The sequence below is a fragment of the Anaerobacillus sp. 63XJN7_4_ISO-PGPR-S23-413 genome, from assembly GCF_056173725.1.
Genome location: NZ_CM149688.1, coordinates 747010 through 801958 on the forward strand (window position 1 = coordinate 747010; position 54949 = coordinate 801958).

Here is a 54949-nt window from a genome sequence, read left to right on the forward strand (position 1 = left end):
ATCTCGAAAGTCGGAAAGGAAAGGCGCAGGGAGGTTTTTGTGAGTATCTTCCGGTTTCTGAGCTTTCCTTTATCTTTATGAATAGTACAAAGTCACAGGATGATTTTATTACGCTTCTTCATGAGATGGGTCACTGCATTCATAATGATTTTAAGCGTAATCAAATGCTATCAGCTTATCAAGATACGCCTATGGAGTCAGCTGAGCTAGCAAGCATGTCGATGGAACTCTTAACGATGGACTACTGGAATCTTATGTATCAGGATGAAAAGGAATTGCTAAGAGCTAAGAAAGATCAGCTTGAAGGGTTAATCCTCTTCCTTCCTAGTGGTATCGTGGTGGATCAGTTTCAGCACTGGATGTATGAGAATCCAAATCATACGAGCAAAGAACGTAGCGAGAAATATATGGAGCTATCGCGCACATATGATTCCTCATATGTAGATTGGACAGGGCAGGAAGAATGGATTCAGAATAACTGGCAGTTGATTCTGCATATTTTTGAAGTGCCGTTCTACTATATTGAATATGTTATTGCCCAACTTGGTGCGATTCAAATGTATCGCCAGTATAGAGAAAATCCAGAACAGGCTCTAGAAAATTACAACCGTGCCTTATCACTCGGAAGCTCTGTATCGTTATCCGAAGTGTATGAAGCGGCAGGTATCCATTTTGATTTCTCTGAACCAATGATCAAAGGATTGATGGATTTTATTTCAGCTGAATTAGAAGAACTATCGTAATAAATAAGAAAGCCCTTCTCAAACATCGAGAAGGGCTTTTCGATATCGTTTACATTCATAAACGCTTCTTTACTTGTCATCAATCGTCCATACTTTGCAGCTTGGGCACTGGATGATTTCAAAACGATCTTTTTTAAGTTCATCCATCCACTCTTCCCAGGAGTTATGCTCAGGTGACATTTCCAGCGTTTTAACTGTTTGCAATTCGTCTCCATCGCTATTCGTACAGGTGCATTCAACAATCGCAAGCTGTGACTCTTGATAGTCATCTTCTTTCGTATTTTCAACTGACCAGTTGATTAATCGCTCATTCATTGGATTGCGTTCTTTGTAATGTGTGCGGGTTAACATGGTATCACTCCTTTTCCTAACTTGGGCGGTATGACTTACGCGATCATGCCTTCTATATTGGATGTTACCCTGTTTCTTAAAAATCATTCATCATAGTATAGTAGGTTCCTAACTCAGAATGATATATACTGTCATCATAGACGAAGATAGGATTTGCTGGAGGTGGAATGGATGACAACGATAAAAGCTACTTTACTATCCATGGTTATTTTACATAATAGAGAAAAAGATGAAATTCTCTTACTGAATCGACCTCCTGAAGCAGGGTTTCCTGGCTATATCGGTCCAGGCGGGAAGATTGAACTCTCAGAAAGCTTTGCCGAAGGTGCTGCAAGAGAACTTTATGAAGAAACGGGATTTATTGTTCATCCTTGCGATCTTACATATAAGGGAGTCGATGAATTTATTATTCCAGATGAAGAGTTTCGGTACATCGTGTTTAATTATGTAGCTACTTCCTACTCTGGTAGTAAGCACCCCGATCCACCAGAAGGTTAATTAATGTGGGTGAAGAGAAATTTAGTTCATACGCTTCCTATGCAAGATTGGTTTAAACAGAGACTGCCAAAGTTCTTTGAGGAGGGAACGTTTGAAGTTTCCGTAGAATACGAGAGAGGAAGCGAGATTCCAGTTAAGGAAACAAGAAGAACGCTCGGATGAGGAGGATTTGAATGATACAAAGAAGAGATGAGTCACGAGATTTCATTCGAAAGAACGTTGTTGAATATAACAAACAGAAGCTTTCATCTGCAGTTAAAACTCCGCTTGAAGAAATCGCATTCGTTATGAAAGAAGAGGATGAAGTGATTGGCGGGATTTCGGCAACATTGTTCTGGCAGCACCTTCATATCGATTTTCTTTGGGTGACAGATGAGAAGAGAGGGAACGGTGTTGGAAGGAAACTTCTCCAACAAGTTGAAAGACTTGCAGAGGAAAAGGAATGTCGACTTATATTGCTTGATACATTCAGTTTTCAAGCACCTGGATTTTATCTAAAGGAAGGGTATGAAATTTGTGGTAAAGTAGAAAATCATCCTCAAGGTCATACCCAATATTTCTTGCAAAAAAAACTTAGCTAGTGCACTAAGTGCCTCATCATTAGTCGTAAGAGAATGGGATTAGGTGTATAGGTAAACTTTGCTTGAACGATTGCTTAGTATACTTACCGCGGGCAATTTTTGTTAGAATTAGCCAATGCGTCGCCTCTTCATAATAAGTAGAAAGATGTAACAGATAAGAAAGAACCCTGCTCCGAGACTAACTGGTAACGTATAAATTCTTGCAGCAGAATGAATCTGGGACCAGTTGTCACCGAGCTGTATTCCAATATATAGGAATAGAATGGACCACGGAATCATAGCCAGGATCGTATAGAAGGTAAATCGCATGATCGACATTTTAGCAATACCTGCTGGAATAGAGATCGCGTGACGAACGACAGGAATAAAACGAGCTGTAAAGATGACGCTCACGCCATTCCGATCGAACCAGGTTTCAGCAATGGCAAGATGCTTTTGAGAAATAAACAGGAATTTTCCATAGCGTTCTAAGAACGAACGTCCACCAAAACGGCCGAGCCAGTATAAAAAGAGCTGAGCGACTGTGCCACCGATCGTCCCAGCAATAACAGCACCAGTAAAACGTATCGTTCCTTCAGATACCATATATCCTCCATAAGCGAGTACGAGTTCACTCGGAATGATTTCAATCATTAGAGCAAGGGCGATGCCAGGGTAACCGAGCTGTAGCAGCCACTCTAAACATTGATGAATAAGGGTTTCTATAGTTAACAACTCCTTTCATGGACAAACGAATGACTTGTTTTCAAGTGTATTGTCCACATAGGATTGTTAGACCTTCGAAAAAAGCTATCCTCGTAAAATAGAAGGTGCTTTCGAACAATTATAGAACCCGGAATGTAAGCAATCCGGGTAATGTTCGTTCTCAGAAGAGGATGACAATAGAGTAGAGAGGTGAAAAGTCAGGATGTTAACATCCATGAAGAAATTTCTTGCGACACTAGATCAGCCTATGCAAGCTAAAACGGGTAAAGAAAAAGTACTAACGGTTCTTTCCATTATTGGATTCATTTTATTATTATATCTTGTGGCGTTTTCCCCATTTATGTTCAGGTTGTTCTTAACGTGTCTTAGCGTCGGCGTTTCGCTATATGTTATTAAAAAAATTCATGATTTTGATGCAAAGTTAAAGGGTGAGCGGGTAGAGGATACGGCTACTTCAACTACTACAGCAGATGATCAGCTTTCATTTTCACTTGAAAACACGGTTATCGAGGCAGAATCGATGGAGGAAGCTGAGAAAGAGCGTGAACTTGAGCAGATCAATAGTGATAAAACGATGCTTTTTGAAGAGCTTCTTTCTAAAGCGGATCTCGATGAAATAGAGAAAGAAAGCTATCGTAACAGAATGCAGCATAAGGAATCTGAAAGCAATCGGATCAAGCAAGAAGTGCTTCTGTTTAAAGATAAAATTCAAAAAGCAGTCATTGATAAGAAGGGACTTTTCATTAAAGAAACCCCTGATATGAAGCTGGTTGCTGAGTTAATTGGTATTGATTCTGTTGAATCTAGTTCATTTGTTGAGTTAAATGAAGAGCTTCGACTCATTTATAACGACATTCCAGAATCAAAGCGGAACACTTTAATCGAGTATGAGCTAGTGAACGATGAGTTTGAATTAACGAGACTCGGATATAAAGAACTTATGAAAGAAGTAAGAAAGCTAGAAAAGAAAACAAGGCCGGTTGTTGAGCAGTAAAACAAGGGAAAACGCGTATAATCCTTTATACGCGTTTTTCTTATGGTAAGCTGTAAAGACCAGTTATAGGAAATGAGGACAAACAAATGAAAATTAGACAAATTAGCCCAGATGATGCCGAAGCATTTGTGAAGCTAATAAAAGGTGTGGAGAGCGATTCCCCATTTATGCTCTTTGAAGACGGCGAGAGAAAGACGACAATAGCTGAGCAGCGTGAGCGGATTGAAAAAATGGAGAGTGATCGTCATTCTCGTATATTCGTAGCTGAGAATGCTGGTGAATTGATCGGCTATCTAATTGCGGTGGGCGGACAGGCGAAGCGCAATCAACATAGCGCCTATCTAGTGATAGGAATTAAAGAAGAGTATCGAGGACAGGGAGTGGGATCCGAGTTATTTGTTGAATTAGAGAAGTGGGCAGTGACTCAAAGCCTACACCGCCTCGAATTAAATGTGGTCACACGAAATGAAGGTGGATTAGCTCTTTACAGGAAAGCAGGTTTTGAAGTGGAGGGCTTGAAACGTCACTCACTGTTAATAGATGGTGAATTTGTTGATGAATACTATATGTCGAAGCTGCTATAGAATTGCAACTAGATCTCATAATTAGATCGTTCTTCAACCATACTAGAAATGGAAGGAGACGATGAAATGTTTGATCATACACAACATATTCCGCTAGAGGGTATACCAGGAGAAATGAACGTGAGTGAAGTCCCCCATCAGAATGAAGAGATCGCTGAGATGAGCTTCCCTTTTGATTACAGTTTAATGATTCCGCTCGACCACTCGTTGAGGGATGAATAAAAAAGCGCAATGTGCGCTTTTTTATTTTGGGGAAATGCTATTTCAGAGGCACGAACGAATACTGTATTTCTTAGAAAGTCTTTGCAGCTTGTTTCGCTTCTTCCATCGCCTTTTTCTTGATTTCTTCAGCTTTCTCAGGCATTTGTGCCATTCCTTCAGCAATGACTGATTCAACAGAAGGGATGCCTAGGAATCCAAGTACAGCATGTAAGTACCGATCTCCGAATTCCATTTCTTTTGCTGGCCCTTCTGAATAGATGCCACCTCTCGCCTGGATGTGAAGGGCTTTCTTATCAGTTAGGAGACCAACTGGGCCTTCTTCTGTATATTTAAAAGTCTTACCAGCAATAGCCACTGTATCAATGTAAGCTTTTAATTTAGGGGGAAAGCTGAAATTCCAGAATGGCGTAACAAAGACATATTTATCTGCTGATATGAATTGATCTGTAAGGTCGTTGATTTTACTTACTTTAAGCTGTTCGTCTCCTGATAAATGATCAAATGCATTTCCCTGTTGCAGCTTGCCCCATCCGTTAAAAACGTCAGTATCAATATAAGGAAGATCAATATTATAAAGATCTAGCTTTACGACGTCATCATTCTGATGTTTTTCCTGGTAGGTTTCAAGGAAAACTTCCCCTATACTTAAACTGAAAGATTCTTTTACCGGTTTTGGATTCACGGTAATATAAAGCAATCTAGCCATCACGATCATCTCCTTTGTTATCGCCACTTAGTATGGCTAGCGTAGGAGAAAGTATTCAACTGGATTAGCGTTAAGAAATTGTAGGCAACTAGCCTTTATTGGAGGTAACATTATGAACCGTTGTGCATGGGTGAATGAAGAAGAAATTTATAAAGAGTATCATGATCATGAGTGGGGAGTTCCTGTTTATGACGATCAAAAACTTTTTGAAATGCTCATTTTAGAAGGAGCGCAGGCGGGGTTAAGTTGGATTACGATTTTGAAAAGAAGAGAGAATTATCGAGCTGCTTTTGATCAATTTATTGTTGAGAAAGTAGCGACTTATGATGAGGACAAAATACAAGAGCTACTCCATAATGAAGGCATTATACGGAATAAATTAAAGGTGCGCGGAACGGTAAAGAATGCGAAAGCATTTATGGAGGTTCAAGAAGAGTTCGGAAGCTTTTCATCATACATATGGGGTTTTACGCAAGACACTCCGATCATTCACGACTGGAAATCGTTCGAGGAAGTACCTGCAGAAACAGAACTTAGCAAGAAGATTAGTAAAGATATGAAAAAGCGTGGTTTTACGTTTGTAGGTCCTGTTATTATATATAGCTTCTTGCAAGCTGTTGGTTTAGTCAATGATCATACAACTGACTGCTTCAGACATCCTGATTTTAGTGAAAAGGCTCAACAGTGATGCTGATTAAAAAAATAGTTTGCAACGTGCGAGAAGGTCAGGAAGCAACTTTTTCTAGAGGGCAAGAACGCTGGATTGAATTGCGAAATGACGAAGGGTTTATAGCTCAGTACGGTGGCTGGTCAGAAGGAAACGTGGCGATTATTATTGGTTTTTGGAAAAGCACCCAATCCTACAACCGTTTTATGAATGATGATCATGATGCCATCTATCTAAAAACAAATCAACAGGGAAGTATTGAATCGATTGATGTTCAACTTGAGGAAACCGATGTGAGGGATATTGAACAATACTCAAAAAGCTGGATGTTAGAGCAGCATAGTAAGGTAAATGAGCGATGGACCATTACGACTGAGAACCTGGAGGAGCTTAGATGAAGTGGTTGTTTATCGGGGATAGTATTACGGATTCAGGCAGAAACCAGGACCCTGAAGGACTTGGTTATGGATATGTAAGGATGATTAAGGAAGAGATAATAAAGGAATTCCATGTGGAGATCATCAATAAAGGCGTGAGTGGTGATCGAATCACTGATCTTGAAAGTAGATGGAAACGGGATGTTTTAGCGTTGGAACCTGATCTGATTTCCATTTCCATTGGCATTAACGATGTGTGGAGACAATTGGATCATTCTGAGATGGAACAGGTGTTGCCAAGTGAGTTTGAGGAGGTATATGAACGACTTTTAAATAAAGTAAATGATGGTATTGTGCAAATTGTCCTAATGGAACCAACGATTATTGAAGAGAATATCTATTCAAAAGGAAATCAGTTGCTTATGCCTTATGTTGAAATCGTTCGGAAGTTGGGAGCTAAGTTTGGCGCAATTGTTGTTCCTACTCATGGAACTTTCCTACAAGCGCTAAGGGAAAAGAAAGATACTCTCACAACGGATGGCGTTCATATGACTTCAGTAGGCAATCGTCTTATGGCTGATACATGGCTGAAATCATATAAAGACAATTTATTGAGCTAAATTGTAGCAAGATCTTATAAGATAAATCACCTCTTTCTTTTTATGATAGAGAGAGAGAGGTGATTTTATGTATATCAAATTAATGTTCAATCAAAACATAAGGTACTACTTGCTCGGAGGAGGGATTTCAAAGCTAGGCGATGTTCTTTCAGGTATGGCGTTTCTTTTTCTTGCTTATGAGATAACCGGATCTAAGGTATTGACGACTGGAATGGCGATTGCGGAAACGCTCCCTTATTTACTCTTTGGGTTGATAGGAGGGGTGATCTCTGATTGGGTACAGAAGAAGAGAATGCTCATTATTTTAGATTTTGTCAGGATTCCATTAATTGGATCTATTGTTTTGTTCTATTACGCAGATTTGTTAGGATATGCTTATTTACTGTTTGTTAGTTTTCTCATTCAATCGATTGGTTGCTTCTTTAACCCAGCTCATCGTGCTTTACTGCCTCTTATGACAGCAGAGAAAGAACGAACATCGGTTAATGGATTGAATGATACACTTCAAAGAGGCGTTACGGTCATAAGTCCTTTTCTTTCAATATGGATTCTTACAACGCATGGTGCTGTCCATTTTTTTACTATTGACGCCATAACTTATGGATTGAGTGCATTCTTTCTTATGAAATTACAAGTGAAAGAAACCACTTATAATGGGGAAAAATCCTTGAGCGGAGTCTGGCGCTCAATCGGATCGTTTACTAAATGGGCTGGTGAGAATATCACCTTGAAGCATTTGTTTCTAATTACTTTTTTAATTGTCTTTCTTAATACCTGGGTTTGGGAAGTGGGGCTCTTACTCGCGCTTTCAGACATGACTTCGAGGAGTGAAGAGATTTATAGTTTGATACTAGGTTTGTTTGGTGCAGTTGTGATTGGAACGAATTTAGTCATTCCTTATATTGTAAAGGAAATGGATTTAAAAACATATATGATTGGTGCTTTCATTTGGGGAGCGGGCGTATTTTATTATGGCGTATTATACGAGTTAGAACATTTTTTTGTAGGTGCTATTCTAGTAGGAATCGGGATTCCGATAGCTGGACTTGCAAGAGTTTATCTCCTGCAAACCATCGTACCGAAAGAACAGCTTGGAAGAGGCTTTAGCACGAACGCTGTTCTACTCTATCTTGCTAATACCCTTTCATTGGCTCTATTTGGTGTATTCGCTGTACTTCTGCCAATTCAAGTTATAATGGTTGTTAGTGGAATGTTAATGATGCTCATTAGTATCGTCTATCTTGTAGGAACTACTGCGAAATTGAGAAGGAGATTTTCCATACAACTTTTTAAATAGATGATTGTAAGAAGAAAGATTCTTGAATCCTGATGAAAAAGCAATTGATAGAATTGATTCACTAGAGTGAAGAAGCTTTTCCTGACTTTTCATAATGCGATAAAGTTGCAGGAATGAATAAGGCGAAATACCAAACGCTTCTTTAAAGGAGTGAGCGAATTGATATTTCGAGAGACCTGTCAGGTTTGCGAGCTGCTCAAGCGACCAGTCTTCTTGAAATCCTTCTTTCATAGCTGTGATAGCAGTAGTAAGCGGGAACTTCGCTGAAGGGATGGAGAGCTCCTGTTGATGCAATCCTGGAGCAAGCTTAAGCATGAGGATAACAAGTTGTACCGCACTGTGCTCAAGGAAGTAAGTGCTTTCTTCGGATTGCAAACCGTTCCCCATACAATCTCGTACAAAAGAAGCCCACTGCTGAAACTGTGGATGACAATAAGGAATAGACGCAAATTCAGGACAGCGTACACTGAGGTTGAGATCTTTTGCTACTTCTTGAAAAATCGTTTCATCTAGTTCGATTAGAAATTTTTCATCCGTAACGTTAAGTTGGCGATGGGTATCGCCGGGGTTAAGAATATAGAACTGTCCTTTATCAATTGAAATATCACCACGTGGTGTTTCGTAAAGCCCTGACCCCTGGTGAGAGAATATAAACTTATAACAATTATCACTTCTCCAGCTTCGTTCTTGTAATTTGTCTTTCCTCATAAGAAGAAGGCCATTGTTAAATGGTTTAATCATTTTGATAGCTCCTTATTTCACCTAATCAAAAACAGGTGGAAGGGTAACGTTGTTATGGAGATTATAAAGCATCCCAACCTGTGATTCAGTAATTCTGCCAGTCGACAAAGGGGGAAGCTCGTCTTGAGCGAAAAAACCACTGTCACTTGTTTCGATACTTTCGGCCGCATCTCCACCGACTAGCTCACACTCAATCATCACCTTATAAATATGATAAGGCGATGGTGGGTGAGGGTGTTTTTTGTGATCGAGCACGGCAAGAAGTCGCCGTGCTTCTACAATGTAGCCTGATTCTTCTTGAACTTCTTTTACCGCTACTTCTCCTGGCGTAAAGCCTACATCACCCCAGCCGCCGGGAAGGGACCACTTGCCATCAGCTTTTTCTTTAACGAAAAGCAAATTACCTTCATGAAAAACAGCTGCACGAACGTCTACTTTAGGCGTTTGATAGCCAGTTTCATTCGTGAAAAGTTCGCTAATTGTTTTCATATCATAGTCCGTGTAGGTTTCCATGATTTCAGCACTTAGCTGTCTCAGTTCAATATATCTTTCATAATCATAGTTATCCTGCGTATAAGTTAGCCCTGCTTGAGCAATGGATTGTATTTGTTTCGCCCAGGTAAGCCATTTTTCTTCCATATCAAAGCATCCTTCCAAACTAATTCTCTGATAAATAGTATTCTAGAAAAAAGTATAAACGCCTGCTTTTAAAAAAATTATTCAAAACGGGGCTCTGAATAACGTCCAAACCAATCATAACGGTTTTTTGAAAACCAGATATAGAATGGTGAACCAAGCTTATCAATTAAAGGTAAGTATAGTAGTAAAGAGAGAGGTACCGTTACAGGAAGTGCCATTAACAGTCGTCTTACCGTATAAAAGCCTGCATGAAGGTTCCCAGATGTCGTGAGCATATGAATTTCATCATACATTCGTTTGTGGCGAAACTGCATATAAGGATAGTCTTCTGGGTGTTTCTCAATTTCTTGGACCGGTATCCATTCGATTTTATTAAACCAATCCAGTTTGCGAAGTGATTTCTTTACATAAAAACAAAAAGGACATTCAGCATCATAGAAAACGAGATGTTTCATCGCGATAGCCTCCAATACAAATAATTCATTCTCCTACTCTTTTTCACTTATTATCCTAATTTTAAACTGGATGACAATAGTTGACAGAAAATTATAGTATTATTATAGTTTAATTAGAGTTAAGAAAACGCTTACAGGAGTGAGGTTGAGTGAAACGACTTGAAGGTAGAGTGGCATACATAACTGGTGGAAGCAGAGGGATCGGTGCGAGCATTGCAGAAAAGTTTACAGATGAAGGGGCTAAGGTATACCTTGCCGATGTGAACGAAGAAGCCCTTTCCACAACTAGAAAGAAATTAGAAGGGAAAGGCTTCTCAGTTATGACAGGAGTTGTGGATGTTACACAGCGAGAGCAGGTAGAGTCAAGTATGAAAGAAGCGGCTGAAGCATACGGCTCAATTGATATTCTTGTAAACAACGCTGGAGTTATTCGAGATAATCTATTATTTAAAATGAGTGATGAGGACTGGATGACGGTCATGCAGGTACATCTTACTGGGAGTTTTTATGCTTCAAGAGCGGCACAAAAGTATATGGTTGACCAAGGATATGGTCGCATCATAAGTCTATCCTCTACTTCTGCACTAGGTAATCGTGGACAAACGAACTATGCAGCTGCCAAAGCGGGCATTCAGGGGTTAACCAAAACGCTCTCACTCGAGCTTGGTAAATATGGCATTACGGCCAATGCTATCGCGCCAGGATTTATTGAAAGTGATATGACAAAAGCAACGGCCGAACGTCTCGGTGTTGAATTTGACCAGTTTATTGAATATAACAAAAAGCAGATTCCAGTAGCTAGAACAGGGAAACCGGAAGACATTGCGAATGCTGCACTCTTTTTTGCAGATGAAAACTCATCCTTTGTTAGTGGACAAGTTCTTTATGTTGCAGGTGGACCACGAACGTAATATCGATAAAAGCAGTCCAATTGGGCTGCTTTATTCTTTTCTCTGACGTTTCACTGATCCTATAGAGGGGTACTTTCCCATTATGGATAAGGAAACGAAGGAGGAGTCATGATGTTTGATAAAAATGCTGGCGAGATTTTACTGAATACACTCTCTGAATGGGGAGTAGATCATGTGTATGGTTTACCAGGAGATTCGATTAACCACTTTGTGGAAAATTTAAGAAATGCTCAAGACCGTATGAAGTTCATTCAGGTTAGACATGAAGAAGTTGGTGCCCTTGCAGCAGCATCGTATGCGAAAATAACAGGCAAAATAGGTGTCTGCCTTTCGATTGCGGGACCAGGAGCAGTTCATTTGATGAATGGTCTTTATGATGCAAAGGCTGACGGTGCACCGGTTCTCGTTATTGCTGGACAAGTCGCAAGCGACCAACTTGGAACGGATCAATTTCAGGAAATTAACCTTGAACGAATGTTTGATGATGTATCTGTATTTAATCGCAGGGTGGAAACTGCGGCATCGTTACCGGACTTAACTCATCAAGCTATACGAACAGCTGTTGAGAAAAAGGGCGTAGCGATCCTTACAATTCCAGATGACCTTGCAGCTGAGAAGGTAAAACAAAAGGTGGAGAACACCTCTCTCATTCGCTCGAAAGCAGTCGTTCATCCACATGACTCCAATTTAAACGAAGCAGTCGCTATGTTAAATGAAGCGAAGCGACCGGTCATTTTAGCAGGAAAAGGCTCTAAACATGCGAGAGAAGAACTGTTAAGCTTTGCAGAAAAAGCAGGGGCACCGGTTATTTTAAGTTTACCAGGTAAGGGAGCTATTCCTGACGTTCATCCTTATAACCTTGGTCAACTCGGTCAGATTGGAACGAAGCCTGCTTATGAAGCAATGGAAGAAACTGATTTACTCATCATGGTCGGTACGTCATTCCCGTATCGCGATTATTTACCAGATAAAGCAAAGGCGATCCAGGTTGATATTGACCCAACTCAAATCGGGAAACGTTACCCTGTAACGGTAGGATTAATAGGAGATGCCAAGTGGACGTTATCATACTTAACCGACCATACTACCTACCAGGAAGACCGTGAATTTATTGAGAAATGTCAGGACAATATGAAAAACTGGTGGGCTCATCTTGAAAAGATTGAATCGGAACAGTCTACACCGATTAAACCACAGCAAATCATGCCACAACTTCAAAAAGTTTTGGATGATGATGCCGTCTTGTCAATCGATGTAGGGAATGTGACAGTTTGGTCAGCAAGGCATTTACGCATTACGAATCAAAAATTCATCATTTCCTCATGGATGGCGACAATGGGTTGCGGTCTTCCAGGAGCGATTGCAGGTAAGATAGCTCATCCAGATCGTCAGGCCGTAGCGATTTGCGGTGACGGTGGTTTTACGATGGTGATGCAAGATTTCTTAACAGCTGTTAAATATAAGTTACCTATGATGGTTGTCGTCTTTAACAACGAACGTCTTGGCATGATTAAATATGAACAGCAGGAAATAGGGAACATTGATTATGAAACGGAATTAAAAGACTTTAACTTTGCCGCATTTGCTGAAACAGCTGGTGGTGAAGGTTACCGCGTCGAAAAGTATGAAGAATTGCTTCCAGCTTTTGAACGAGCTACGAAATCACCGAAGCCTGTCATTGTCGACATTGTGATTGAAGAGCAGCCGCCTCTTCCAGGCAAAATCACGTATGAACAGGCAGCAAGCTATTCGAAATACATGCTCAAAAAAGCATTTGAAGAACAGGAAATTGATATGCCACCGCTTAAAAAGGCATTGAAGCGAATTTTTTAATAAAGTTACTGGGGAGCCCGCTTATTGGCGGGCTTTTCGCTATAGCTATGGAGATAAAAGGAGAGAGAATCATGCATCTTGTGTTTTGTTATGGAACATTACGATTAGGAGAAAGCAATCATGGTGTCATAAAAGGAGCTGCTCTAAAAGAAAGCTTCTGTTGGACAAAGGGACAGCTGTATGACACACAAGATGGTTACCCTGCTTTAGTTCAAAGCGAGGAGCATAACGTATATGGAGAAGTCTATGAAGTCGATAATCAGTTACTAGAAAGAATTAATATTCTCGAAGGTTATCAGGAAGGGCGCGATCATAACTTGTATGATTGTGTCATACAGGAAATCGAAAGTGAGCAAGGGAGTTTCCAAGCCATTACTTATATCATGAAAAATCCAGAAAAGCGTTTTATCGAAATACCAGGTGGAGACTGGATAGCGTATCGCAAAGATAAAAGGTAACCAATCGAGACTAGCACAATGAAAGAAAGCACACCTCCAAAAATGGAGCGTGTGCTCTTTGAAAAATTAGTCCGTTAGAATCATATAATCTTCAGGAATGTGAAGGGTTGTTTCATAATAAGCCTCATCTGAGTAGTGATCTGAAATGTTTTTTTCAATCATTCTGTAAGTTAAATAGGGCTGTTGAATTGGTTCTTTTACAATCGTCGCTTCAACAATTTTTTCTTGTTTTTCACCAGTATCCGTAGTGGTGACTAACTCGATCCAAATTGGAGATATGTCATCATCTACATAATTTGATTTTATGCCGTTATTAGGGTCTTTCAGTAATTGAGAAAAATCCTCTACTTGTTCGTTGTGCTCATGTAAAGACTGAAGATAAGGTGCGAGTGTATTTTCTTCCCATGATTTCTCGTCCATTGAAAAATCATAGCTGTTTAACGTGTACGATAAATACCCTATGATGAGTAAAATGATGAACAGGAAGGCTCCTCTAAATAGAAATTTTGATGGGGATAAGAATTTCCGGTTACGGATCAGGTGCATAATGAAAATGAGTCCAACGATGATCCATAATACCTCGGATATGATGGTGAGTGGAGCATCTGAGAGCTTTTCCACTTCATTATAGTTTTCAATGACTTGATTGATTGTTGGCATGCTTACTTTCCTCCTGAATGTCAGAGAAACATTAATTGTTCCTTTTATTCAACTCTACTATCGTTTTAAGACGACTTGCTCATTGTAACAGTAATTTAACTGTTTTATCCATATGGAGTGAATGTTTAGTAAAATAGATAGGCAATTGCTTTAGGTTTTTATCAAACTTATTTAATTGGATCAAATTATGAGAAACTAGGTGACGATACATGCTTCAATATACGATTTGTTTTATCAAAAGAAATCAAGATTTTCTCTTATTAAATCGACGCAAAGCCCCAACAATGGGTCTCTGGAACGGCGTTGGTGGGAAGCTAGAACAGAATGAAACGCCGTCTGAGTGTATAATAAGAGAAACCTTTGAAGAGACAGGGATTGAATTAGAGAGCGTTATCTATGCAGGGAATGCTCTTTTTTATAGTGAGCAGGGCAACTCAGGTATGTACATTTTTCTGGCGGATTTACCAGAAGGAATGATTCTTACTACTCCTTTAAATACGGCAGAAGGAATACTAGACTGGAAACGAATAGATTGGATTCTAGATGAAGATAACCAGGGTGTAGTAAGCAATCTGCAGAAGTTTTTGCCCGAAGTACTTGGAGGAAACTATTTACAGGAGCACAGGTTTATCTATCACCATCATCAAATGCAATCTTATTCGGTCTCTCCAATAGTAGAGAGTGAAGTTAAAACAGTTCACAAATGAATCAGTGTCATTGGAAAACAAAAAAAGAGAGGCAAACTTAAATAGAAGTTTGCCTCTCTTTTTATTATGTGAATCAATGCGAAGTTTGTGGTTGTCTCTTCTCAACCTTTTTCGCTTCTCGGTTGTTACGAATAAACATATAGAACGAAGCCGAGAAAATAACGATATACCCAATAATACTCCAGGCATCAGGTATTTGACCGAATAGCACAATGCTGATTAAAGCAGAGTAAACGACGGTCGAGTAGAAGAAAATTGAGATTTCTCGAGCGGGTGCAAATTTATAGGCTACGGTGAGCCCAAATTGTCCAAGCGTTGCGAATACACCTGCTAATAATAGATAGATCAGCTGTTTTGTTTCCATTGGTTCATAGAAGATAATCACGAATGGCAATAATACGACTGTTGAGAAGAATGAGAAATAGAAAACAACCGTATAGAACTTTTCACGCTGCCCAAGAACCCTGAGTACTGTATAGGCACCTGCAGCAAAAATAGCAGAAAGCAGTCCGGAAATATACGGAACTGTCTCGACTGAGAACTGTGGCTTTATAATTAATAGCGTTCCGATGAAAGCGATGATGATCGCAATGATCTGGAACCGTTTCGCTTTTTCTTTTAAGAAAAGAGCGGAAAAAATAATTAATAAGAAAGGACTAAGCTTATTGAGCATGTCGGCATCAGAGAGGACAAGGTTGTCAATCGCGTAGAAATAGAAAATGATTCCTAGTGTTCCAAGCGCTGATCGCAGGAGCAAGAATTTCTGGTTCTCCTTTTTACCGAATAGTCTTTCTTTGTAGTACATCACAAAGCCAAATGAAATGATGGCAGAGACGGCATTTCGAAACATCGTTTTTTGAATCGTAGGCACGTCACCTGATAGCTTTACAAAAGCAGCCATCATCGCAAATCCAAATGATGATATTAGCAATAGGATAATTCCTTTATTTCGATCACTCATCAAATTCCTCCAGTTTGTCAATCACTTCTATCACTTTACTGCAAAGGGATCCTCTTTTTCAACTACAGAGCTTAAAGTAGGAAATGTCACAAAATTGATTCATTCTTTCTTGAAGGGATTGTGGCATAGTAGAAGGGTGATTGAACCTTTCTTAAATCGGGTGATAAAAATGCTCGGTTAATAAGAGGGTATATATGGGTAATGTAGGTACTAGACATAAAGCAAAAGGAGAAACGTGATCATGTTTGTATGGCGCAATATTTATCGAGGATTATTAATGGGCGTAAGTGATTTAATCCCTGGCGTAAGCGGTGGTACGATTGCCATGGTGCTTGGCATTTATAGAAGACTGATTAGCGGTATTAATGGATTGATGAGTAAGAATTGGAAAAAAGAACTTGGGTTTTTTATTCCCCTTTTAATAGGCGTAGGACTTGCTTTACTGCTCGTTAGTCAGCTTATGGAGAAACTGCTCGAGCATTATCCACAGCCTACGTTCTTTTTCTTTATTGGCTTAATTATTGGGGTTGTCCCTTTTTTATTAAAAAAAGTAGACTATAAGAAAACGTTCGAGCCTTTCCATTATGGATTGTTAATTGTAGCGGCGATTTTAATTGCTTCCACTTTGTTTCTAAAAGGGGATGGATCAGGAGAGGTGATGAAATCGTTAAGCATGGTTGATTACATCATTCTGTTTTTCTCTGGCTGGTTAGCTAGTACAGCGATGATTCTTCCTGGAGTAAGTGGCTCTTTTGTCTTATTACTGCTTGGGTCATATCAGACTGTTATCCACGGTCTTTCATCGTTTCAAATTCCCCTCTTACTAACGGTAGGAGCAGGCATTATTATTGGATTAAGCTTAACAGGTAAGGTCATTGCTCACTTACTTTCAAAATATACGGTTTCGACTTATGCCGTTATGATTGGTTTAGTGATCGGCTCAGTCGTTGTGTTGTATCCAGGATTTCAGTCAGATGTTGGACTTGCGGTAGTTAGCATCTTAACATTATTGGGTGGACTTGGCGCAGCTATTGTACTTGGAAAAATTGAACATAAGGAAGAATAACAAAAAAACCGCAGGAAAACCTGCGGTTTTTTTGTGTGATTTATTGCTCTTCTCGATTTGGTTTTGAACGATGAAACACAAGATGTTTCATCATAAAGAAGCTTGAAGCAGAAGAGAGGAACATGGCTAGTCCTTTTGAAATATTACGTTCAATGTAGCGTGGCAGCGTGATCCATTCGAATATCAAGAGAGCGCCATAAAAGACAAGGTTGCTAATACCAAGTGCGATGATGGCCTGAACTAGAAATAACAGCACCTGTTTTTTGTCATGGATCGCTTTTGAAGGGAACGTGAGCTTGGCATTCCAGAAATAGCTGTTAATGATCGCCAGAACGTATGAAATTGTGTTGTACATAATAAGCTGGATTCGATCATCTGTTGGAAATAACAGCATGAGCAGGTTTAAAGCACCTATATCAACTAGTGCATTCATCACACCAATTACACTGAAACTCATCACCTGTTTAGAACCCTTGCCAATTCTCTGCTGCTTCATATACTCATCCTTCTATCTATTGAATCGCCTGCTGCTGTTCTTCTTGCTTTTGCTCAATGGCGGACTCATAGAAATCAAGTAGCTGTTGAGCTGGACCTCGCCAACCGTAATCTCTAGAATGCTCGTAAGCTTCTTTTGACATTTTTTCTAATAGCCCTTTTTCCTGAAGGCGATTAATGACTTCAGTGAGGTTACCGTTCGTTCCTGAACGATAGAGTAGACCTGTTGAACCATCCTCAACCTGTTCGTTCGTTGGACCAGATTCTGCGGCAATAACAGGAAGGCCACTTGCCATCGCTTCAAGTATGACAAGCCCGAGCGTTTCAGTCGTTGATGGAAACATAAACGCATCTGCAGAAGCATAAGCCCTTGCTAGCTCTTCTCCGTGTAGAAAACCAGTAAATGATACGTTATCAAGATGACCAAAGTTCTTTTCAAGTTCACCTCGATAAGGGCCATCCCCAACAATCGCCAGGTGAGCATCTGGCTTGTCTTCAAGCATCGGAACGAGCGAATCGATTTCTTTCTCGAATGCAAGTCTTCCGACAAAGAGGAGAAGGGTTTTATCTGGATTGTCGTTTGATAACCGGCGTCTCATATTGCTGTCACGAAGTTCAGGATTAAAGCGTTCAGTATCAACACCGCGTTTCCACAAATGCATGTTATAGAAGTTTTGTTCATTTAACTCTTCTAATATGGCTTGTGACGTACAGAGGTTAATATCCGCTTTGTTGTGCATTCTTCTGAAGTGCCACCAGAGAAGAGGTTCCGACCATGACATATTGTAGTGATCAGCGTATTTAGGAACGTGAGTATGATAAGAAGCAATAAGCGGAACGCCGAGTTTCTTACCATACTTGATACCAGAATAGCCCATAAAAGCCGGGTTAACGACATGAACAAGATCAGGATCAAACTCCTCTAAATAGGTTTTAATCACACGAGTTGGCATGCCGAATTTCCGATGTTTATATAGAAAGAATGTACGAGGCTGAACTCCATCAAAACGAATATTCCGATAGCTGCGCACTCCTAAATCTGGAGCAATGACCTGAATATCATGCCCTTGATCAATTAAATAATCGATCGATGCACGAAGTCTTGTCACCACGCCATCTGTTGAAGGAAGGAATGTCTCTGTTACGATGGATATTTTCATAAGAACACCTCAGTTAGTATTGTGCATCTTTTACTTCCAGGTCACGTTAGGAAGAACGTTTTCTTTCAGTACGCGGTCTTTGTATTTGAGAGCTGTATCAAGCGTTCTCGAAATGTGTTCATCTGTTAAAAGAGAAGGCTCAAGACCAAGATCAATTAAGCTCGTGTTTACAGCGTGATAGTAGTGCTCTTCTTTCTCAACACGAGGATTCTCAAGGTGATCGATGTTAACTTTGAGTCCTTTAGCTTCAGCTACACGCTGAACTTTCTCAGCCAGTTCAAGTACAGAAAACTCTTCAGTAAACTGATTGAACACACGGAATTCTCCTTTGTCGGCCGGGTTTTCTGCTGCAATTTCTACACAGCGAATCGTGTCCTTAATGTTTAAGAAAGCGCGCGTTTGTTTACCAGATCCGTACACTGTTAAGTTATGGCCAATGGCTGCTTGAATGATGAAACGGTTAAGGGCTGTACCAAATACACCATCGTAATCAAGGCGATTGATTAAACCTTCATCAAGTTCATCTTCATCTGTATGAAGTCCATAAACAATTCCCTGATTTAAGTCTGTTGCACGAATGCCCCAAATTTTGCAGGCAAACTGAATGTTATGGCTATCATGTACTTTTGATAAATGATAGAACGATCCCGGTTGTTTCGGGAACGGAAGAACGTCTTCACGTCCTTTATGTTCTATTTTTATGTATCCTTCTTCGATATCTATGTTAGGCTGTCCATACTCACCCATTGTGCCCAATTTAATTAAGTGACAATCAGGTGTAACTTCTTTAATCGCATAGAGCACGTTCAAGTTACCAACAACGTTATTCGTTTGTGTAAATACCGCGTGCTCACGATCGATCATAGAATATGGTGCTGAGCGCTGTTCAGCAAAGTGAACAAATGCTTCGGGCTGTACTTGCTTGAAGATTTCTTTTAAGAAGTCATAGTGCATCAAATCACAATCATACGTTGTGATATGCTTACCTGATTTTTCTTCCCATAATTTCACACGTTCTTCAAGGGGTAAGATGGGGGTGAGTGAGTTCGATCGAAGCTCATCATCCCATTTACGGCGTACCATGTTATCAATGATCGTAACCTCATGGCCCTGTTTTGATAAGTAAAGTGCGGTTGGCCACCCACAGAAACCATCTCCGCCTGCTACAATAATTCTCATAGATTTTACCTCCATCACAATGGTCGATTTAGTTGTAGATATCCTTGCTTTATCAAATATTTACGATAGCATTCCTCAAGATGGCATTCAACTCGCAACAATCAATTTACGAAATCTTTAAACCAATCCGAAAATGTATCATTATTTCTTTCCCTAAAAAGAGTATCACTACACCTTTTAGTTTGCATGAAACGCTTCATAAAAACAATTAATTAATTTAGAAAATTCAAAACGGTCATTTTAGGAATATGGTAAAATAATAAAAAATGCTTTCAAACGAATTATCTCATCATAACGCCTACTATTTTTTCATTCATACTAGCAACTGTTATCTGGACATTTAAAGACATTGAAGAATAGGAGTGATTTTCCCTATGTAAACTGACTACCCTTTAGTTCATTTGTAAGACCAAAATAAAAAGGGGTAGTTATGATGAGACTACGTTCATTTCGTTTCTTGTGGATTGGCCAGGGGTTTGCCAACACGGGAGATGTTCTATATATTGTGGCGCTAATAGCTGTTCTTTATCAATCAACAGGTTCAGCACTTTATCTTTCCCTGCTACCATTTACTATTACGATCGCTCGATTTGTAAGTGGAATGTGTGCACCGCTAGTCTTGAACCGCTTTTCGTTAAAAGGATTACTAGTCGGATCACAAAGTATAAAGACAGTGTTGTTGGGGATGCTTGGCTTGTCTTTATGGCTTTTTGATCCTTCAATACTGATTATTTTAGTTCTTGTTTTTATCATCGCTTTTCTTGATGGGTGGGCCGCACCTGCTCGAAATGCCATGCTCCCTCAACTCGTTACGGAGGATGAGCTTGCGAAAGCGAATAGTTTTGTAGCGGTTGTTGATCAGTCCATTCAATTTGGCGGTTGGGCACTCGGTGGTATTCTTGTAGCAGCAACGTCAGGCTCCTTCGTTATATGGGTTACCTTTGTGATGTACGTGATTTCCACACTGATGATGGGGTTAATTGTTGTGAGGGATCACAGAGAAAGGAAGACGAAAATTCATATGATGAGCGGATGGAGGTTGATTTGGAAGCATCCTGTTCTGCGTATATTTCACATTATGATTTTTATTGAAGCGATAGCAAATGTCGTTTGGATTGCTGCTATCCTTTATATTTTTGTCGAAGAAGTTCTTATGAAATCAGAAGCGTGGTGGGGATATCTTAATGCGTGCTTTTTCATCGGCTTGATAGCAGGTGGAATGGCCGTATCCAAATACACGAATTGGTTTGAACGTTATATGAAAGAAACGCTTCTCGCCACGTGCTTCGCGATTAGTATTTTAACGTTTGTTTTTGGTTTAATAAGTGTTCCTGTGATTGCACTTCTGTTAACTGTGCTCTCAGGAATGGTGGAACAAATAAAATCAATTGCGATGGTGACATTCATCCAAAAGAAATGCCCGAAAGATTCACTTCCTGAAGTTTTTAGCGCTCAAAGCGCTCTGATATCCATTACGTTTGGTCTTGGCTCTTTGCTATACGGTTTTCTTGCTGAGACGATTAGTGTTCCATTTGTTTTTGCTTTATCAGGAGTTTTACTATTAGCATCGGCTTTTTACTTATTGAAGAGCATGCACTACTTAACAGAATAATAAAGTAGAGCCCCTTTGCTAGCAAAGGGGCAGTTTAAGTTGGTTATCGATTTTTGTCCTTATTCCCCGTTACATCAATGGCAGGTGTATTGTTTCCGAGGTAGCTCGTGGGTTGAGCTGGTTCTTCGCCATAGAAGTCTTTATTGATCTTTTCATCAACATTGACAGGTGCTTGTCCTTTGTAAAATGAATCGTTTATCTTTTTGTTTGCTTGTGTTGTGTCACGCTTCATTTTTTACCTCCTGATTTCGTTAGGATCTTTCTAGCATGTGTAGTGAACGGAGGATTATGATTCATCTCGATGTAAAGTAAGCTTTACGTAAAGTGAGCTTTACCTTATAATGTAAATGAGAAGTGAGGAGGCTTTTTAGTTGAAAAATGTACTCCGTGAGAAAAGAACAGAACAAGGGTATTCCCAGGATCGCCTAGCCGAAATACTTGGTGTATCAAGGCAAACGATTATTTCAATTGAGAAAGGAAAGTACAATCCATCTTTACCGCTCGCACTTGAAATGGCGAGGTTGTTTGGAACGATTGTGGAGGAGATTTTTTATTTGGATTCTGAGGGGGATTAGAAGTGGCAATGAATAAAACGTATATCGGATTTGGCGTCTTTTTTGCGTTGAATGCTTTATTACTGATTAGTGTTGGTCTTGGCACAGGAAATGAACCTATTCCTGCAAGTTATATGATGATGAGTATGTCTATTATGACCTTTTGCTTAAGCTATCTTCAGCCGCAGTTTAAGGCACGGGACGAGCGAAGTCGAATGATTCGAGAGAAAGGGATGTTTTATTCGTACTTTGCTGTACTAGGTTATATCATGGTGTTTCTTTTTCTTCTACAATTCAACATAGTGAATATTAGCTCAGTAACAGTGCTGAGTGCATTAGCCGCCATGCTGATTAGCACAGTCTTTGTTTCCATGGTGATCGTCGCTAAAAGACATTAATTTTTATCACGATGATTAAAGATGGCAAGAATCGGGAAACCCTTTTTGTGAGATCATAAAAAGGAGTTGGATTGACATGAGTAAATCATTACAAGCTTATTTTACAACAGAGAACGATGCAGAGAGTGCAAAAGCTGATTTGCAGGCTTATTCGGTAAGTCAATTGTCAGTTGAACATATTCCAGAAGATCAAAAGCTTAGTATCGATACACCAGTTCAGGGACAGGGAACTGCTACCCCGGCTGGAGCGAATAACGATTTGTTTTTCTCTAATGAAACGCCAACAGGCAAGCAAGAAGAAAATGCTGATCCATCTGAGGAAGCGGACAGAGAGTTTCGCTACGTGTTAGTTTTTAATACAGAAGAGCAAGACGACACGGATCTGCGTGAAGTTGTATCGAAGCATAATGGCGCAATGGAAAAATAGATAAATTGGAAAAAGCTGCGCAATGATGCGCAGCTTTTTTTTGTGGGGGGAAGCGGGGGGCACGCACCTAACCCCAGCTTCACTACCGCGTTATTCAACCACAGTATGAAATCTGAAAATGGTGGATAGGATGAAATAGAAGTGGAGGAAGAGAAAGACAGAACGCTTAATGTTCGCTATACTGTGATAGGAAGCGCATCGGAAGTGGCAAAATACATAAAGGTTTGCTTCAATAGGAGTGACACAAAACGTTACGAATTTATAGTCAGATTCCTTTGATTCAGGGGAGAAAAAAAGGTATACTGATACCTAGATGATAATGATTATAAAAAGATAGTTTATTTAATTAATCACTGTATGAGAGGGGAACACATTCATGGCTAAAAAGACAATGGGATTACTTGTAATGGCGTATGGAACGCCTTATAAAGAAGAGGATATTGAACGTTATTACACACATATTAGAAGAGGCCGCAAGCCATCTGACGAGCAGCTAAAAGATCTTCAGGACCGATACAAAGCAATTGGTGGAATATCGCCACTTGCCAAAATTACGGAAGATCAGGCGAAAGGGCTTGAAGCTCACCTTAATGAAATTCAAGATGAAATTGAGTTTAAGCTTTATATCGGATTAAAGCATATCGAGCCTTTTGTAGAAGATGCGGTACAGCAAATGCACAATGATGGTATTGAAGAAGCCGTTAGTATTGTGTTGGCGCCTCACTTCTCTACATTTAGTATCAAATCTTATAATGGACGAGCAAAAGAAGAAGCTGGAAAACTAGGTGGCCCAGTTATTCATTCTGTTGAGAGCTGGTATGACGAGCCTAAATTTATCTCTTATTGGGCGAAGCGTATTAAAGAGATATTTGAAGGGATGGCAGATCAAGAACGCGAGAAATCTGTCCTCATCGTTTCCGCGCACAGTTTACCTGAAAAAATCATTGCAAATGGAGACCCTTATCCAGACCAATTGAAAGAAACGGCAGATCTTATCGTAGCAGAGTCAGGTGTGAAGAACGTGGCAATAGGATGGCAAAGTGAAGGGAACACTCCAGATCCATGGATTGGCCCAGACGTACAGGATTTAACAAGAGATCTTTATGAAAAACAAGGTTTTACATCGTTTGTTTATGCTCCAGTAGGATTCGTAGCCGATCACTTGGAAGTATTATTTGATAATGACTATGAATGTAAAGTTGTAACAGATGAAATCGGTGCAAATTATTATCGACCAGAAATGCCAAACGCACAGGAAGAATTCATCGATATTCTTTCAACTGTCGTGTTAAAAGAATTAAATAAACAATAATGAAAAAGGCGCAGTCTTGCAAGGCTGCGTTCTTTTTTGTGAGAAATTCCAAACTGCTTCTGAAGAAACAAATTGACAACTAGCGTAAAAGAAGATAAAGTAATGAGAAATTCATGCATCGTAAATAACAATAGGCTAGGAAGAGGAAGCAGTAGCGTGTTATGACGAGTAGTGTCAGAGAACCAGTGGTTGGTGTGAACTGGTACAGTCTAACCGTGAATTACCCCTCAGAGCCTTCTTGATGAACAGAGTGATCTAACTAGTCAGGAACGGGAAAACCGTTATCGTATTCGAGCCGGAAGAAGTTATTTCTTCAATCAGGGTGGTATCGCGTGTAAGCCACGTCCCTACTATATAGAGGGGACGTGGCTTTTCATATGAAATTTAATAATTAGGAGGTCGACAGGAATGAACTCAATCATGGATCAATTAACAGAAGAACAAAGAAAGGAAATGGAAAGGCAATATGCGGTTTATACACATGGAACGAGTCAAGTCATTCCTGGAGATGAACTTAAACATAAAATAGCTACTTCGATTTTTAAGAATAAGCCACTTAAAGTGAAATTGGGTCTTGATCCTTCTGCGCCCGATGTCCATATTGGTCACACCGTTGTGTTAAATAAGTTAAGGCAGTTTCAAGAAAATGGCCATATCATCCAACTCATTATTGGAGACTTTACAGGTAAAATTGGTGATCCTACTGGAAAATCAACAGCAAGAGTGCAGCTAACGGATGAAGAGGTGAAACGAAATGCTGGAACTTATCTTGAGCAGTTTGGTAAGGTTCTTGATCAAAGCAAAGTGGAGCTCCACTACAATGCGGCGTGGCTATCTGAACTAAAGTTTGAAGACGTTATTGAACTCGCTGGAAAAATAACGGTTGCTCGTTTACTTGAGCGCGATGATTTTGAAAATCGAATGAAGGCGAATAAGCCTGTCTCGCTTCATGAGTTCTTTTACCCTTTAATGCAGGGCTATGATTCTGTTCATCTTGAAAGTGATATTGAGCTCGGTGGAAATGATCAATATTTCAACGTTTTAATGGGGCGTCACCTTCAAGAGCAGTTCGGAAAAGAGAAGCAAGTCGTCTTAATGATGCCTCTTCTAGAAGGATTAGACGGGATTGAAAAAATGTCTAAATCCAAAGGGAATTACATTGGGATTACAGAGAAGCCATCAGAGATGTATGGAAAAGCGATGTCGATTCCTGATGAGCTGGTCGTCAAATATACCGAATTAATCACGGATCTATCTCTAGAGGAAAAGCTTACGGTTCGTAAAGAAATTGAACAAGAAGAAATCCATCCAAGAACAGCTAAAATGAATTTAGCTAAGACGATCGTTCGCATGTTTCATGGAGAAAATGCTTCTGAAAAAGCAGAAGTGGAGTTTCAACAAATCTTTCAGCAAAAGCAGCTTCCAACTGATATTGAGGAAGTCATATGGGATGGAGATCGGATGGTAACTGTGCCAACATTGATCGCTAAACTAGGCATGCTACCTTCAACAAGTGAAGCTAGACGAATGGTGAAGAATGGCGGTATTAAGCTAAATGAGGTAAAAGTAACAGAAGTGAATGAGGAAATTGAAGTGAAAAATGGATTGGTCATTCAAGTGGGCAAAAGGAAATTCAAGAAAATAAAACTAGCATAGTAAAAATTTCCCCCTCGAATAGAGGGGGAGGATTTTATTATTCTGTAATGGTGACACTTTCTTCGGTATGTTCATGAAGACCTTCATCGTTCTCTACATGGATGGTAACGGTGTAGTCACCAGCTTCTTTAAAAGAAGTCGTTCCTTCATATTCCCCATCCTTCATTTCTTCAGCGTCAACCCACTCAGCTTTTTCTTCATCTACTTTCGAAATTTCAAAGCGAACGTCAGCACCAGTTAAGGCTTCTTCGTCTTTTTGAAGGTGTGCCATGAACGAAACATCTTCATTCGCTTTTATCTCTTCGGGCTTCATAAGATGGATGGATACGTCGCTTTCGTGTTCGTGCGCGTGTTCATCAGTTTCAGAAGCAGCTTCTTCTTCAGAACCGACCATCATTTCATTTTTCGGCATCGTATGTAGGTCACGAGCTGTCACGTGAGATTGAACGAAGTATTTACCAGCATCGTCGAGTTCCTTTTCAGCAGTATAAACGCCTTCACCATCATGAGAAGCTTCGATCATTTCACTATCTTCTTTGGAGCCTTCTTTCCATACTTCAAACATAACTTCGTCAGCATCGTCTACCTTTTCATCACCCTGTGTAACCGTTGCAGAAAAAGTAATCTTTTCACCTTTTTCTACTTTTTCAGGAGTATCTAGTGCAACATCAAGTGTTTCGACCTGAGTTTCCTCTGCCGTCGAGGCGTTGTTAGACTCATTTGCATTATCCTGTCCGCACGCTGCTAGCACCATAGAAATGCTAAGGATAGATACCCACGATCCGATTTTTTTCATAACAATTTTTCCTTCCCTTCATTTCTTACGTCCATTTCTGAATAAACAGTATGGCCACTTCAGTAATCTTGTAAACCTTTATCCACACTTTAATAGTAAGAAAGTTATAACCTAATCTCAAGGCTAATTCATGAATAGTTGTGTCTAGCTGGCAACAAAAGAGATTGATAGAAGTTTTATACGAGTGAATTTAAAAGAGACAATAAAAAAACGATCCTTATTGAAAGGAAGGATCGGAGAGATTAAACAAGAGCTTCTTTTGTTTCAAAATGAATCATCATCCATTTCTCGATATCTTGAAAGCCTATTCGCTTGTAAATGTTTCCTGCCTCTGGATTATCATAGAAAAGACATAGGACTTTTCCTTCCTTAAGGACGTCATAACAAAGTTTACTTGTACATTTTGAAGCATAGCCTTTTCGTTTATAATTTGCCAATGTACAAACACCAACGATCATCGCTGATTGAGAATTTTCTGCTGCGGTAGAAGCTGCTGACACAAGCTTCCCATCTTCCTCAATAAAGTATGTTCTTGATACTCCTTTTTCCTGATTTCGTCGCTTTTCTTCTACGGTCTCAGATGAGTCAAACTCACCAATTTGTTCATGAAGAGAATGGATGTGACTTAGGTCAAGCGATGAGGCGACTTGTACATTGTTGATGTTATCGAGGGCAAGTTCGTTAGTACTCTCACATTTCGCATAGAACAATTCACGACTTGAGCGAAAAGGATGGGAAACAAAGGGTTGTATTTGACTTGTGACCCGTTTAAGTCCTGACATCATAAAGAAATCGCTGTCTTCTGAAATCACTTTTGCAAAACCTTTTGCGTCAAAATCCTCAGGTGCAAACGGAATATAGTTTTTTTCATATTTTAATAAAACAGCTCGCAATGTACCATCCTCTAAGAAATCACCCCAAAGCTTCTGGAAAGGTTGATCATACCCATAAGCTTCAATATCTCCTAAAATGAACAAGTTCTCTGCAGCGTGTGGTGTTAATAAGGAGAGGCATTGAAGATGATCATTTTCAGTTAATCTTCTAATCAATTGATAGTTTCACCTTTCTAATTCTAACAACCAATTTTACATAAAATAACACAAAAGTAAATAGATTATGAAAATTTATGCTAATCTAAAAATATAGTGGGATTTAGAAAGGAAATGAGGCAATTGATAAAAGGGATTCTTTTTGATTTTGATGAGACGCTTTTGAATAGGAAAGACTCAGTGAATAGCTTTATTCATGACCAATATAAACGCTACCTCACATCTTTAGCAGACATAGAGGAAGAACAGTTTTGCTCACGTTTCATTACTTTAGATAACAATGGGTATACGTGGAAAGATCGCGTTTACGAACAGCTAGTAGATGAATATGAACTAACAATAACTTCAGAAGCGCTTCTAGAGGATTATATTTGTTCCTTTCACCTTCATTGTAAACCTTTCAATGGTTTGATCGATATGCTAGATCGCTTAAAAAGCAGTGGGTACTTACTTGGTTTAATCACCAATGGAAAAACAGCATTCCAGTATAGAAATATTAGTGCTCTGGGAATTGAAAACTATTTTGACGTTATTCTTATTTCTGAACAAGAGGGCGTGAAAAAACCAGAGAAAGTGATTTTCCAGCGTAGCCTTGAGCGGCTTGATTTAAAAGCTTCTCAAACCGTTTTTATAGGGGATCATAAGATAAATGATATAAAGGGTGCTAGTGACGCTGGAATGAAAACAATATGGAAGAAAGGGTTCAATACATCCGAAGAGTTAGGAGACGCCTCGATCCAATCGTTATTAGAAATTCCACAAGTGTTGAATGAGTGGAAGCGATTAGGCATGTAGAAATTTAGCGTAATCTATCAACAAATTGATCTGTTGAGATCGGATCTGCAAACCATTGAAGTGTCTGGTTATGATGCTGGATGATTTTTTTAGCGTTTAGTAGAGACGTATCCCAAGTACTGTGAGCATCTTCAATTAAACTGATAGAAAATCCTTTACTATAGGCGCTCCTACATGTTGAATCTACACATACTTCTGTTTGAATACCAGTTATAAGAAGATGATTGATGTTTTTAGAATGGAGTTTTTCTTCCAGGCGAGTGAGATGAAAGGCATCTGGTGTTGTTTTGTAAATCACTTCATCTTCCTTTTCGATGGTGAAAAAGGGATGAAGCTCCCAATCAATCGTGTTCCGCTTTAGGTGATTTCCATTTGTTTCATGCTGGATATAGTAAACTGGTATGCGTTCTGATTTAGCGGAGGCTGTGATTTTTTTTAAGTTGTAAAGTAGCCTGGCATCTTGGTAGACGGAAGACCCGCGATGAAACATTCCATTTTGGACATCAATGAGAAGCAGAGCAGTAGTGTTCAATCATATTCCCCCTTAAATAAACGAACAAATGTTCTTGTTCAATCATACCCCGTATTTGAACGAAAATCAACCGATATATGGAATGAAAGCATGCATTTGTAAAAGTAAGACGTTTAAAAGAGAGGAGAAACGGGGACATTTTAATTGTATGCAAATTAGAAGGAGCTGATATTCAATGAGTAATGTAATGTTTACTTCACAAGCAACTGCAGAAGGCGGACGTAATGGACAAGTTAAATCTTCGGACGGTTTAATTGACTTAAATCTTGTTATGCCAACAGAAAAATCAAGCGAAACTGGCTCAAACCCTGAGCAACTGTTTGCTGCTGCTTATGCGGCTTGTTATGATGGTGCATTAAATCTTGTGGCATCTAAGAAGAAGATGGATATTGATTCGAAAATCACAGCAGATGTTAGCTTATTGAAAGATGAAGCTGACAATGGCTTTAAAATCGGCGCAGCTTTAAATGTAGAAATTAAAGGTGTAAGCCAAGAAGATGCAGAAATGCTCGCAAAAGAAGCTCACAAAGTATGCCCTTACTCCAAGGCAACGCGAGGCAACATTGATGTAGAAATTAATGCAAAAGCTGTGTAACAAATGAAAGCCGTTCTCCAACAAAGGAGAACGGCTTTTTTTCTTGTCTAAAATCTGCTTTTTAACTATAAGAGACGTAAGTTATTTCTGGAATTCAATATCTTCTGGGAGTTCTGTTACATCAGCCCCGTTAAAGAACGTCTTTGATAGATCACGAATCGTTCCATCTTCAAGCATTTCTTCAATTACTTCATTCACTTCAGTAATAAGCTTTTCGTTTTCCTTATTCATCAAAAGACCGCCTTCACTTGGCATATATTGAATAGCAGGGTGAATGGTAAGGTCAAGTTCAGGAAATGCCGCTAGAGCCAATCGCTGCAAGTAAACATCATTTAAAATGACATCGGTTCTTCCGTTGTCAACGTCGCGAAGGTATTGCTCATTTGTCGCATTATCATAGATTACTTCTTCAGCGCCTTTTTCCTTTGCGAGTTTCATGAAGTTCGTTGTAGCTGCACCGGCTGCTTTCTTTCCTTCTAAATCGTCGATTGAGTCTATACCAGATAGATCCTCCGCACGAACGATAGCCGTGCCGTAAGAATGTTTGTATGGCGTAGAAAGTGCAAATTTTTCTTTGCGCTCTTCTGTAATGCCGATATCGTTAGCCGCCATATCGACTTTTCCTGTTTGAACAGCTGTCAGCATTCCGTCAAAACCCATTTCAACAAATTCCACTTCTAAATCCAAACGGTTGGCCAGTTCTTTCACAATTTCTACATCAAAGCCGGTTAAATCGTTTGTTTCTTGCTCATGATAAGAAGTTGGATAAAGTGTACCAGAAGTCGCTATTTTAATTGACTCAGCATCCTGGATCTCTTCCCAAGCAGTGTCTCTTTCTTCTTCAGAGCTATTATTGCTGCACGCTGCTAGAATTGATACAACTATCAAAACGAGCAACAGTAAAAAACGATTCGATCTCATGATCATGTCCCCCTTTTTTAAATCAGAACATTACCATAGCAAAGCAGCTTCGGCTTAAGCAAGAGATTTGTCCTAAATATTTCTAATTATAAGACTGGTGAGAGGGACTACCGTATAGGTTTGGATGAGAAGAATGATTCGGGCGAGACGTAATACCCAGTTTAGTTTATAGAAGATGGGGTAACTGTACCGTAATTAATTTTTTATGGAAGTTATTTCATTAATTCACTAACGGAAGGGGATTAGCTGTGAAACATTCTGTGGGGACTTTTACGCATCGGTATTCCGTTGTGCATCATCAAACACAGGTCGCGATTCAACATTCGAGACGATTATCTAAGAAGAAGATAGATATTCGGAAGCTTTCTCAAATGACCGGCTTTTCTGAAGAACAAATTCTTGAATCGATGGAGTTCAGTGATCCAAGTGTAAAAGTTTCTCGTCCGACTCTTCCTAAGCAAACCCTTTATTTGGATGTATAATAGAAGGTCACATAAGTGATGTTTGATTGAAATCGACTGCTAAAGTCGATTTTTTGTTTGTCTGAAATTTGGAGAAAAAAGGGTAAATCTGGTTAGTTTGAATTTTATAAGGGTAAATGATAATGTAGTCAGACTAGTGAAAAAATGATTGGGATATGTTGAATTTGATTTTGCTACCAATCTGAAAGGAGAGATCTATGAAAGAAAAGGAAAGTCAAAGAAAGAACCCGGTCTTTTGGGTATCGGGTATAGTCGTATTGTTACTTGTGATTTGGGGAGCTGTGGTACCTAAGTCATTTGCATCCGTAGCTAGCTCAGTTTACTCGTTTACAACGAATGCATTTGGCTGGTTTTACTTAATAGCGGTTATTTTCTTCGTGGTTTTTTGTTTCTATTTAGCTATTAGTAAATACGGTAAAATTCGCTTAGGTCCAGATGATGAGAAACCTCAATATCCATTCTTCACCTGGATTGGCATGCTGTTTAGTGCTGGTTTTGGGGTAGGTCTTGTTTTCTGGGGTGTCGCAGAGCCAATGACGCATTTCGCTAACCCACCAGAAGGTTTTGGTGTTGAAGGAGAGACAGAGCAGGCAGCAAAGCTTGCCATGCGCTATTCTTTTTTTCATTGGGGAATTCACCAGTGGTCGGTCTTTACGGTTGTAGGGCTTGTGATGGCTTATTTCCAATATAGAAAAGGTCGTAAAAGCTTAATCAGTGAAACGATTTCAAGTAAGTCTAAATCAGGAAGTAATGCATCGTGGAAGAAGATCATTAACATTCTTGCGGTCATTGCAACCGTGATGGGTGTAGCCACATCACTTGGATTTGGTATTTTGCAAATCAATGGTGGGCTGGATTATATGTACGGACTTCCGCAAAATGCAGTCGTTCAAATTAGCATTACTGCCATTCTTTTCGTCTTGTATATGGCATCTTCAACTACAGGATTAAACAAAGGCATCAAGTACTTAAGTAATTTAAATTTGGCTTTAGCTCTTATCTTAATGCTATTCGTTCTTTTTCTTGGACCAACTGTTTTTATACTTGAGAGCTTTACATTAGCATTAGGTGGGTATATTCAGAAGTTCATTGAAATGAGTTTCTTTATGACCCCTTATCAAGGTGGAACATGGGTGAAAGAATGGACCGTGTTTTATTGGGCATGGGTCATTGCGTGGTCGCCATTTATTGGAGCTTTCGTTGCTCGTGTCTCTAAAGGACGTTCCATTCGCGAAATGATTTTTGGGGTGCTGATTGTCCCACCGTTTATTGCTATGGTGTGGATAGCTGTATTCGGAGGAGCGGCTTTCCATCTCGATCTATTTCAAGGAACAGCGATTGCCGATGCTGTTAATGAGGATGTGACAAGTGCATTATTCGTGACGCTTGAACAATTTCCGTTAACTCAGGTGTTATCGACGCTATCTATCTTTTTGATTTGCGTCTTTCTTGTTACTTCTGCGGATTCGGCTACTTTTGTTCTCGGTATGATGACCTCTGACGGTGATTTGAATCCTTCTTTATTTTCAAAGCTTGTTTGGGGAACGCTTATTGCTGCTATTTCAGCAGTATTGATTATTAGTAGTGGTCTTCAGGGACTTCAAACAGCTTCGCTTGTTGCTGCGTTACCGTTTACAGTAATCTTGATTATCATGTGCGTTAATCTGTTTAAATCATTACGTAATGAAGCGAAAGAAGCAGAAGGAAAAAGAGAAAAAACGTTACTAAAAAAATTAGCCGAAGCTTCTAAAGAGAAGAAAGAAAATCGTCAAAAACAATCTTCTTAAACTCTGATTTCCTCAGAAATTAAAAAGTAACTATATCCCTATTGCCTATGTTTCTTGTAGACTAAAGGTGTATGTGCTTAGTTTCGAGGTAGACTTAGGCTCCTATGTCACGAACTTGTGAACGAAAGAGGATTGAGAATGTCGGATATTTTATGGATTTTGTATCTTGGAGTACTTGGAGCACCAGCGATAGGATTTTTGTTAAAAGGAAAGTATAAGACCGCTTCAATGAAGATAGACTTTCTCGTGTCAGCAACAACTTGGACAGGGTTATTTGGATATGTTACTGAAATCAGCATAGGCCCAGCGCTATTATGGAAATTTGTTTTTTTCCTTGGTTTACTTTGGGATCTTCTATTTGTCCTCTACTTTGATCAAAGTGATGAAGCGATTGAGGGAATGAGTGAGAAAACAGTAAAGATGACAACCGTTATCTTTTCGATCATAATGCTTATTCCACTCTATTATGGACTATTTCGCTATGCATTTTAAAATGCTGTGCTAAAACCAGAAACAGTTACTAAAGGTATTAGAAAAGGCGCATCATCCTATTACGGATGATGCGCCTTTCTTTCTTAACCTAGTGCTACGTCAAGGACCATCATGACTGAAAAACCGATCATTAATGAGATGGATGCGATCTGCACATTCCCCTTTTCTTGTGAGCCAGGGATGATTTCTTTAGCTACTACGAAAATCATTGCTCCAGCAGCAAAGCTTAGTGCATACGGTAGTAAAGGTTGAATGTAGATAACCGCTAAGGCACCCACTACGGCAGAAATTGGCTCAACAATTCCTGATAGCTGCCCGTAGAAAAAGCTTTTGGCTCTGGACATACCGTCACCTCGAAGTGGAACAGCAACGGCGGTTCCTTCAGGGATATTTTGTATCCCGATACCGATTGCAAGCGCAATGGCACCAGCAAGTGTGGAGGTTGAAAATTCTGCAGCAACAGCTCCGAATGCTACACCAATAGCTAGACCTTCTGGAATATTGTGCATTGTAATGGAGAAAACAAGCATCGCTGTGCGGTGTTTTGCTTTTTTATCTTTAATTTCTTTAAAGTACAAATCCTCATTAATGTGAGGCAAGATGCGATCTACGAGAAGAAGGAAAAACCCTCCTAATAGAAAACCAACAACTGCAGGAATATAGCCTGGTACTCCTTGTTGTTCAGCCATTTCAATTCCGGGACTGAGCAGGGACCAAAAACTTGCAGCGATCATAACTCCGCCTGCGAATGCGAGCATACCATCAAAGACTTTCTGATTGACGGTTCTAGTAAAGAATACAAAAGATGCCCCAAGTGCTGTGGCGCCCCATGTAAACAACGTAAATAAGAATGCCTGTGTTACAGGGCTTAATCCAACAATCCAATCACCCATGAGTAAACTCTCCTTCTAAGAATCTATCTATTATTTCCTATCGTCATATTTTTTGCCTTCAGGAAAAATCTATACCCTCAAGTCTAATGCGACTGGTGTCGACTGTCAACATTAGTGAATTGCATAGAGCATTTTATAATGGCATGAAAAAAGCCCGGCATTTGCCAGGCTTTGGATTTATTATTTTGTGACTGTTACCGATTGACTCAGCATTGCGAGCATATCATCCTTTATATGCGTCCACATGTCATGATCAGTCGTAAAACGTTCAGTCGTTTCGCTTATAAAAGAAAGAAAGGCCTTTTTAAAGTTCGGATCTCCTTTTGGAGGAAGGGCCTGTTTGGCTTGGTCCACATAAGCTTGAACTTCAGGAGCACGTGGTCCCCATCTTCCAACTTCATTACCCTCTGAATCAATTAAAACGATGATTGGAATCGATCTCGCTGTTCCATTCGTTAAATAGAGATCCATCAATTCAAGATAGTTATCGCGGATAAAATATTTGCATTCTATTAAGGCCTCATTAGCCATTCTCATGAAAATAGGAAGGTTTACCATCGCATCACCGCACCAGTCAGCCGTTATCACAAGGGCACGTAGTTTCTCAGATTGAAGAGAATGAAGAAATTCAAGATTGGATTTTTCGAGCTCGAAATGATTGTAGATGGTTAATAAATCACCTTTATGCTCGTCCATACTATGAATGTATTGTTGCATCGTCATACCCTGGTCAAACCAATTTGTTAGATTCATTGAGAGCCCTCCTTTATTCCTACACAGTTATTATACTACGAAAGAGACACGAATTCCTTTTTACAGAGGAGCATTCTTTCAAAGAAGCATATCAATAGTGACATAACCTATGCTGTGATACAATTGAGTCACATTAAAGGATGTGATAAGAGTGAATGCCGTCGAAGCTATTCAAAATACAAAACAGATCTATCATTTAAAAGAAGCGTTAATAAATCGATCAAAACGAGATTATTTGCTTTTTATTCTCAGTATTAATACCGGTATTCGTTTAACACCTCTTTTACATCTCACTCTTCATGATGTTATGAACAATGAGTCTTTCAAAGATTATCTTGAATCCTCTATCACAGAAACTACAGATATTTACCTCAATACAGAAGTAAAGCGCGCGCTTACACGCTACATGGATAATCGACCTCAAAAGACAAACTATTATCTTTTTCATACGAAAAAAGACCCGACACACCCCATTACAAGACAGCAGGTTCATCGAATCTTATCCCAAGCTGGGAAAGAGGCGGGATTAGATCAACCGATTAGTTTCCATAGTTTAAGGAAAACATTTGGTTATCATGCCTTTCAACAGGGAGTTGCTGTGTCATTAATTCAGAAGATATATGGTCATGCAACTAGAAGTGAAACATTAAAATATATTGGTATAAATTCTGCTCAGATTCCGAAACTGAAAATTGATGTTCATTTATAGAAGGGAGGGAAATCGATGGAGACGAATATAGTCATTTTATTTAGCGCCATCTTTTTAATTGGCGGAGTTTTCATGGCGAAGTTTTCTTCTCGCTTAGGCGTACCGGCACTCGTATTATTTATTATCGTTGGAATGATATTTGGTAGCGACGGACTGGGGTATATTTATTTTGATAACGCGTCACTCACGCAGTCACTTGGGATATTAGCACTCGTACTCATTCTATTTGATGGTGGTTTGCAAACCGAATGGCGTCGTACAAAGGCTGTTCTTCCTATTTCATTATCATTGGCAACAGTAGGGGTCCTTGTGACTTCAGGCTTATTTGGTGTAGCTGCCAAAATGATTTTGGATGTTAATTGGAATGAAGCGCTGCTTCTAGGTGCGATTGTAGGCTCAACAGATGCTGCCGCTGTTTTTGCCGTATTGAAGGGAAAAAACATTAAGCGGAAACTACAATCTACGCTCGAAGCTGAATCGGGTTCGAATGATCCGATGGCGATGTTTCTAACACTTGCTTTATTACAACTTGCCATCGGAGAGAAAACATTTGGTGCATCTGTGATTCTTTCATTCTTCTGGCAAATGGGAGCTGGACTCTTATTAGGCGTACTATTCGGGTATTTAGCATCCTGGGCAATGAAGAAAGTTGAGTTGGGATCGAACGGTTTATATCCTGTTCTTTCGATTGCCATTGCCTTAATTACATACAGCGCGACAGATTTGATTAACGCAAGCGGTCTGCTTGCCGTTTACGCTGCTGCCCTTGTCCTTGGTAATACGAAAAGTCTTCCGTATGGACAAGCGATTTTCCGGTTTCATGATGGAATTGCATGGATGATGCAAATATTGATGTTTATTATGCTAGGTCTCCTAGTAAATCCTTCTGAATTATTCTCAACTTGGATTGTATTAAAAGGATTAGCCCTTTCTCTCATCTTGATTTTTATTGCTCGTCCGATTGCAGTGTTTCTTTCGAGTCTTCCGTTTAAATTTACAATAAAAGAAAAAAGCTTCCTTGCTTGGGCAGGATTAAGAGGGGCTGTACCGATTGTGTTAGCAACCTTCCCACTACTTGAAGGGTTAGAAAATAGCCAGCTTTTCTTTAATCTCATATTCTTTATTGTCCTTACATCAGCTCTTGTTCAAGGGGCAACCATTCCATTTGTGGGAAAAAAGTTAGGTTTAACAGGTCCTGAGGTACATGTGCCTTCTCATTCTCTAGAGCTGGTTTCATCGACGACGGTAAATGCAGAAATGATTCCCTATACGATTACTTCTTCTTCTAAATTGATTGGAGAAGAACTATCCGATATATCCTTCCCGGATAAAGTGCTCGTTAGTGCGATTATTCGAAGAGATGAGCTGATTGCGCCATCTGGAGATACCAAAATCAAAGTCAACGATGTGCTTTATATTCTCGTGGAGAATCAAAAGAAATCAGAGTTAGAAAAAGTATTAGGGATCCGCAAGACCATTGGTGGATAAGAAAAAAAACTAGTAGGTATCACTGAAGGGGTTCTCCATTGGAGAGCCCCTTCAGCCGTTTAGTTTATAGAAGGAAGGGGAAAATTTTATCATTGAAGGATTTTGTTCCTAAACCATCCCTCTTCAAATCAAATGAAAAAATCTACGAATCCAGAAAGAAGGTCATAGATTATGCCTGAAGGTCCAGAAATTAGAAGAGCTGCTGATCAGGTGGAAAAAGCATTACTGAAAGGACGCGTGATGGATGTTTTCTTTGCATTCGAACAGCTAAAGGGCTATGAATCCTTATTAAGTGGAGCGGAGGTGAAGAGGGTAGATACGAAAGGAAAGGCAATGCTCATTCGTTTCGATAACGGCTATACAATATATTCCCATAACCAGCTATATGGAAAATGGGTGATTCGTAATGCCTACAACTATCCAAAAACAAATCGGCAGCTTCGCTTAGCGCTACATAATGAGAAGAAGTCAGCTTTGCTTTATAGTGCATCAGATATTGAAGTTCTACGCGATGAAGAAGTGCCTCTTCATCCATTTATAGCAAAAGTTGGACCGGATTTGCTTAGTGAGGAAGTAAGCGCTGAACAATTGAAGGAACGATTTGAATCACAGGAGTTTCGTAGAAAAAAGTGGACATCATTACTATTAGATCAATCGTTTATAGGTGGAATTGGTAACTATTTAAGAAGTGAAATTCTCTTTCTGGCAGGAATTCATCCTGATTTACGTCCAATGGACTGCACAGATCAGCAATTAGACAAAGCTGCTGAGGCAACGATCACTCTTGTTGAACGGCCATATAAGCATAACGGGATTACAAACGATATTGATCTTGCTATGAAGTTAAAAGAAAAAGGGCAGGCGCGTTCGACATACAGGCACTGGGTCTTTAATCGTGAAGGAAAGCCGTGCCGAATTGATGGAACAGAGATTCAAAAAATCAAAGCGGGATCAAGAAGATTATACTTCTGTCCTACATGTCAGTCGAAAATATAAGAAAAAAACTTGCAAGCGGATTCATGCTTGTGGTAAATTATCTGTAACCGGTTACACAATGTTGAAGGAGTGAAGCAAATGGCTACAATTCGAGATGTAGCAGAGCAAGCAGGCGTATCTGTTGCTACCGTCTCTCGTGTATTAAACGATAATGGTTACGTTGGTGCAGAAACGAGAAAACGCGTGATGGATGCGATCAAAAGCTTGAACTACAGTCCAAATGAAGTAGCGCGCTCACTCTATAAACGAGAATCACGGCTTATCGGACTGCTTCTCCCAGATATTACGAACCCTTTTTTCCCTCAGTTAGCGAGGGGGATAGAGGATGAAGTCAATCGAGCAGGATTCAGGTTATTACTTGGAAATAGCGATGAAGAAGCAACGAAAGAGTTGGATTACATTCAAACCTTTTTACAAAATCAAGTTGTTGGTATGATTTCAGCAACAAACAATACAGACAATGAGAATTATACAAATCTTGATCTACCTGTCGTCTTTCTAGATCGTGTGTCAACACAACATCCATCTGTTTATGCAGATGGAATCGAAGGGGGGCGGCTTGCAGCGAGAGCACTAGTTGAGAGAGGCTCCAAAAGAATTACTCTCATTAAAGGGCCTGCACATGTAAAGCCTGCCATGGATCGCTTTCAAGGAGCACTTGCAGAATTAAGTGAAGCAGAAGTTGATTTCTCTGTTCTCTCGACAACGTCTTATGCATTTGATGATGCGGGCAAATGGGCTGAAGAGCTTATTGCAAAGCATCCAGATACGGACGGAGTGATTGCAAGTAATGATATTGTTGCCATTGCGATTTTGCATGAAGCCCTTCGTCTTGGAAGAAGCATACCTGACGACTTACAATTAATTGGTTACGATGATATCCCATTCAGTAGCCTGTCCTACCCGTCTTTATCAACGATCAGGCAGCCTGCATACGAAATGGGAAAAGAAGCAGCAAAGTTACTTTTGCGAATGATCCGCAAAGAAAAAGAAATTGATCAAACGATTCAATTACCAGTGACATTAATAGAACGAAATACGACAAGAAAGGTTGATCCAAATGCGTAAAGCTAAAATAGCGGTCATCGGAAGCTCTTCAATGGATCTAGTAGTTACTTCTAAGAAACGTCCAGGAGCAGGAGAAACGGTATTAGGAGAATCATTCAAAACTGTTCCAGGGGGTAAAGGGGCTAATCAGGCCGTTGCTGCAGCGCGTCTTGGTGCAGAAGTTTATATGATTGGCTGTGTAGGAGATGACCATTACGGTGAGGCAATCTTAAATAACTTTAAGAAGAATGGTGTTAAAACCGACTATGTGGAACCGGTTACAGGTGTGGAGAGTGGAACAGCTCATATTATTCTTGCAGAAGGTGATAACAGTATTGTTGTTGTCAAAGGAGCGAATGATCATATTACCCCTTCATATATCACTAAAGCAGCTAAGCTCATTGATAGCTGTGATCTAGTGATGATTCAGCAAGAAATACCTGAAGAAACGGTGGAATATGTAGCAGAGCTATGTGAGGAAAAGCAGGTTCCGTTGCTACTTAATCCAGCACCTGCAAGGGAAATCTCACAAAAGGTGATTGACGGTGCAACCTATATCACACCAAACGAACATGAAGCGGACGTTCTTTTTAATGGTCAGCCTCTTAGTGAATCGTTACGTACTTATCCTGAAAAAGTGTTCATTACGGAAGGGGCAGCTGGCGTACGCTACTTCAATGGGAAAGAAGAGGTGCTAGTTCCTTCCTTTAAAGTGAAAGCTGTTGATACGACAGGGGCAGGAGATACGTTCAACGCAGCGTTTGGTACAGCGATCGCCGAAGGCAAGGACCTGATAGAAAGCATTACGTTTGGCAATCGTGCCGCTTCTCTTTCAGTTACTAGTTTTGGAGCACAGGGCGGCATGCCTACCCGTGAAGAAGTTGAAAGGAAGCTATCAGAATGAAACGAAGAGGAATGTTAAATAGTCATATTTCTAAAGTACTTGCAGATCTTGGGCATACAGATCAGATTGTCATTGCAGATGCTGGTCTCCCGGTTCCTGACGATGTGAAGAAAATCGACCTTGCCTTAAAACCAGGGCAGCCTGCTTTTACTGACGTTGTGAACGAACTTCTAAATGAAATGGTTGTTGAACGCGTCACGCTTGCTAAAGAAATAGAAGGCAATCAGAAGGTATATGATTGGCTAAAAGGTAAGCTTCAAGATACAGAACAAGATTATGTGGATCATGAAGTATTTAAGGAGAAAACGAAGCAAGCAAAAGTTGTCATCCGTACAGGCGAGACAACGCCATATGCCAACTGTATTCTTCATTCAGGGGTAATCTTTTAAACGAGGTGAGCAGCATGCAAATTAGCATGAAGGAAATTCATAAAGCATTTGGCGCAAATAAAGTACTTGAAGGAGTGAACATTGACATCCAGGATGCCGAAGTTCATGCGCTTATGGGAGAGAATGGAGCAGGGAAATCGACGCTCATGAACATTCTCACAGGTCTTCATAAGAAAGACAGCGGAACAATCGTGATATATGGACAAGAACGCGTTTTTGATAACCCAAAAGAAGCAGAAGAAAACGGTGTCGCTTTTATTCATCAAGAGCTGAACATCTGGCCAGAGTTAACGGTGTTGGAGAACTTATTCATCAATAAGGAACCGGTTACATCTTTGGGACTCATTCATACGAAAAAAATGAAAGCGATTGCGAATGAGCAATTTAAGAAGTTAGCTATCTCGATTCCTCTTCAGCAGGAAGCTGGGAAATGCTCGGTTGGGCAACAGCAAATGATTGAAATTGCCAAAGCGTTAATGACAGATGCGAAAGTAATTATCATGGATGAGCCGACTGCAGCGTTAACAGAACGCGAAATACAAACGTTGTTCCAGGTGATTCGCTCTCTAAAGAAAAGCGGTGTTTCCATCGTCTACATTTCTCACAGAATGGAAGAGATTTTCACCATTTGTGACAGCATTACGGTTATGCGAGATGGAAAAACAGTCGATACAAAGCCTATTCCAGAAACGAGCTTTGACGAAGTTGTTCGCAAAATGGTGGGGCGAGAATTAACGGATCGTTTCCCTGAACGGTCACCTAAGCTTGGAGAAACGATGTTGGAAGTAAAGGGTTTATCCAGAAAAGGTGTGTTTGAGAATGTTAGTTTCTCAGTAAGATCAGGGGAAATTGTTGGTGTATCCGGACTAATGGGTGCAGGAAGAACGGAAATCATGCGTACCATTTTTGGACTCGATGGGAAATATACTGGTGACATTCTACTGAATGGCAAACAAGTTGTTATTAAAAGTCCTCACCAGGCTGTTCAGTTGGGACTTGGTTTTATTACGGAAGATCGGAAAGAAGAAGGTCTTGTGCTCGATTTCTCGCTAAAAGATAACATTGCTTTACCAAGTCTCTATAGCTTTGCACCAAAAGGGATAATCAATGAGAAGAGTGAAGAAGATTTCGTGGAGCTGTTGATTAAACGACTAACGATTAAGACGGAGTCAGCTAAAACAAGTGCCAAAAACCTTTCTGGAGGTAACCAGCAAAAAGTAGTTATTGCGAAATGGATTGGTATCGGTCCAAAAGTCCTCATTCTTGATGAACCAACACGAGGTGTTGACGTGGGCGCCAAACGCGAAATCTATCAGTTAATGAATGAGTTAACCGATCGAGGAGTGGCGATCATTATGGTTTCCTCAGAGTTACCTGAAGTGCTCGGAATGAGCGATCGCATTCTTGTTTTCCGTGAAGGTCATATGACTGGTGAAGTATTAAAAGAAGAAGCAACGCAAGAGAAAATAATGACGCTGGCAACAGGAGGTCAAGAAGATGAATAATGCGCTAAAAACAAACCATGTTGGGAATATCATGCAGAAGCTTGGACCGCTATTAGGCTTACTCGTTTTAGTTGTAACCGTTTCCATCATGAATCCGAGTTTTTTAGAACCACTAAACCTATTGAATTTACTTAGACAAGTAGCGATCAATGCTTTAATTGCGTATGGCATGACATTTGTTATTTTAACAGGTGGGATTGATTTATCTGTTGGTTCGATTCTAGCGCTATCAAGTGCGCTTATGGCTGGGATGATGGTATCCGGAATTGATCCGATTCTAGCTATTCTCATTGGTTCATTGCTTGGTGCTTTAATGGGCATGGTTAACGGACTATTAATTACAAAGGGAAAGATGGCACCATTTATTGCAACGCTCGCAACGATGACGATGTTCAGAGGGTTAACGCTAGTGTACACGGATGGAAATCCAATTACAGGTCTCGGCGATAGCTATGCTTTCCAACTTTTTGGAAGAGGTTATTTCCTCGGTATTCCAGTTCCAGCGATCACGATGCTGCTTTCTTTCGCAGTGCTTTGGATTATTCTTCATAAAACTCCATTCGGACGAAAAACTTATGCCATTGGTGGTAATGAGAAAGCTGCCCTTATTTCAGGCATTAAAGTCGATAAAATTAAAGTGATGATCTATTCACTTGCAGGTCTACTGTCAGCTCTTGCGGGGGCAATTCTAACGTCTAGATTGAATTCAGCACAACCGACGGCAGGTACATCTTATGAGCTTGATGCCATTGCTGCTGTAGTACTAGGCGGAACAAGCCTCTCCGGAGGACGAGGATTAATTGTTGGTACGTTAATCGGTGCCTTAATTATCGGTACGTTAAACAATGGTTTAAATCTACTCGGAGTATCTTCATTCTTCCAGATGGTTGTTAAGGGTATTGTTATTATCATTGCTGTACTAATTGATCGTAAAAAAGCAGCTTAGGAGGATTACTATGAAAAAGCTATTGCCACTTCTGCTTAGTTTGTCACTGCTTGTGCTTGGAGCGTGTTCGCTTCAGCCACCTGAATGGGCGAAACCGAGTCAGGAAACGGATATAGAAGATATTAAAATTGGTTTATCTGTTTCAACGTTAAATAATCCATTTTTTGTTTCGATGAAAGATGGCGTCGAAGCAGAAGCAAAGGAAAATGGAATGGATGTTGTTGTTGTCGATGCGCAAAATGATGCGGCAAAACAGATTAACGATGTAGAAGATCTTATTCAACAAGGAGTCGACGTTCTATTAATTAATCCAACGGACTCAGCTGCGATTTCAACAGCTGTACAATCAGCGAATAGCCTCGGTATTCCCGTCGTTACTCTTGATCGCTCAGCTGAAAAAGGTGATGTGGCGACTCTCGTATCCTCTGATAATGAAAAAGGAGGAGAAATGGCTGGAGAGTTTCTTGTTGAACAGCTAGGTGAAGGAGCTAAAGTAGCTGAGCTTGAAGGTGTACCGGGTGCTTCCGCTACTCGTGAACGTGGTCAAGGATTCCATAATATTGCGGATGAAAAGCTTGATGTTGTGGCAAAACAAACAGCGAACTTCGATCGTACGGAAGGGTTAAATACGATGGAAAACTTGCTTCAGGGTAATCCGGACATTAAAGCCGTATTTGCTCATAATGATGAGATGGCGCTAGGCGCTATTCAGGCAATCCAAAGCTCAGGTAAAGATGTTCTAGTTGTTGGATTTGATGGTAACGAAGATGCGATTAATAGCATTAAAGATGGTAAGCTATCTGCAACAGTGGCACAGCAACCTGAAGAGATCGGTTCTCTTGCTGTTCAGGCAGGCGTCGATGTACTAAAAGGAAACGAAGTAGACGAAACGATACCAGTGCCTTTGAAACTTGTTACAGAAGAGACAGAATAACAGTTAACGCTCCCACTATTGGGGGCGTTTTTCTGTTTAAAAGGAAATGTGAGACGAGAGTCGAAATTATTATAGTAGAAAACAAGGAGGTTGTGGAGATGGAAGCGTGGATTGAAGCAATGTTCTCCCAAACGTTTGTCGATGAAGCGATTGATCGGTTTGGTATTCAGAAGATAGGTGTGAAAAAGCTAGGGGATTTCGAAAACTATGTTTTTGAAGTAGAAGAAAAAAACAACTTCTGGATCCTTCGCTTTACTCATAGCTCACATCGCACAATAGAAGAAGTGAAGTCGGAACTTGTATGGGTCAATCATTTATACGATGAAGGGGCTCATGTAGCGCGCGCTTACCCTTCAAAATACAATGAAATGATTGAGATCTTCTCGTCAGCAAATGGGCAGTTCTTTGCCTGTCTATTTAATAAAGTGCCGGGAAGAGCGGTTAAAGTTGATGATCCTATATTTGGATCTCCCTTGTTCGAAGCATGGGGAAAGGAAATTGGGAAACTGCACGGTATTTCCATGAGAAATCAGGTTTCAGTTCAGCGACAGAGATGGGATGCAGGTGACCTGCTTCAATTCGATCGGTATCTTTCAAAAACAGCGGATGCTCGAATTATTATAGAAGGTAAACGACTAATTGAAGAGATACAGACCTTTCATGAAACAGGAAAAACGTTTGGTCTCATTCACTCAGATGTCCATTATGGCAATTTTCATTTTGATGGTAAGAGTATTCATCTCTTCGATTTCGACGATAGTATGTATCACTACTATATTAGTGATATTGCGATCCCCGTTTATTATGCTGTCTGGCAAAAATGTGGAACAGCTTCGCTTACGGAGCGTTCAACCTTTGCGACAGAATTTTTACGTTCATTTTTGAAAGGATATCGAGAAGAAATTCACGTCTCAGACGAGTGGCTCAAGACCATTCCTTACTTCCTGCGTTTAAGAGACTTTGAGCTTTATACTGTGTTTCATAAAAAGTTTGATGTTGAACGGATGAATGATAAGGAGAAAGGGATGTTGGATGGCATTCGTTCGCGTTTGATGCGATCCGAATTAATAGCGAAACCAGCTTTTGAAGAATTAAAAAATCGTATTGAAAACGCGTAGCGATGTTTTCCAATTAGTAAGAAGTGGTAATGTACTTTTGCGAAGCTTTTAATAGAAAGGATGAATGAAAGTGGCAAAAGTACAAATTGGAAAATCAGGTTTACAAGCAAATCCGATCGGATTAGGTACGAACGCAGTTGGTGGACATAACATTTATCCGAACTTAAATGAAGAAACTGGGAAAGATCTCGTAAGGGCAGCACTTGATAATGGCATTAACTTACTTGATACAGCCTATATATATGGACCAGAGCGTTCAGAAGAGCTCGTTGGTCAAGTCATTAAAGAGCGAGGCAGTCGCGACGATATCGTCCTCGCTACGAAAGGGGCTCATGAATTTAAGGGGGAAGAGGTTGTTTTAAATAATTCACCAGCTTTCTTGAAGCAATCAGTTGAGAATAGCTTGAATCGCCTCCAAACAGATTACATCGATTTATTTTACATTCATTTTCCTGACGAAGATACTCCGAAAGCCGAAGCAGTAGGAGCTCTAAAGGAATTGAAAGATCAAGGCAAGATTAAATCTATTGGTGTATCTAACTTCAACTTGGAGCAGTTGAAAGAAGCGAATAAAGACGGCTATGTTGACGTTCTTCAAAGTCACTATAACTTATTCCATCGCGAAGCTGAGGAGGATCTCCTTCCTTATACGGCAGAACAAGGCATTTCTTTTGTTCCATATTTCCCTCTTGCCTCAGGACTTCTAGCTGGTAAGTATGATGAGAATACAACCTTCGATGATATTCGTGCTAAGGATCCTTTATTCCAGGGGGAGGCATTTAAAGAGAATCTTAGGAAGGTTGACCAGGTTCGCGAAATGGCAAACGCAAAAGGCGTTGAAGTTCCTCATATGGTGCTGGCATGGTACTTAACTCGTGATAGCATTGATGTCCTAATACCAGGAGCCAAACGTCAAGAGCAGGTTGTTGATAACTTAAAAACGCTTGATGTGAAGTTAACGAGTGAAGAAGTACAGCGAATCGATCAAATTTTTAAGTAAGAGAGGGATTAACCAGAGGATGTAATGTCCTCTGGTTTTTCAGTGTCATTAAGGTGCTTTAAGTGGTAATGTGTATGTGAAAGTAGATTATTTCCGCGGTCATCTTACTTGCCTAAAAGGAGGACTTCGAATTGAAAAAAGGTGTGCTCTTTTCTCTTACTCTTTCTCTCGTTCTCATTGCTATTCTGCTTATTTTCCTGTTTGAAGATGATCGAGCGGCACGCCCTGGAATGATCATGTCTCTCGGTGCCCTTGCTGTGGTATTTCAGCGCGTCGTCTGGTTAGTGATGAAGAGGAAAAAGAAGAATCAAAATAGGAGGTAACTCGATGTGATTAAAGTGAAAGCGCTCGGCCTTCTATTTAGAGAAGATAAGATTCTTGTTGAAGCATTTTATGGTAAGCACTCAAATGGTTTAGGAGGTTATTATCGACCATTAGGTGGGAATATAGAGTTAGGAGAGCCCTCTAATGAAACGGTTGTGAGAGAATTTAAAGAAGAGCTAGGTATTGATATAAAAGTAGAGAAATACATAACGTGTCTCGAAAATAGGTTTCAAATCGATCAGAAATGGTCTCATGAATTGATTCAATTGTATACGGTTTCGTTTATTGATGAGGCTCATTATATGAAAGAAAGATTTTCCTTTATTGAAGGGGATGCTGTGGCAGAGTGGTTAGCGGTCGAAGACATACTTAATGATATAGAATACTGTTACCCTAATGGATTAGATCAAGTGTTGAATCAGTTCTAATAGGAATTTTCTTTCGTTCACAACACACTGTCATCTAATTGAAATATCAAAATCAATCCATATTCTTTCATTGATTAGGAAAGACTACTATAATGATTACTGGACGGGGAATAATATGTTTCTGTCTAAACAAAGGATGAACTTAATGGAACGGAAATCAAATGAAGCTGAAATTGCCAGCTATGTTGGCAAGCTGTTAAGAGATAATTTTGGAAAAGGGCCATCGTCTGTTTATGTGTCGATTCAAGAGCCTTACATGACAATCTATTTTCGTGACTTTCTAGCACCTATGGAACGCGTTCTAGTCGATCAGAAAGAAGATATGCGTGTAGAAGAAACAAGAGATCTTCTCATGCTTGGATTACTTCCTGAGATCAAAGCGTCTATCCGTGTGATGGCGGATATTGAGATTGAATCGTTCTACCATGATTGGTCGCTTCATAACCGATCAGGTATCATTGTTGGTGTGATGAAAGAAGTGAATTCATTTGAAGGACGCGAACTTGAAGGGTATAAAGAAAAAGAGCAAGTTCATGATCAGATCATTCGCGTTAGTAAGCTTGCAGAAAAAGCACCTGAAAACGTAGACTCTTGTAAGTTGAATGATCGTACGTTAGTTGTTCTTCGAGAAGGTATTCTCGTTCGGATTGAAAAAGAGTTAATTCGCGATGGTTTTGAAGAGGAACTCAAGTTAACGAAAAGACGACTTGAAAAAGGGTTGTTACACGATCATCAATTCGAATCGATTCTTTCGGCAAAAGTGGAGGATATCTTCGTAGACTGGGATTTTACTTTAGATAAAAGCTACATTACGATTATTATGAAACCAAATTAAGATTAGGTGGAAATAAACTGGGCGATAGAACCAGTGATAAGCCGAAAAGAACCAGGAACCTGGTTCTTTTCGGCTTTTTTTATTTTCTTCCTAGTTTGTTAAGTACCTATCATCCAAAAATGATTCAAGGAGGAAAATGATGAAATATTTAATTGATCACTCAAAACGAGTGATTCATCGCACGCCTTTCGCTGGAGATCAATGTGAATTCCATACTACTCCAGTTCAAGAAAGGGAGGGGACACATGACCCTTTGTATCTTCGAAAACTGGTTGAAAAAAAATCTTATGAAATATGCAGTTTTTGTAAGGGGAGTCTTCAATAATATAAAGAAAGAAGGAGGTTCCCCCTTGAGTTACGAATGTTGTAAGTATGTTAAAGCAGTCGGATTAAGGGGGAACATTAGTGTTAAGAAAAAGAGCGGGAGTTATTCTTATCGAGAATAATCAGATCGCGCTAATAGAGCGAAAGCGAAATGGGAAAGTATATTATGTGATTCCAGGTGGCGGGATTGAGACTAACGAAACGCCTGAACAAGCTGCAAGAAGAGAAGCTGTTGAAGAGCTTGGTGTGGAGGTACAGCTGTCAGAGCTATATTGTACCCTCCAGGATAGAGAAAATTATTACTATAAGGCTAGTATTATTCAGGGGGATTTTGGAAGCGGATCAGGCGATGAATTTATGACGGCTGATTATCGTCGTGGAACGTATAAGGCTGTTTGGGTATCGTTAGCTAAATTAAAGACTTTGAATGTATATCCGGAAGAACTGGCCCAATCTCTTGCAATCCATAAGGGTGAAACGGAGCTCAGTGAGAATAACCGTAGTGAAGGAAACAGTATACGATGGGTAGGTAGTGAGAAAGCATATCTAGATGAGCCCTCGTGTTCTCAAGTTGGGAAAGTTCACGTGGGGCGATTTGGTGGAAATTCATCAGCTGGTCAAACGAAGAACGAAGATGGATGTCTTGTTTGGAATGGTGTTGATTGGGAATTAGCCATGGTTTTAGATGCGCATAAAACCGCCAGTAGTGCAGGGCTAATTCTAGATGAGTTTGAGCGGAACCGTTCGACTATCTCAAGCATTATAGCCAAAGAAACGAGAGAAGCGATGAGTGAATTGCAGCCAACAGTCTTAGCGCTTTTCCAAGATGAAGACTTTAAACAAAAATGCAGGGAAGTAGAAGGAGAAACGGCATGCTTGCTCGTTGTTAGAAAAGGCAAGTATTTATGGTGGTTCTCAGTTGGGGATTGTTTGTTGTTTCTATTGCATGCAGATTTAGAGGGGCTTGGGGAAGCGATTCAAAACCATCGCAGTTTCTATGAGTGGATTGGTGAAGTGAACACCTTTGATACGATCGTTCCATGCTTTAGCACAGGAACAAAGGAGCTGAGAAAAGGTATAAATCGTATCTTTTTAACAACGGATGGACTTCTTGAATGTCCGAATTCGAATTTTCATCAATCAGAGGAAGTGATCGATCGATTGAAGGGCGATTTTATTAAGGAGGATATCCATAGGTTATTAGAGGAAATAAAGAATAAGAATGTAAGAGACAGTACGACGATTTTAGCGTGGGACATTACCATATGTGAAGATGGTTTGATGCCAAGTGATCAATAAAGACTCACATGGAAGTAACGATGGTTAATGAAAGAAGACGTCGCTATTGCGACGTCTTCTTTCATTAACTTATAAGCTGAATCACATAACCACCGATAACTCCGATTAAAACGATCATCCATGCTGGGAGTTTCCAAATTGAAAGGAGAGCGAATAAAATCGCTGCAAGGGCAAAGTCTTCTCCTTTTATTATGGCACTTTTGAAAACGGGATCATAAAAGGCAGCCAATAGTATTCCGACAACGCTCGCGTTCACGCCGATTAATATTTTTTGAAAAGAAGCGCGTTTTCGTAACTCGTTTAGAAAAGGGAGTGCTGCCGTGATCAAAAGGAAAGACGGTAAGAAAATTGCGACTGTGACGACAATAGCACCTGTAAACCCTTCTAGCATCGTACCCAGGTAGCTAGCGAAAGTAAATAGTGGACCTGGAACAGCCTGGGCCATCCCATAACCAGCTAGAAATTGATCAGCTGAGAGAAGTCCCTGTGGAACAATTTCGCGTTCGATCATCGGAAGCACAACATGACCACCGCCGAATACAAGCGCTCCAACTCGAAAGAACATGTCAAATAAATGAAGCAGAGCGTTATCGGTAAACCGGTTGAGTATAGGTAATGCGATTAAAAGCGTTACTAAAAGGATAAGCGCACATACACCAACTTTTTTTGATAAAGAAACAGGAAACGGTTTTACGTTAGATTCTGTCTTATCATTGAAAAGACGTAACCCAAGCAGTCCAGCGCCTACGATAATAAGGAGTTGCATCCATGCTGAGGGATAGAGGAGCATAATGAGTGCTGCCGCTAATGCGATCGCGATTCTCGTTCGGTCAGGTGTGAGTTTCTTTCCTAGGCCAATGATGGCATGTAGAACGACAGCAGCCGCGACAATTTTTAAACTATGAATGAAAATCCCATCTCCGAGTGAGAAGGTTTCATAAAGCATGGCGAAGATGACAAGAATAAGAATGGATGGGATCGTGAAGCCAAACCAGGATAGGAAACCACCGAGCATCCCGCCGCGCATCATTCCGATTGCAATTCCTACCTGACTACTTGCAGGTCCAGGCAAAAATTGACAAAGAGCAATAATGTCAGCGTACATTTTATCATCAAGCCACTTTTTTCGATCGACATATTCATTTTTAAAATAGGCAAGATGAGCAACTGGCCCTCCGAATGAAGTAAGACCAAGTCGCGATGATACAAGAAGTATTTCAATAAATGTTTTGAAGCTATGTTTACCAGGCATGTTTGTCCTCCGTTAGTCTTTAATTTCTTTAAATAGCTCATAGGCTTTTGATTGAGCTTCTGCTAAGACTTGTTCACCTTTATCGGTCGTGCGATAGTATTTTCGAATTTTCCCATTTACGTTGCTTTCTGCTTTGGTCAGCAGTTCGTCTTTCTCCATACTGTGAAGGATCGGGTATAAGGTCCCCGAGCTCATTTCATAGCCATGTTCACGCAGTTCTTCAAGCATCCAGGTTCCATATATCGGTTCTTCCTTAGCATGATGGAGAATATGGGTTTGAATGAAGCCTAGAAAAAGCTTTCGCAGAATTTTATTATCCAAAAGTAGCCACCTCTCTGATATTGCAAATCGATATCGAATTGCGATATTGGTATCGCTATTATTGTATAGTGGAGTAGGAAGTTAAACAAGGTCTTGCCAAGCTTATTTACAAACCTTTAATATTTCGTTCTGATAAGTATTGGAGTGAAGGAGCAGTAAGCTGATTCAATAAATCCTAATCTTAAAAGAAAGAATAAGCTAATTTCTTTTATTACTTCTTCAGGTATAGTAAGATATGGACTGTTGTTTAGAAGACATTTGAACGGTAAATCCTAATAGAAATACATCTTTTTGTACGCAACCGTCATAGAAAAAGGAGGGGAATAGATGGAGGAAAAACAAACATACGAATTCTTGGCTGACGATCCGAATTTCAACGTCAAACCAGTCATGATCTCTCTTATAATCGGAGCGTTTTTTGCCATCTTAAATGAAACACTTTTGAATATCGCGTTAACTACTTTAATGGAGAAATTTAGTGTAACGCCTGCCACAGTTCAATGGATGGCTACAGGATTCTTGCTTGTGATGGGGATATTAACTCCAATCTCGGCTCTTCTTCTTCAGTCGTTTACAACGAGACAGATGTTTATCGGCACGATGACCGTATTTACAATAGGAACGGTCATATGTGCGATCGCGCCAACTTTCGGCGTTCTCTTAAGCGGAAGGCTTTTACAAGCAGTTGGTACTGGATTATTAATTCCAATTATTTTTAACACGTTTCTTCTTATATTCCCGCCAGAACGACGCGGTACTGTTATGGGGACAGTTGGGCTTGTTATTATGTTTGCTCCTGCAATTGGACCAACTCTTTCAGGCATTATCGTCGATCAGCTCGGCTGGCGTTATCTCTTTATTACGGTTATTCCATTCGCGTTATTTTCAATCGCATTTGGCTATAAATTCCTAAAAAATGTTGGAGAGGTAACAAAGCCAAAAGTAGATGTGCTTTCCATCCTTTTATCTACTATTGGATTTGGGGGAATTGTTCTAGCGTTTAGCTTTGCCGGAGAGGGAGAGGTTGGCTATTTAGCACCACAAGTCTTTTATCCTCTCGTTATTGGAGTTATCTCCCTCGTTATTTTTGTGATCAGGCAGCTGAAATTAGAAGAGCCGATGCTGGATGTGCGAGTGTTTAAATATCCGATGTTCACTGTAGCCGTATTGTTGTTTATCATCATCATTATGGCCATGTTCTCATCAGAAATTATCCTTCCGATGTACATGCAAGGACCGCTAGCATTAACTCCTCAAACGGCAGGGTTAATTCTCCTTCCGGGAGCGCTGTTAAATGGACTGATGTCACCGGTGATGGGGAAATTATTTGATAAGTTTGGTCCAAGAAAACTAATTATCCCAGCAACGTTTGTCCTTGTTGGTGTGATGTTTACATTTAGTAAGCTAGGGATAAATACATCGATTACATTAATCGTTGTAACTTACATCTTACTCATGCTATCGATTTCAGCGATCATGATGCCAGCTCAAACGAATGGATTAAATGGTCTTCCGAAAAAACTTTATCCGCATGGCACGGCCATTATGAACACGCTACAACCTGTTTCAGGAGCGATCGGTGTCTCTGTTTTCATTAGCATCATGACAACGCGACAACAGACTTATCTCGATAATGCTTCAAACCCAGCAAACCCACAAACCATTAGCGAGTCACTCGTATCAGGAGTTGAACTTGTCTATCTTGTAGCATTTGGATTTGCTATAGTTGGTTTCTTAGTGGCTCTCTTTATTCGAAAAGCATTACCTGAAGATCAAACAGGGCAACCTGAAGCACAAGCTGTAAATGAATAAGAAAAGCGTCTCTCTTGAGGCGCTTTTTTTAGTTGTCACAACTCTGTAACCAAATATGCGACTTTATGCTTTTTTGTAGAAAGTGAAAATGTAATATAATTGAAAAGATGTAGATGGTTTAAATGAGTTTAAGAAAGAGAAAGAAATTAATGGAGGTATTTTACATTTACATCCCAAATAATGTATGCTCCTTTCCTTATTTTCTCTATTCTTTAACAGTAGGGTTACGATTTGCGAGGTAACTTTACTAATGTGTTAAAAGAACGTTTTCATAAAAGGACAATGATTTATGCTCTCCTAGAGTGGAAGTTGACATTAAATTTTCTAGGGAGTATTATACTCAAGTATTAGGATTTAAAAAGAATTTACAAATTTACAATTAAAATAGATTAAAAAGATATTTGTATCACATACAAGGAGGTCTTCAACTGACATGCGAAATAAATTAAGCAGTCAGATTAATAAGCCATGGACACTGTTCATTGGCGTGATTCTATTATTCTGGTTAAAAATGTACGCTGTCTATCAGACTGAATTTGATCTTGGAATTCAAAATGGTATGCAATCGTTCCTATTAGTCTTAAACCCAATTAGTTCATTACTTCTATTCTTTGGATTTGCGCTGTTCTTTAAAGGACGTAAACGAGCATGGGCAATCCTCATTATTGATTTTGTACTTTCATTTATTCTCTATGCAAACGTTGTGTACTACCGATTCTTTAATGACTTTATTACACTACCGACTGTGATGCATACGAATGATGCAGGAGAATTAAAAGATAGTGCTTTTGCTTTAATGCAGTTCTCGGATGCTTTCTATTTCATTGATACACTGCTTATTCTTAGCTTGATTTTGTTTAAAGTTATCAAGCCACAAGTAGCGATGAAAAAGAAGAAAATCGCGCTTGTTTTCGCATCAGCAGCAGTATTCTTTACAGTGAACCTGGGGCTTGCTGAAGCTGATCGTCCTGAATTACTAACGCGTGCTTTTGATCGTACGTATATTGTGAAGTATCTTGGGCAGTTCAATTACCAAATCTTTGATGCCGTGACGACAGTTAAGTCAAGCTCTCAGAGTGCATTCGCAAGTAGCGATGACTTAACGGACGTAAGAAACTTCGTAGAAGCAAACCGTACAGAACCAAACCCAGAGTATTTCGGTAAGGCTGAAGGGATGAATGTGATTTACATTTCATTAGAATCACTTCAAAGTTTCGTGATCGGAAGAGAAGTAGATGGTCAGGAAGTAACACCATTCTTAAATAGTCTTATTGAAGATCAGAATACGTTCTATTTTGATAATTTCTTCCACCAGGTTGGTCAGGGGAAAACGTCTGACGCAGAATTTATGATGGCGAATTCTCTCTATCCATTACCAAGTGGATCAGTAGCAATGGAAAAAGCGCGTAACACTTACCAGGCACAGCCTGCGATTCTTGAACAAAAAGGTTATTCCACAGCTTCCCTACACGGTAATGGGAAAACATTCTGGAACCGTGATGAAATGTATAAGTCATTTGGTATTCAGAAATTCTTTGATTCAAGTTATTACGATATGAATGAAGAAGATGTTCATAACTATGGTCTTAAAGATAAGCCGTTCTTTGAACAATCCATTCCATATCTTGAAAGTCTAGAACAACCGTTTGAAGCGAAAATGCTTACTTTATCAAACCACTTTCCGTTTACTATGGACGAAGGTGATGTTGATTTCCCAACACCTGAAACAAATGACTCAGTCGTAAATGGCTATTTCCAAACAGCTAAATATATGGATGAGTCGATTGAACAATTCTTTAATGATTTGAAAGAATCAGGTCTTTACGATAATACAATGATTGTCATGTATGGTGACCATTATGGTATTTCTAATAACCATAATACGGCGATGTCAGAGGTAATGGGAGAAGAGGTCGGCGCATATGAAAATGCTCAATTACAGCGTGTCCCTCTTTTCATTACAGCCCCTGGCGTAGAAGGAAAGCAAGTACATGAATATGGTGGTCATATGGACGTTCGTGATACGGTTCTTCACCTACTAGGTGTTGAAACAGATGATTTTATCTCATTCGGATCCGATCTTCTTTCAGAAGATCACCGTGAGATTGTACCTTTCCGAAATGGCGATTTTGTAACACCAGAAGTAACATCTGTCAACGAGAAATGCTATGCGAATCCTACAGGAGAAAAAGTAGACGCTGAGGCATGTGAGCAGGCAGGACAGTTTGTCGAAGAGTCACTGGAACTATCAGACAAAGTCGTCTATGGTGACCTACTTCGTTTCTATGAACCTGAAGGCTTCACTCCTGTTAATCGTAACGATTACAACTATACTGTGGATCAAATGGAACCAGTACAAGAAGATCCAGCTCAAGAAAAAGAACAGAAATAATGACAAAGCAACCTGCCTTATGTGGCAGGTTGCTTTTTTATGTGCAACATTGGTGCATCCTGTTGAACCACGTTTTTGGCTTATTCAAGTTAAACATAGCCTATCTCCATCTAAAGTTGTAGATGAAAATAAGTAAATAGCTAGAGTTTTTGTTGCTTTAAGTAGGTTATTATTTCCATATAGATATCAATCTTTGGAAAAAGGGAGATAGGAATGAAGCGACCGATCTGTATCACTTGTGGGACGCAATATGAGCTGATGG

The 54949-nt window shown here is 39.9% G+C and carries 65 protein-coding genes and 1 other annotated feature (2 of these 66 running past the window's edge); of the genes, 45 read left to right on the forward strand and 20 right to left on the reverse strand.

Annotated features, from left to right (window positions below):
* Positions 1–743, forward strand: partial view of a M3 family oligoendopeptidase gene (locus AC0VYO_RS04085; protein WP_475366627.1) — the 3' end only. Its footprint begins 949 nt before the window's first position; 743 of the gene's 1692 nt are visible here — the last part of the coding sequence; its start codon lies beyond the left edge, outside the window; its stop codon occupies positions 741–743.
* 69 nt (positions 744–812) lie between these two features.
* Here the strand turns inward: AC0VYO_RS04085 and AC0VYO_RS04090 are convergent, their stop codons facing one another.
* A complete protein-coding gene (locus AC0VYO_RS04090) occupies positions 813–1094 on the reverse strand; it encodes a hypothetical protein (protein ID WP_194220351.1) in 282 nt (93 codons plus the stop codon).
* A gap of 171 nt (positions 1095–1265) precedes the next feature.
* Between AC0VYO_RS04090 and AC0VYO_RS04095 the strand changes: the two genes are divergently transcribed.
* Positions 1266–1592, forward strand: a complete 327-nt coding sequence (locus tag AC0VYO_RS04095; protein ID WP_475368447.1) for an NUDIX domain-containing protein — start codon at positions 1266–1268, stop codon at positions 1590–1592.
* Positions 1593–1765: 173 nt separating this feature from the next.
* Entirely contained in the window at positions 1766–2173 is a 408-nt protein-coding gene (locus tag AC0VYO_RS04100; RefSeq protein WP_303530393.1) for a GNAT family N-acetyltransferase, read from the forward strand.
* Between the two features lie 108 nt (positions 2174–2281).
* On the opposite strand, the gene uptA is transcribed toward AC0VYO_RS04100, so the two are convergent.
* Positions 2282–2878, reverse strand: a complete 597-nt coding sequence (gene uptA / locus AC0VYO_RS04105) for an undecaprenyl phosphate transporter UptA (protein WP_430243898.1) — start codon at positions 2876–2878, stop codon at positions 2282–2284.
* 214 nt (positions 2879–3092) lie between these two features.
* Between uptA and AC0VYO_RS04110 the strand changes: the two genes are divergently transcribed.
* The 3 genes from AC0VYO_RS04110 to AC0VYO_RS04120 all read left to right on the forward strand — a co-directional run bounded on the left by AC0VYO_RS04110 (position 3093) and on the right by AC0VYO_RS04120 (position 4678).
* A complete protein-coding gene (locus tag AC0VYO_RS04110) occupies positions 3093–3872 on the forward strand; it encodes a hypothetical protein (RefSeq protein ID WP_475368448.1) in 780 nt (259 codons plus the stop codon).
* Positions 3873–3958: 86 nt separating this feature from the next.
* Complete coding sequence (locus AC0VYO_RS04115; RefSeq protein WP_475368449.1) at positions 3959–4456, forward strand: N-acetyltransferase family protein; 498 nt, start codon at positions 3959–3961, stop codon at positions 4454–4456.
* Between the two features lie 66 nt (positions 4457–4522).
* A complete protein-coding gene (locus AC0VYO_RS04120; protein WP_475366631.1) occupies positions 4523–4678 on the forward strand; it encodes a hypothetical protein in 156 nt (51 codons plus the stop codon).
* A 70-nt stretch (positions 4679–4748) separates the two neighbouring features.
* On the opposite strand, the gene AC0VYO_RS04125 is transcribed toward AC0VYO_RS04120, so the two are convergent.
* Entirely contained in the window at positions 4749–5384 is a 636-nt protein-coding gene (locus AC0VYO_RS04125) for an FMN-dependent NADH-azoreductase (RefSeq protein WP_283152915.1), read from the reverse strand.
* Positions 5385–5496: 112 nt separating this feature from the next.
* Between AC0VYO_RS04125 and AC0VYO_RS04130 the strand changes: the two genes are divergently transcribed.
* The 4 genes from AC0VYO_RS04130 to AC0VYO_RS04145 all read left to right on the forward strand — a co-directional run bounded on the left by AC0VYO_RS04130 (position 5497) and on the right by AC0VYO_RS04145 (position 8345).
* On the forward strand, positions 5497–6072 hold the full coding sequence (locus AC0VYO_RS04130; protein WP_475368450.1) for a DNA-3-methyladenine glycosylase I: 576 nt from the start codon (positions 5497–5499) through the stop codon (positions 6070–6072).
* Positions 6072–6449: a DUF4937 domain-containing protein gene (locus AC0VYO_RS04135; RefSeq protein WP_430243836.1), complete on the forward strand. Its 378-nt coding sequence runs from the start codon at positions 6072–6074 to the stop codon at positions 6447–6449. The genes AC0VYO_RS04130 and AC0VYO_RS04135 overlap by 1 nt, the downstream gene beginning before the upstream one ends.
* Entirely contained in the window at positions 6446–7048 is a 603-nt protein-coding gene (locus tag AC0VYO_RS04140) for an SGNH/GDSL hydrolase family protein (RefSeq protein ID WP_475368451.1), read from the forward strand. Before AC0VYO_RS04135 ends, AC0VYO_RS04140 begins: the two co-directional genes overlap by 4 nt.
* A 67-nt stretch (positions 7049–7115) precedes the next feature.
* On the forward strand, positions 7116–8345 hold the full coding sequence (locus tag AC0VYO_RS04145; protein ID WP_475368452.1) for an MFS transporter: 1230 nt from the start codon (positions 7116–7118) through the stop codon (positions 8343–8345).
* On the opposite strand, the gene AC0VYO_RS04150 is transcribed toward AC0VYO_RS04145, so the two are convergent.
* The 3 genes from AC0VYO_RS04150 to AC0VYO_RS04160 all read right to left on the reverse strand — a co-directional run bounded on the left by AC0VYO_RS04150 (position 8262) and on the right by AC0VYO_RS04160 (position 10180).
* On the reverse strand, positions 8262–9086 hold the full coding sequence (locus AC0VYO_RS04150) for a helix-turn-helix transcriptional regulator (RefSeq protein WP_430243830.1): 825 nt from the start codon (positions 9084–9086) through the stop codon (positions 8262–8264). The two genes, AC0VYO_RS04145 and AC0VYO_RS04150, sit on opposite strands and share 84 nt — an antisense overlap.
* 21 nt (positions 9087–9107) lie before the next feature.
* Positions 9108–9725, reverse strand: coding sequence for an NUDIX hydrolase (locus AC0VYO_RS04155; protein ID WP_475368453.1), 618 nt, complete (start codon positions 9723–9725; stop codon positions 9108–9110).
* 77 nt (positions 9726–9802) lie between these two features.
* Positions 9803–10180: a thiol-disulfide oxidoreductase DCC family protein gene (locus AC0VYO_RS04160; RefSeq protein ID WP_475368454.1), complete on the reverse strand. Its 378-nt coding sequence runs from the start codon at positions 10178–10180 to the stop codon at positions 9803–9805.
* A gap of 149 nt (positions 10181–10329) precedes the next feature.
* Here AC0VYO_RS04160 and fabG point away from each other — a divergent pair, with 149 nt between their 5' ends.
* From fabG to AC0VYO_RS04175, 3 genes are all read left to right on the forward strand, one after another.
* Positions 10330–11091: a 3-oxoacyl-ACP reductase FabG gene (gene fabG / locus AC0VYO_RS04165; RefSeq protein WP_430243824.1), complete on the forward strand. Its 762-nt coding sequence runs from the start codon at positions 10330–10332 to the stop codon at positions 11089–11091.
* 111 nt (positions 11092–11202) lie between these two features.
* Positions 11203–12924, forward strand: coding sequence for a pyruvate oxidase (locus AC0VYO_RS04170; RefSeq protein WP_475368455.1), 1722 nt, complete (start codon positions 11203–11205; stop codon positions 12922–12924).
* Between the two features lie 71 nt (positions 12925–12995).
* Positions 12996–13382 carry a gamma-glutamylcyclotransferase family protein gene (locus AC0VYO_RS04175; RefSeq protein WP_475368456.1) on the forward strand — a complete coding sequence of 129 codons (387 nt, stop codon included), beginning with the start codon at positions 12996–12998 and terminating at the stop codon, positions 13380–13382.
* A gap of 66 nt (positions 13383–13448) precedes the next feature.
* Here AC0VYO_RS04175 and AC0VYO_RS04180 read toward each other — a convergent pair whose 3' ends face one another.
* A complete protein-coding gene (locus AC0VYO_RS04180; RefSeq protein ID WP_475368457.1) occupies positions 13449–14042 on the reverse strand; it encodes a hypothetical protein in 594 nt (197 codons plus the stop codon).
* A gap of 209 nt (positions 14043–14251) precedes the next feature.
* On the opposite strand from AC0VYO_RS04180, the gene AC0VYO_RS04185 reads away from it, so the two are divergent.
* Positions 14252–14749, forward strand: a complete 498-nt coding sequence (locus AC0VYO_RS04185) for an NUDIX hydrolase (protein ID WP_475368458.1) — start codon at positions 14252–14254, stop codon at positions 14747–14749.
* Between the two features lie 73 nt (positions 14750–14822).
* On the opposite strand, the gene AC0VYO_RS04190 is transcribed toward AC0VYO_RS04185, so the two are convergent.
* The gene (locus AC0VYO_RS04190; RefSeq protein ID WP_475368459.1) at positions 14823–15710 is read right to left on the reverse strand and encodes a DMT family transporter; all 888 of its coding nucleotides are present in this window, start codon (positions 15708–15710) and stop codon (positions 14823–14825) included.
* Positions 15711–15951: 241 nt separating this feature from the next.
* Here AC0VYO_RS04190 and AC0VYO_RS04195 point away from each other — a divergent pair, with 241 nt between their 5' ends.
* Complete coding sequence (locus AC0VYO_RS04195; RefSeq protein WP_475368460.1) at positions 15952–16776, forward strand: DUF368 domain-containing protein; 825 nt, start codon at positions 15952–15954, stop codon at positions 16774–16776.
* 40 nt (positions 16777–16816) lie between these two features.
* Here the strand turns inward: AC0VYO_RS04195 and AC0VYO_RS04200 are convergent, their stop codons facing one another.
* From AC0VYO_RS04200 to AC0VYO_RS04210, 3 genes are read right to left on the reverse strand one after another with little or no spacing between them, the layout of a single operon-like run.
* Positions 16817–17272, reverse strand: a complete 456-nt coding sequence (locus tag AC0VYO_RS04200) for a GtrA family protein (RefSeq protein WP_475368461.1) — start codon at positions 17270–17272, stop codon at positions 16817–16819.
* Between the two features lie 16 nt (positions 17273–17288).
* Positions 17289–18431 carry a glycosyltransferase family 4 protein gene (locus AC0VYO_RS04205; RefSeq protein ID WP_475366643.1) on the reverse strand — a complete coding sequence of 381 codons (1143 nt, stop codon included), beginning with the start codon at positions 18429–18431 and terminating at the stop codon, positions 17289–17291.
* Positions 18432–18461: 30 nt separating this feature from the next.
* Positions 18462–19610: an NAD-dependent epimerase/dehydratase family protein gene (locus tag AC0VYO_RS04210; RefSeq protein ID WP_475368462.1), complete on the reverse strand. Its 1149-nt coding sequence runs from the start codon at positions 19608–19610 to the stop codon at positions 18462–18464.
* Between the two features lie 433 nt (positions 19611–20043).
* Between AC0VYO_RS04210 and AC0VYO_RS04215 the strand changes: the two genes are divergently transcribed.
* Positions 20044–21222: an MFS transporter gene (locus AC0VYO_RS04215; protein ID WP_475368463.1), complete on the forward strand. Its 1179-nt coding sequence runs from the start codon at positions 20044–20046 to the stop codon at positions 21220–21222.
* 43 nt (positions 21223–21265) lie between these two features.
* Here the strand turns inward: AC0VYO_RS04215 and AC0VYO_RS04220 are convergent, their stop codons facing one another.
* Positions 21266–21454, reverse strand: coding sequence for a hypothetical protein (locus tag AC0VYO_RS04220; RefSeq protein ID WP_475368464.1), 189 nt, complete (start codon positions 21452–21454; stop codon positions 21266–21268).
* Positions 21455–21593: 139 nt separating this feature from the next.
* On the opposite strand from AC0VYO_RS04220, the gene AC0VYO_RS04225 reads away from it, so the two are divergent.
* The 5 genes from AC0VYO_RS04225 to tyrS all read left to right on the forward strand — a co-directional run bounded on the left by AC0VYO_RS04225 (position 21594) and on the right by tyrS (position 25569).
* Entirely contained in the window at positions 21594–21797 is a 204-nt protein-coding gene (locus tag AC0VYO_RS04225; RefSeq protein WP_475366647.1) for a helix-turn-helix transcriptional regulator, read from the forward strand.
* An 8-nt stretch (positions 21798–21805) separates the two neighbouring features.
* Entirely contained in the window at positions 21806–22174 is a 369-nt protein-coding gene (locus tag AC0VYO_RS04230) for a permease (RefSeq protein ID WP_430243895.1), read from the forward strand.
* 76 nt (positions 22175–22250) lie between these two features.
* Positions 22251–22601, forward strand: a complete 351-nt coding sequence (locus AC0VYO_RS04235) for a hypothetical protein (RefSeq protein ID WP_430243802.1) — start codon at positions 22251–22253, stop codon at positions 22599–22601.
* A 376-nt stretch (positions 22602–22977) separates the two neighbouring features.
* A complete protein-coding gene (gene hemH, locus AC0VYO_RS04240) occupies positions 22978–23913 on the forward strand; it encodes a ferrochelatase (RefSeq protein ID WP_194220378.1) in 936 nt (311 codons plus the stop codon).
* A gap of 128 nt (positions 23914–24041) precedes the next feature.
* Positions 24042–24265, forward strand: a binding site (T-box leader).
* Between the two features lie 56 nt (positions 24266–24321).
* The gene (gene tyrS, locus AC0VYO_RS04245) at positions 24322–25569 is read left to right on the forward strand and encodes a tyrosine--tRNA ligase (protein ID WP_475368465.1); all 1248 of its coding nucleotides are present in this window, start codon (positions 24322–24324) and stop codon (positions 25567–25569) included.
* A gap of 37 nt (positions 25570–25606) precedes the next feature.
* Here the strand turns inward: tyrS and AC0VYO_RS04250 are convergent, their stop codons facing one another.
* Positions 25607–26365: a FixH family protein gene (locus AC0VYO_RS04250; RefSeq protein WP_475366649.1), complete on the reverse strand. Its 759-nt coding sequence runs from the start codon at positions 26363–26365 to the stop codon at positions 25607–25609.
* A 242-nt stretch (positions 26366–26607) separates the two neighbouring features.
* Entirely contained in the window at positions 26608–27414 is an 807-nt protein-coding gene (locus AC0VYO_RS04255) for a GNAT family N-acetyltransferase (protein WP_475368466.1), read from the reverse strand.
* 114 nt (positions 27415–27528) lie between these two features.
* On the opposite strand from AC0VYO_RS04255, the gene AC0VYO_RS04260 reads away from it, so the two are divergent.
* The gene (locus AC0VYO_RS04260; protein WP_475368467.1) at positions 27529–28209 is read left to right on the forward strand and encodes an HAD family hydrolase; all 681 of its coding nucleotides are present in this window, start codon (positions 27529–27531) and stop codon (positions 28207–28209) included.
* 4 nt (positions 28210–28213) lie between these two features.
* Here the strand turns inward: AC0VYO_RS04260 and AC0VYO_RS04265 are convergent, their stop codons facing one another.
* Positions 28214–28741 (reverse strand): isochorismatase family protein, encoded by a 528-nt coding sequence (locus tag AC0VYO_RS04265; RefSeq protein WP_430243792.1) that lies wholly within the window; start codon positions 28739–28741, stop codon positions 28214–28216.
* Positions 28742–28916: 175 nt separating this feature from the next.
* On the opposite strand from AC0VYO_RS04265, the gene AC0VYO_RS04270 reads away from it, so the two are divergent.
* The gene (locus AC0VYO_RS04270; RefSeq protein WP_194220382.1) at positions 28917–29336 is read left to right on the forward strand and encodes an organic hydroperoxide resistance protein; all 420 of its coding nucleotides are present in this window, start codon (positions 28917–28919) and stop codon (positions 29334–29336) included.
* A gap of 81 nt (positions 29337–29417) precedes the next feature.
* Here AC0VYO_RS04270 and AC0VYO_RS04275 read toward each other — a convergent pair whose 3' ends face one another.
* The gene (locus tag AC0VYO_RS04275) at positions 29418–30257 is read right to left on the reverse strand and encodes a transporter substrate-binding domain-containing protein (RefSeq protein WP_475366651.1); all 840 of its coding nucleotides are present in this window, start codon (positions 30255–30257) and stop codon (positions 29418–29420) included.
* Between the two features lie 248 nt (positions 30258–30505).
* On the opposite strand from AC0VYO_RS04275, the gene AC0VYO_RS04280 reads away from it, so the two are divergent.
* The 3 genes from AC0VYO_RS04280 to AC0VYO_RS04290 all read left to right on the forward strand — a co-directional run bounded on the left by AC0VYO_RS04280 (position 30506) and on the right by AC0VYO_RS04290 (position 33018).
* The gene (locus AC0VYO_RS04280; protein WP_475366652.1) at positions 30506–30739 is read left to right on the forward strand and encodes a hypothetical protein; all 234 of its coding nucleotides are present in this window, start codon (positions 30506–30508) and stop codon (positions 30737–30739) included.
* Positions 30740–30936: 197 nt separating this feature from the next.
* Positions 30937–32526, forward strand: a complete 1590-nt coding sequence (locus AC0VYO_RS04285) for a BCCT family transporter (RefSeq protein ID WP_475368468.1) — start codon at positions 30937–30939, stop codon at positions 32524–32526.
* Between the two features lie 138 nt (positions 32527–32664).
* The gene (locus tag AC0VYO_RS04290) at positions 32665–33018 is read left to right on the forward strand and encodes a hypothetical protein (RefSeq protein WP_303530348.1); all 354 of its coding nucleotides are present in this window, start codon (positions 32665–32667) and stop codon (positions 33016–33018) included.
* Between the two features lie 83 nt (positions 33019–33101).
* Here AC0VYO_RS04290 and AC0VYO_RS04295 read toward each other — a convergent pair whose 3' ends face one another.
* Both AC0VYO_RS04295 and AC0VYO_RS04300 read right to left on the reverse strand, forming a co-directional pair.
* Positions 33102–33911: a ZIP family metal transporter gene (locus AC0VYO_RS04295; RefSeq protein ID WP_430243784.1), complete on the reverse strand. Its 810-nt coding sequence runs from the start codon at positions 33909–33911 to the stop codon at positions 33102–33104.
* A 180-nt stretch (positions 33912–34091) separates the two neighbouring features.
* Positions 34092–34664, reverse strand: a complete 573-nt coding sequence (locus AC0VYO_RS04300) for a thioredoxin family protein (protein ID WP_475366653.1) — start codon at positions 34662–34664, stop codon at positions 34092–34094.
* A 151-nt stretch (positions 34665–34815) separates the two neighbouring features.
* Here AC0VYO_RS04300 and AC0VYO_RS04305 point away from each other — a divergent pair, with 151 nt between their 5' ends.
* From AC0VYO_RS04305 to AC0VYO_RS04380, 16 genes are all read left to right on the forward strand, one after another.
* Positions 34816–35373, forward strand: a complete 558-nt coding sequence (locus AC0VYO_RS04305) for a tyrosine-type recombinase/integrase (protein WP_430243780.1) — start codon at positions 34816–34818, stop codon at positions 35371–35373.
* Positions 35374–35388: 15 nt separating this feature from the next.
* Positions 35389–36861 carry a potassium/proton antiporter gene (locus tag AC0VYO_RS04310; protein WP_303530342.1) on the forward strand — a complete coding sequence of 491 codons (1473 nt, stop codon included), beginning with the start codon at positions 35389–35391 and terminating at the stop codon, positions 36859–36861.
* Between the two features lie 171 nt (positions 36862–37032).
* Positions 37033–37857: an endonuclease VIII gene (gene nei / locus AC0VYO_RS04315; protein WP_475368469.1), complete on the forward strand. Its 825-nt coding sequence runs from the start codon at positions 37033–37035 to the stop codon at positions 37855–37857.
* Between the two features lie 78 nt (positions 37858–37935).
* Positions 37936–38925: a LacI family DNA-binding transcriptional regulator gene (locus AC0VYO_RS04320; RefSeq protein WP_475368470.1), complete on the forward strand. Its 990-nt coding sequence runs from the start codon at positions 37936–37938 to the stop codon at positions 38923–38925.
* Entirely contained in the window at positions 38918–39808 is an 891-nt protein-coding gene (gene rbsK / locus AC0VYO_RS04325; protein ID WP_430243777.1) for a ribokinase, read from the forward strand. Before AC0VYO_RS04320 ends, rbsK begins: the two co-directional genes overlap by 8 nt.
* A complete protein-coding gene (rbsD, locus tag AC0VYO_RS04330; RefSeq protein WP_475366656.1) occupies positions 39805–40197 on the forward strand; it encodes a D-ribose pyranase in 393 nt (130 codons plus the stop codon). Before rbsK ends, rbsD begins: the two co-directional genes overlap by 4 nt.
* 14 nt (positions 40198–40211) lie before the next feature.
* Positions 40212–41702, forward strand: a complete 1491-nt coding sequence (locus AC0VYO_RS04335) for a sugar ABC transporter ATP-binding protein (RefSeq protein ID WP_475368471.1) — start codon at positions 40212–40214, stop codon at positions 41700–41702.
* Positions 41695–42648, forward strand: a complete 954-nt coding sequence (rbsC, locus tag AC0VYO_RS04340; RefSeq protein ID WP_194220396.1) for a ribose ABC transporter permease RbsC — start codon at positions 41695–41697, stop codon at positions 42646–42648. The genes AC0VYO_RS04335 and rbsC overlap by 8 nt, the downstream gene beginning before the upstream one ends.
* A gap of 10 nt (positions 42649–42658) precedes the next feature.
* On the forward strand, positions 42659–43582 hold the full coding sequence (gene rbsB / locus AC0VYO_RS04345; protein WP_194220397.1) for a ribose ABC transporter substrate-binding protein RbsB: 924 nt from the start codon (positions 42659–42661) through the stop codon (positions 43580–43582).
* 98 nt (positions 43583–43680) lie between these two features.
* Positions 43681–44700 carry a phosphotransferase enzyme family protein gene (locus tag AC0VYO_RS04350; RefSeq protein ID WP_475366659.1) on the forward strand — a complete coding sequence of 340 codons (1020 nt, stop codon included), beginning with the start codon at positions 43681–43683 and terminating at the stop codon, positions 44698–44700.
* A gap of 64 nt (positions 44701–44764) precedes the next feature.
* Positions 44765–45700: an aldo/keto reductase gene (locus AC0VYO_RS04355; protein ID WP_475368472.1), complete on the forward strand. Its 936-nt coding sequence runs from the start codon at positions 44765–44767 to the stop codon at positions 45698–45700.
* Between the two features lie 131 nt (positions 45701–45831).
* Positions 45832–46023, forward strand: coding sequence for a hypothetical protein (locus AC0VYO_RS04360; protein ID WP_430243771.1), 192 nt, complete (start codon positions 45832–45834; stop codon positions 46021–46023).
* Positions 46024–46029: 6 nt separating this feature from the next.
* Positions 46030–46452 carry an NUDIX hydrolase gene (locus tag AC0VYO_RS04365; protein ID WP_430243769.1) on the forward strand — a complete coding sequence of 141 codons (423 nt, stop codon included), beginning with the start codon at positions 46030–46032 and terminating at the stop codon, positions 46450–46452.
* A 145-nt stretch (positions 46453–46597) separates the two neighbouring features.
* Positions 46598–47287, forward strand: a complete 690-nt coding sequence (locus AC0VYO_RS04370; RefSeq protein WP_430243768.1) for a Na-translocating system protein MpsC family protein — start codon at positions 46598–46600, stop codon at positions 47285–47287.
* A 139-nt stretch (positions 47288–47426) separates the two neighbouring features.
* Complete coding sequence (locus AC0VYO_RS04375) at positions 47427–47612, forward strand: hypothetical protein (RefSeq protein ID WP_194220403.1); 186 nt, start codon at positions 47427–47429, stop codon at positions 47610–47612.
* Between the two features lie 80 nt (positions 47613–47692).
* Positions 47693–48910: an NUDIX domain-containing protein gene (locus tag AC0VYO_RS04380; RefSeq protein ID WP_475366661.1), complete on the forward strand. Its 1218-nt coding sequence runs from the start codon at positions 47693–47695 to the stop codon at positions 48908–48910.
* Positions 48911–48974: 64 nt separating this feature from the next.
* On the opposite strand, the gene chrA is transcribed toward AC0VYO_RS04380, so the two are convergent.
* Positions 48975–50162 carry a chromate efflux transporter gene (gene chrA, locus AC0VYO_RS04385; protein WP_475368473.1) on the reverse strand — a complete coding sequence of 396 codons (1188 nt, stop codon included), beginning with the start codon at positions 50160–50162 and terminating at the stop codon, positions 48975–48977.
* 12 nt (positions 50163–50174) lie between these two features.
* Positions 50175–50483 carry a PadR family transcriptional regulator gene (locus tag AC0VYO_RS04390; RefSeq protein ID WP_475368474.1) on the reverse strand — a complete coding sequence of 103 codons (309 nt, stop codon included), beginning with the start codon at positions 50481–50483 and terminating at the stop codon, positions 50175–50177.
* Between the two features lie 327 nt (positions 50484–50810).
* On the opposite strand from AC0VYO_RS04390, the gene AC0VYO_RS04395 reads away from it, so the two are divergent.
* From AC0VYO_RS04395 to AC0VYO_RS04405, 3 genes are all read left to right on the forward strand, one after another.
* A complete protein-coding gene (locus AC0VYO_RS04395; protein WP_475366664.1) occupies positions 50811–52295 on the forward strand; it encodes an MDR family MFS transporter in 1485 nt (494 codons plus the stop codon).
* Between the two features lie 433 nt (positions 52296–52728).
* Positions 52729–54687 carry a lipoteichoic acid synthase gene (gene ltaS / locus AC0VYO_RS04400; RefSeq protein WP_475368475.1) on the forward strand — a complete coding sequence of 653 codons (1959 nt, stop codon included), beginning with the start codon at positions 52729–52731 and terminating at the stop codon, positions 54685–54687.
* Between the two features lie 213 nt (positions 54688–54900).
* A protein-coding gene (locus AC0VYO_RS04405; protein ID WP_475368476.1) for an MBL fold metallo-hydrolase crosses the window boundary here: on the forward strand, positions 54901–54949 show its 5' end (the start). Its footprint extends 773 nt past the window's final position; the window shows 49 of its 822 coding nt (coding positions 1–49); the start codon lies at positions 54901–54903; its stop codon lies beyond the right edge, outside the window.

What these genes read in the sequence shown, in the direction of transcription:
- AC0VYO_RS04160 (WP_475368454.1), bottom strand. Translation starts at nt 10,180, where the DNA reads ATGAAACATCTCGTTTTCTATGATGCTGAATGTCCTTTTTGTTTTTAT.
- rbsB (WP_194220397.1), top strand. Translation starts at nt 42,659, where the DNA reads ATGAAAAAGCTATTGCCACTTCTGCTTAGTTTGTCACTGCTTGTGCTT.
- AC0VYO_RS04135 (WP_430243836.1), top strand. Translation starts at nt 6,072, where the DNA reads ATGCTGATTAAAAAAATAGTTTGCAACGTGCGAGAAGGTCAGGAAGCA.
- AC0VYO_RS04120 (WP_475366631.1), top strand. Translation starts at nt 4,523, where the DNA reads ATGTTTGATCATACACAACATATTCCGCTAGAGGGTATACCAGGAGAA.
- AC0VYO_RS04170 (WP_475368455.1), top strand. Translation starts at nt 11,203, where the DNA reads ATGTTTGATAAAAATGCTGGCGAGATTTTACTGAATACACTCTCTGAA.
- AC0VYO_RS04295 (WP_430243784.1), bottom strand. Translation starts at nt 33,911, where the DNA reads ATGGGTGATTGGATTGTTGGATTAAGCCCTGTAACACAGGCATTCTTA.
- AC0VYO_RS04260 (WP_475368467.1), top strand. Translation starts at nt 27,529, where the DNA reads ATGAGGCAATTGATAAAAGGGATTCTTTTTGATTTTGATGAGACGCTT.
- AC0VYO_RS04095 (WP_475368447.1), top strand. Translation starts at nt 1,266, where the DNA reads ATGACAACGATAAAAGCTACTTTACTATCCATGGTTATTTTACATAAT.
- AC0VYO_RS04230 (WP_430243895.1), top strand. Translation starts at nt 21,806, where the DNA reads ATGAATAAAACGTATATCGGATTTGGCGTCTTTTTTGCGTTGAATGCT.
- AC0VYO_RS04200 (WP_475368461.1), bottom strand. Translation starts at nt 17,272, where the DNA reads ATGAAGCAGCAGAGAATTGGCAAGGGTTCTAAACAGGTGATGAGTTTC.
- AC0VYO_RS04350 (WP_475366659.1), top strand. Translation starts at nt 43,681, where the DNA reads ATGGAAGCGTGGATTGAAGCAATGTTCTCCCAAACGTTTGTCGATGAA.
- AC0VYO_RS04190 (WP_475368459.1), bottom strand. Translation starts at nt 15,710, where the DNA reads ATGAGTGATCGAAATAAAGGAATTATCCTATTGCTAATATCATCATTT.
- AC0VYO_RS04335 (WP_475368471.1), top strand. Translation starts at nt 40,212, where the DNA reads ATGCAAATTAGCATGAAGGAAATTCATAAAGCATTTGGCGCAAATAAA.
- rbsC (WP_194220396.1), top strand. Translation starts at nt 41,695, where the DNA reads ATGAATAATGCGCTAAAAACAAACCATGTTGGGAATATCATGCAGAAG.
- AC0VYO_RS04275 (WP_475366651.1), bottom strand. Translation starts at nt 30,257, where the DNA reads ATGAGATCGAATCGTTTTTTACTGTTGCTCGTTTTGATAGTTGTATCA.
- rbsK (WP_430243777.1), top strand. Translation starts at nt 38,918, where the DNA reads ATGCGTAAAGCTAAAATAGCGGTCATCGGAAGCTCTTCAATGGATCTA.
- AC0VYO_RS04375 (WP_194220403.1), top strand. Translation starts at nt 47,427, where the DNA reads ATGAAATATTTAATTGATCACTCAAAACGAGTGATTCATCGCACGCCT.
- nei (WP_475368469.1), top strand. Translation starts at nt 37,033, where the DNA reads ATGCCTGAAGGTCCAGAAATTAGAAGAGCTGCTGATCAGGTGGAAAAA.
- AC0VYO_RS04210 (WP_475368462.1), bottom strand. Translation starts at nt 19,610, where the DNA reads ATGAGAATTATTGTAGCAGGCGGAGATGGTTTCTGTGGGTGGCCAACC.
- AC0VYO_RS04355 (WP_475368472.1), top strand. Translation starts at nt 44,765, where the DNA reads ATGAAAGTGGCAAAAGTACAAATTGGAAAATCAGGTTTACAAGCAAAT.
- AC0VYO_RS04270 (WP_194220382.1), top strand. Translation starts at nt 28,917, where the DNA reads ATGAGTAATGTAATGTTTACTTCACAAGCAACTGCAGAAGGCGGACGT.
- tyrS (WP_475368465.1), top strand. Translation starts at nt 24,322, where the DNA reads ATGAACTCAATCATGGATCAATTAACAGAAGAACAAAGAAAGGAAATG.
- ltaS (WP_475368475.1), top strand. Translation starts at nt 52,729, where the DNA reads ATGCGAAATAAATTAAGCAGTCAGATTAATAAGCCATGGACACTGTTC.
- AC0VYO_RS04370 (WP_430243768.1), top strand. Translation starts at nt 46,598, where the DNA reads ATGGAACGGAAATCAAATGAAGCTGAAATTGCCAGCTATGTTGGCAAG.
- AC0VYO_RS04285 (WP_475368468.1), top strand. Translation starts at nt 30,937, where the DNA reads ATGAAAGAAAAGGAAAGTCAAAGAAAGAACCCGGTCTTTTGGGTATCG.
- AC0VYO_RS04145 (WP_475368452.1), top strand. Translation starts at nt 7,116, where the DNA reads ATGTATATCAAATTAATGTTCAATCAAAACATAAGGTACTACTTGCTC.
- hemH (WP_194220378.1), top strand. Translation starts at nt 22,978, where the DNA reads ATGGCTAAAAAGACAATGGGATTACTTGTAATGGCGTATGGAACGCCT.
- AC0VYO_RS04130 (WP_475368450.1), top strand. Translation starts at nt 5,497, where the DNA reads ATGAACCGTTGTGCATGGGTGAATGAAGAAGAAATTTATAAAGAGTAT.
- AC0VYO_RS04215 (WP_475368463.1), top strand. Translation starts at nt 20,044, where the DNA reads ATGAGACTACGTTCATTTCGTTTCTTGTGGATTGGCCAGGGGTTTGCC.
- AC0VYO_RS04320 (WP_475368470.1), top strand. Translation starts at nt 37,936, where the DNA reads ATGGCTACAATTCGAGATGTAGCAGAGCAAGCAGGCGTATCTGTTGCT.
- AC0VYO_RS04155 (WP_475368453.1), bottom strand. Translation starts at nt 9,725, where the DNA reads ATGGAAGAAAAATGGCTTACCTGGGCGAAACAAATACAATCCATTGCT.
- AC0VYO_RS04125 (WP_283152915.1), bottom strand. Translation starts at nt 5,384, where the DNA reads ATGGCTAGATTGCTTTATATTACCGTGAATCCAAAACCGGTAAAAGAA.
- AC0VYO_RS04180 (WP_475368457.1), bottom strand. Translation starts at nt 14,042, where the DNA reads ATGCCAACAATCAATCAAGTCATTGAAAACTATAATGAAGTGGAAAAG.
- rbsD (WP_475366656.1), top strand. Translation starts at nt 39,805, where the DNA reads ATGAAACGAAGAGGAATGTTAAATAGTCATATTTCTAAAGTACTTGCA.
- chrA (WP_475368473.1), bottom strand. Translation starts at nt 50,162, where the DNA reads ATGCCTGGTAAACATAGCTTCAAAACATTTATTGAAATACTTCTTGTA.
- AC0VYO_RS04205 (WP_475366643.1), bottom strand. Translation starts at nt 18,431, where the DNA reads ATGAAAATATCCATCGTAACAGAGACATTCCTTCCTTCAACAGATGGC.
- AC0VYO_RS04150 (WP_430243830.1), bottom strand. Translation starts at nt 9,086, where the DNA reads ATGATTAAACCATTTAACAATGGCCTTCTTCTTATGAGGAAAGACAAA.
- AC0VYO_RS04110 (WP_475368448.1), top strand. Translation starts at nt 3,093, where the DNA reads ATGAAGAAATTTCTTGCGACACTAGATCAGCCTATGCAAGCTAAAACG.
- AC0VYO_RS04185 (WP_475368458.1), top strand. Translation starts at nt 14,252, where the DNA reads ATGCTTCAATATACGATTTGTTTTATCAAAAGAAATCAAGATTTTCTC.
- AC0VYO_RS04175 (WP_475368456.1), top strand. Translation starts at nt 12,996, where the DNA reads ATGCATCTTGTGTTTTGTTATGGAACATTACGATTAGGAGAAAGCAAT.
- AC0VYO_RS04310 (WP_303530342.1), top strand. Translation starts at nt 35,389, where the DNA reads ATGGAGACGAATATAGTCATTTTATTTAGCGCCATCTTTTTAATTGGC.
- AC0VYO_RS04100 (WP_303530393.1), top strand. Translation starts at nt 1,766, where the DNA reads ATGATACAAAGAAGAGATGAGTCACGAGATTTCATTCGAAAGAACGTT.
- AC0VYO_RS04395 (WP_475366664.1), top strand. Translation starts at nt 50,811, where the DNA reads ATGGAGGAAAAACAAACATACGAATTCTTGGCTGACGATCCGAATTTC.
- AC0VYO_RS04235 (WP_430243802.1), top strand. Translation starts at nt 22,251, where the DNA reads ATGAGTAAATCATTACAAGCTTATTTTACAACAGAGAACGATGCAGAG.
- AC0VYO_RS04090 (WP_194220351.1), bottom strand. Translation starts at nt 1,094, where the DNA reads ATGTTAACCCGCACACATTACAAAGAACGCAATCCAATGAATGAGCGA.
- AC0VYO_RS04140 (WP_475368451.1), top strand. Translation starts at nt 6,446, where the DNA reads ATGAAGTGGTTGTTTATCGGGGATAGTATTACGGATTCAGGCAGAAAC.
- AC0VYO_RS04250 (WP_475366649.1), bottom strand. Translation starts at nt 26,365, where the DNA reads ATGAAAAAAATCGGATCGTGGGTATCTATCCTTAGCATTTCTATGGTG.
- AC0VYO_RS04220 (WP_475368464.1), bottom strand. Translation starts at nt 21,454, where the DNA reads ATGAAGCGTGACACAACACAAGCAAACAAAAAGATAAACGATTCATTT.
- AC0VYO_RS04115 (WP_475368449.1), top strand. Translation starts at nt 3,959, where the DNA reads ATGAAAATTAGACAAATTAGCCCAGATGATGCCGAAGCATTTGTGAAG.
- AC0VYO_RS04300 (WP_475366653.1), bottom strand. Translation starts at nt 34,664, where the DNA reads ATGAATCTAACAAATTGGTTTGACCAGGGTATGACGATGCAACAATAC.
- AC0VYO_RS04195 (WP_475368460.1), top strand. Translation starts at nt 15,952, where the DNA reads ATGTTTGTATGGCGCAATATTTATCGAGGATTATTAATGGGCGTAAGT.
- AC0VYO_RS04290 (WP_303530348.1), top strand. Translation starts at nt 32,665, where the DNA reads ATGTCGGATATTTTATGGATTTTGTATCTTGGAGTACTTGGAGCACCA.